This is a genomic window from Pelagibacterium halotolerans, from assembly GCF_044811015.1.
Lineage (GTDB): Bacteria > Pseudomonadota > Alphaproteobacteria > Rhizobiales > Devosiaceae > Pelagibacterium > Pelagibacterium halotolerans_A.
Genome location: NZ_CP085243.1, coordinates 2,220,911 through 2,278,581 on the forward strand (window position 1 = coordinate 2,220,911; position 57,671 = coordinate 2,278,581).

General features: G+C 63.2%; 51 protein-coding genes, 1 tRNA gene and 1 pseudogene (2 of these 53 running past the window's edge). 42 read left to right on the forward strand and 11 right to left on the reverse strand.

Going from position 1 to position 57,671, the window contains the following annotated elements:
- From LG281_RS10930 to LG281_RS11005, 16 genes are all read left to right on the forward strand, one after another.
- Positions 1–16, forward strand: partial view of a TrbC/VirB2 family protein gene (locus tag LG281_RS10930; RefSeq protein WP_404400577.1) — the end only. Its footprint begins 317 nt before the window's first position; the window shows 16 of its 333 coding nt (coding positions 318–333); its start codon lies beyond the left edge, outside the window; its stop codon occupies positions 14–16.
- Positions 16–294: a VirB3 family type IV secretion system protein gene (locus tag LG281_RS10935; protein WP_404400578.1), complete on the forward strand. Its 279-nt coding sequence runs from the start codon at positions 16–18 to the stop codon at positions 292–294. The genes LG281_RS10930 and LG281_RS10935 overlap by 1 nt, the downstream gene beginning before the upstream one ends.
- A 10-nt stretch (positions 295–304) precedes the next feature.
- The gene (trbE, locus tag LG281_RS10940; protein ID WP_404400580.1) at positions 305–2,791 is read left to right on the forward strand and encodes a conjugal transfer protein TrbE; all 2,487 of its coding nucleotides are present in this window, start codon (positions 305–307) and stop codon (positions 2,789–2,791) included.
- A gap of 2 nt (positions 2,792–2,793) precedes the next feature.
- On the forward strand, positions 2,794–3,576 hold the full coding sequence (gene trbJ, locus LG281_RS10945) for a P-type conjugative transfer protein TrbJ (protein WP_404400582.1): 783 nt from the start codon (positions 2,794–2,796) through the stop codon (positions 3,574–3,576).
- Between the two features lie 20 nt (positions 3,577–3,596).
- Positions 3,597–3,884 (forward strand): putative entry exclusion protein TrbK-alt, encoded by a 288-nt coding sequence (gene trbK-alt / locus LG281_RS10950; protein WP_404400584.1) that lies wholly within the window; start codon positions 3,597–3,599, stop codon positions 3,882–3,884.
- A gap of 3 nt (positions 3,885–3,887) precedes the next feature.
- The gene (gene trbL / locus LG281_RS10955) at positions 3,888–5,270 is read left to right on the forward strand and encodes a P-type conjugative transfer protein TrbL (RefSeq protein ID WP_404400586.1); all 1,383 of its coding nucleotides are present in this window, start codon (positions 3,888–3,890) and stop codon (positions 5,268–5,270) included.
- The gene (gene trbF / locus LG281_RS10960; RefSeq protein ID WP_404400588.1) at positions 5,267–5,956 is read left to right on the forward strand and encodes a conjugal transfer protein TrbF; all 690 of its coding nucleotides are present in this window, start codon (positions 5,267–5,269) and stop codon (positions 5,954–5,956) included. Before trbL ends, trbF begins: the two co-directional genes overlap by 4 nt.
- Entirely contained in the window at positions 5,953–6,951 is a 999-nt protein-coding gene (gene trbG / locus LG281_RS10965; protein ID WP_404400591.1) for a P-type conjugative transfer protein TrbG, read from the forward strand. Before trbF ends, trbG begins: the two co-directional genes overlap by 4 nt.
- Positions 6,948–8,072, forward strand: a complete 1,125-nt coding sequence (locus LG281_RS10970) for a TrbI/VirB10 family protein (RefSeq protein ID WP_404400593.1) — start codon at positions 6,948–6,950, stop codon at positions 8,070–8,072. The genes trbG and LG281_RS10970 overlap by 4 nt, the downstream gene beginning before the upstream one ends.
- A 2-nt stretch (positions 8,073–8,074) precedes the next feature.
- Positions 8,075–8,323, forward strand: a complete 249-nt coding sequence (locus tag LG281_RS10975) for a DUF2274 domain-containing protein (RefSeq protein ID WP_404400595.1) — start codon at positions 8,075–8,077, stop codon at positions 8,321–8,323.
- Positions 8,324–8,491: 168 nt separating this feature from the next.
- The gene (locus tag LG281_RS10980) at positions 8,492–9,103 is read left to right on the forward strand and encodes a hypothetical protein (protein ID WP_404400597.1); all 612 of its coding nucleotides are present in this window, start codon (positions 8,492–8,494) and stop codon (positions 9,101–9,103) included.
- Entirely contained in the window at positions 9,100–9,453 is a 354-nt protein-coding gene (locus tag LG281_RS10985) for a transcriptional regulator (RefSeq protein ID WP_404400599.1), read from the forward strand. Before LG281_RS10980 ends, LG281_RS10985 begins: the two co-directional genes overlap by 4 nt.
- A 173-nt stretch (positions 9,454–9,626) precedes the next feature.
- A complete protein-coding gene (locus LG281_RS10990; protein ID WP_404400601.1) occupies positions 9,627–9,998 on the forward strand; it encodes a hypothetical protein in 372 nt (123 codons plus the stop codon).
- Positions 9,999–10,182: 184 nt separating this feature from the next.
- Positions 10,183–11,097, forward strand: coding sequence for a serine hydrolase domain-containing protein (locus LG281_RS10995; RefSeq protein WP_404406703.1), 915 nt, complete (start codon positions 10,183–10,185; stop codon positions 11,095–11,097).
- Positions 11,085–11,666: a hypothetical protein gene (locus LG281_RS11000; protein ID WP_404400603.1), complete on the forward strand. Its 582-nt coding sequence runs from the start codon at positions 11,085–11,087 to the stop codon at positions 11,664–11,666. Before LG281_RS10995 ends, LG281_RS11000 begins: the two co-directional genes overlap by 13 nt.
- 10 nt (positions 11,667–11,676) lie before the next feature.
- A complete protein-coding gene (locus LG281_RS11005; protein ID WP_404400605.1) occupies positions 11,677–11,973 on the forward strand; it encodes a DUF6958 family protein in 297 nt (98 codons plus the stop codon).
- 103 nt (positions 11,974–12,076) lie between these two features.
- Here LG281_RS11005 and LG281_RS11010 read toward each other — a convergent pair whose 3' ends face one another.
- Complete coding sequence (locus LG281_RS11010) at positions 12,077–12,502, reverse strand: VOC family protein (protein WP_404400607.1); 426 nt, start codon at positions 12,500–12,502, stop codon at positions 12,077–12,079.
- Positions 12,503–12,753: 251 nt separating this feature from the next.
- Between LG281_RS11010 and LG281_RS11015 the strand changes: the two are divergent.
- The 4 genes and pseudogenes from LG281_RS11015 to LG281_RS11030 all read left to right on the forward strand — a co-directional run.
- Positions 12,754–13,149 (forward strand): annotated as a pseudogene (locus tag LG281_RS11015) (hypothetical protein); the annotation flags it as partial.
- Positions 13,150–13,179: 30 nt separating this feature from the next.
- Complete coding sequence (locus LG281_RS11020; RefSeq protein WP_404406705.1) at positions 13,180–16,767, forward strand: autotransporter domain-containing protein; 3,588 nt, start codon at positions 13,180–13,182, stop codon at positions 16,765–16,767.
- 115 nt (positions 16,768–16,882) lie between these two features.
- Positions 16,883–17,431 (forward strand): invasion associated locus B family protein, encoded by a 549-nt coding sequence (locus LG281_RS11025; protein ID WP_404400609.1) that lies wholly within the window; start codon positions 16,883–16,885, stop codon positions 17,429–17,431.
- A gap of 10 nt (positions 17,432–17,441) precedes the next feature.
- The gene (locus LG281_RS11030) at positions 17,442–18,353 is read left to right on the forward strand and encodes a LysR substrate-binding domain-containing protein (protein ID WP_404400611.1); all 912 of its coding nucleotides are present in this window, start codon (positions 17,442–17,444) and stop codon (positions 18,351–18,353) included.
- Between the two features lie 13 nt (positions 18,354–18,366).
- On the opposite strand, the gene LG281_RS11035 is transcribed toward LG281_RS11030, so the two are convergent.
- From LG281_RS11035 to LG281_RS11055, 5 genes are all read right to left on the reverse strand, one after another.
- Positions 18,367–18,443, reverse strand: a tRNA-Arg gene (locus tag LG281_RS11035).
- Between the two features lie 324 nt (positions 18,444–18,767).
- Positions 18,768–19,556 (reverse strand): GGDEF domain-containing protein, encoded by a 789-nt coding sequence (locus LG281_RS11040; RefSeq protein WP_404400613.1) that lies wholly within the window; start codon positions 19,554–19,556, stop codon positions 18,768–18,770.
- 274 nt (positions 19,557–19,830) lie between these two features.
- On the reverse strand, positions 19,831–20,748 hold the full coding sequence (locus tag LG281_RS11045) for a PilZ domain-containing protein (protein ID WP_404400615.1): 918 nt from the start codon (positions 20,746–20,748) through the stop codon (positions 19,831–19,833).
- A 111-nt stretch (positions 20,749–20,859) separates the two neighbouring features.
- Positions 20,860–22,068 (reverse strand): mannonate dehydratase, encoded by a 1,209-nt coding sequence (uxuA, locus tag LG281_RS11050; protein ID WP_404400617.1) that lies wholly within the window; start codon positions 22,066–22,068, stop codon positions 20,860–20,862.
- Between the two features lie 90 nt (positions 22,069–22,158).
- Positions 22,159–22,830, reverse strand: a complete 672-nt coding sequence (locus tag LG281_RS11055; RefSeq protein ID WP_404400619.1) for an RluA family pseudouridine synthase — start codon at positions 22,828–22,830, stop codon at positions 22,159–22,161.
- Between the two features lie 432 nt (positions 22,831–23,262).
- On the opposite strand from LG281_RS11055, the gene LG281_RS11060 reads away from it, so the two are divergent.
- From LG281_RS11060 to LG281_RS11075, 4 genes are all read left to right on the forward strand, one after another.
- Positions 23,263–23,820, forward strand: coding sequence for a transglycosylase SLT domain-containing protein (locus LG281_RS11060; RefSeq protein ID WP_404400621.1), 558 nt, complete (start codon positions 23,263–23,265; stop codon positions 23,818–23,820).
- A gap of 202 nt (positions 23,821–24,022) precedes the next feature.
- Positions 24,023–25,924: an autotransporter assembly complex family protein gene (locus LG281_RS11065; protein WP_404400623.1), complete on the forward strand. Its 1,902-nt coding sequence runs from the start codon at positions 24,023–24,025 to the stop codon at positions 25,922–25,924.
- Positions 25,921–30,285 carry a translocation/assembly module TamB domain-containing protein gene (locus tag LG281_RS11070; protein WP_404400625.1) on the forward strand — a complete coding sequence of 1,455 codons (4,365 nt, stop codon included), beginning with the start codon at positions 25,921–25,923 and terminating at the stop codon, positions 30,283–30,285. Before LG281_RS11065 ends, LG281_RS11070 begins: the two co-directional genes overlap by 4 nt.
- A gap of 8 nt (positions 30,286–30,293) precedes the next feature.
- Entirely contained in the window at positions 30,294–30,830 is a 537-nt protein-coding gene (locus LG281_RS11075) for a CAP domain-containing protein (RefSeq protein ID WP_404400627.1), read from the forward strand.
- A gap of 3 nt (positions 30,831–30,833) precedes the next feature.
- Here the strand turns inward: LG281_RS11075 and LG281_RS11080 are convergent, their stop codons facing one another.
- Positions 30,834–31,403: a hypothetical protein gene (locus LG281_RS11080; protein ID WP_404400629.1), complete on the reverse strand. Its 570-nt coding sequence runs from the start codon at positions 31,401–31,403 to the stop codon at positions 30,834–30,836.
- A gap of 220 nt (positions 31,404–31,623) precedes the next feature.
- Here LG281_RS11080 and polA point away from each other — a divergent pair, with 220 nt between their 5' ends.
- Positions 31,624–34,515 carry a DNA polymerase I gene (gene polA / locus LG281_RS11085; protein ID WP_404400631.1) on the forward strand — a complete coding sequence of 964 codons (2,892 nt, stop codon included), beginning with the start codon at positions 31,624–31,626 and terminating at the stop codon, positions 34,513–34,515.
- Positions 34,516–34,615: 100 nt separating this feature from the next.
- On the opposite strand, the gene LG281_RS11090 is transcribed toward polA, so the two are convergent.
- A protein-coding gene (locus tag LG281_RS11090) for an IS5 family transposase (protein WP_404400331.1) occupies positions 34,616–35,370 on the reverse strand; the annotation gives its coding sequence in 2 pieces (ribosomal slippage) (positions 34,616–35,037 and positions 35,037–35,370; 756 coding nt in all).
- A 79-nt stretch (positions 35,371–35,449) separates the two neighbouring features.
- On the opposite strand from LG281_RS11090, the gene LG281_RS11095 reads away from it, so the two are divergent.
- Positions 35,450–36,106, forward strand: coding sequence for a hypothetical protein (locus LG281_RS11095; protein ID WP_404400633.1), 657 nt, complete (start codon positions 35,450–35,452; stop codon positions 36,104–36,106).
- A gap of 592 nt (positions 36,107–36,698) precedes the next feature.
- Here LG281_RS11095 and LG281_RS11100 read toward each other — a convergent pair.
- Entirely contained in the window at positions 36,699–37,001 is a 303-nt protein-coding gene (locus tag LG281_RS11100; protein ID WP_404400635.1) for a GIY-YIG nuclease family protein, read from the reverse strand.
- Positions 37,002–37,143: 142 nt separating this feature from the next.
- Between LG281_RS11100 and LG281_RS11105 the strand changes: the two genes are divergently transcribed.
- From LG281_RS11105 to LG281_RS11120, 4 genes are all read left to right on the forward strand, one after another.
- Positions 37,144–37,545 (forward strand): DUF1810 domain-containing protein, encoded by a 402-nt coding sequence (locus tag LG281_RS11105; protein ID WP_404400637.1) that lies wholly within the window; start codon positions 37,144–37,146, stop codon positions 37,543–37,545.
- 167 nt (positions 37,546–37,712) lie between these two features.
- Complete coding sequence (locus LG281_RS11110; protein WP_404400639.1) at positions 37,713–40,061, forward strand: mechanosensitive ion channel domain-containing protein; 2,349 nt, start codon at positions 37,713–37,715, stop codon at positions 40,059–40,061.
- A 69-nt stretch (positions 40,062–40,130) separates the two neighbouring features.
- Positions 40,131–40,817 carry an HAD family hydrolase gene (locus tag LG281_RS11115; protein WP_404400641.1) on the forward strand — a complete coding sequence of 229 codons (687 nt, stop codon included), beginning with the start codon at positions 40,131–40,133 and terminating at the stop codon, positions 40,815–40,817.
- Between the two features lie 91 nt (positions 40,818–40,908).
- Positions 40,909–41,799, forward strand: coding sequence for a cation diffusion facilitator family transporter (locus LG281_RS11120; protein ID WP_404400643.1), 891 nt, complete (start codon positions 40,909–40,911; stop codon positions 41,797–41,799).
- Here the strand turns inward: LG281_RS11120 and LG281_RS11125 are convergent.
- Complete coding sequence (locus LG281_RS11125) at positions 41,794–43,071, reverse strand: MFS transporter (RefSeq protein ID WP_404400645.1); 1,278 nt, start codon at positions 43,069–43,071, stop codon at positions 41,794–41,796. The genes LG281_RS11120 and LG281_RS11125 overlap by 6 nt on opposite strands.
- Before the next feature lie 262 nt (positions 43,072–43,333).
- Here LG281_RS11125 and LG281_RS11130 point away from each other — a divergent pair, with 262 nt between their 5' ends.
- A complete protein-coding gene (locus tag LG281_RS11130) occupies positions 43,334–43,930 on the forward strand; it encodes a cell wall hydrolase (protein WP_404400648.1) in 597 nt (198 codons plus the stop codon).
- Positions 43,931–44,109: 179 nt separating this feature from the next.
- On the opposite strand, the gene LG281_RS11135 is transcribed toward LG281_RS11130, so the two are convergent.
- Positions 44,110–45,708, reverse strand: coding sequence for a phosphoenolpyruvate carboxykinase (locus tag LG281_RS11135; RefSeq protein ID WP_404400651.1), 1,599 nt, complete (start codon positions 45,706–45,708; stop codon positions 44,110–44,112).
- 286 nt (positions 45,709–45,994) lie between these two features.
- On the opposite strand from LG281_RS11135, the gene LG281_RS11140 reads away from it, so the two are divergent.
- The 11 genes from LG281_RS11140 to addB form a co-directional block, all read left to right on the forward strand.
- Positions 45,995–46,711, forward strand: coding sequence for a response regulator transcription factor (locus LG281_RS11140; RefSeq protein ID WP_404400654.1), 717 nt, complete (start codon positions 45,995–45,997; stop codon positions 46,709–46,711).
- Between the two features lie 66 nt (positions 46,712–46,777).
- A complete protein-coding gene (locus LG281_RS11145) occupies positions 46,778–48,565 on the forward strand; it encodes a stimulus-sensing domain-containing protein (protein WP_404400656.1) in 1,788 nt (595 codons plus the stop codon).
- The gene (locus tag LG281_RS11150) at positions 48,562–49,023 is read left to right on the forward strand and encodes an HPr kinase/phosphorylase (protein WP_404400658.1); all 462 of its coding nucleotides are present in this window, start codon (positions 48,562–48,564) and stop codon (positions 49,021–49,023) included. Before LG281_RS11145 ends, LG281_RS11150 begins: the two co-directional genes overlap by 4 nt.
- Before the next feature lie 99 nt (positions 49,024–49,122).
- Positions 49,123–49,521 (forward strand): PTS sugar transporter subunit IIA, encoded by a 399-nt coding sequence (locus LG281_RS11155; RefSeq protein WP_404400660.1) that lies wholly within the window; start codon positions 49,123–49,125, stop codon positions 49,519–49,521.
- A gap of 5 nt (positions 49,522–49,526) precedes the next feature.
- A complete protein-coding gene (locus LG281_RS11160) occupies positions 49,527–49,838 on the forward strand; it encodes an HPr family phosphocarrier protein (RefSeq protein ID WP_404406707.1) in 312 nt (103 codons plus the stop codon).
- Positions 49,839–49,918: 80 nt separating this feature from the next.
- Positions 49,919–50,437 carry a DUF2937 family protein gene (locus LG281_RS11165; protein WP_404400662.1) on the forward strand — a complete coding sequence of 173 codons (519 nt, stop codon included), beginning with the start codon at positions 49,919–49,921 and terminating at the stop codon, positions 50,435–50,437.
- A 96-nt stretch (positions 50,438–50,533) separates the two neighbouring features.
- Positions 50,534–51,937: an adenosylhomocysteinase gene (gene ahcY, locus LG281_RS11170; RefSeq protein WP_404400664.1), complete on the forward strand. Its 1,404-nt coding sequence runs from the start codon at positions 50,534–50,536 to the stop codon at positions 51,935–51,937.
- A gap of 206 nt (positions 51,938–52,143) precedes the next feature.
- Positions 52,144–54,612, forward strand: coding sequence for an ATP-binding protein (locus LG281_RS11175; protein ID WP_404400666.1), 2,469 nt, complete (start codon positions 52,144–52,146; stop codon positions 54,610–54,612).
- Between the two features lie 3 nt (positions 54,613–54,615).
- Positions 54,616–55,089, forward strand: coding sequence for a tRNA (adenosine(37)-N6)-threonylcarbamoyltransferase complex ATPase subunit type 1 TsaE (tsaE, locus tag LG281_RS11180; RefSeq protein ID WP_404400669.1), 474 nt, complete (start codon positions 54,616–54,618; stop codon positions 55,087–55,089).
- 15 nt (positions 55,090–55,104) lie between these two features.
- On the forward strand, positions 55,105–55,869 hold the full coding sequence (locus LG281_RS11185; RefSeq protein WP_404400671.1) for a nucleotidyltransferase family protein: 765 nt from the start codon (positions 55,105–55,107) through the stop codon (positions 55,867–55,869).
- Positions 55,866–57,671 carry the 5' portion of a double-strand break repair protein AddB gene (addB, locus tag LG281_RS11190; RefSeq protein WP_404400674.1) on the forward strand. Its footprint extends 1,266 nt past the window's final position, so 1,806 of the gene's 3,072 nt are visible here — the first part of the coding sequence; it begins with the start codon at positions 55,866–55,868; its stop codon lies beyond the right edge, outside the window. Before LG281_RS11185 ends, addB begins: the two co-directional genes overlap by 4 nt.

Here is a 57,671-nt window from a genome sequence, read left to right on the forward strand (position 1 = left end):
CGGGGCGCTGGTTTGATGACGACGCTCGAACAACTTGCCGACGTGCCGGGGTTCAGCGTTCCGGTCCATCGGGCGCTGACCGAGCACATCCTGCTCGGCGGTGCACCGCGTTCCGTCGCGATCCTGAACGGGACGCTGGCCGGCGCCGTCGGGCTCGGTCTCCAGCTTTGGCTGGTCGGTCTCGCCATCTGGGCCGTCGGCCATTTCGCGGCCGTGTGGGCAGCGAAGCGCGATCCGCTCTTTGTCGAGGTTGGCCGCCGGCACCTGCGCATTCCGGCCCTTCTATCGGTGTGAGGGCGCGGCCATGATGAACCTTGCCGAATATCGCAACCGCAACGCCCGATTGGCCGACTATCTGCCCTGGGCGGCGCTGGTCGGCCAGGGCGTCGTCCTGAACAAGGACGGCTCGTTCCAGCGTACCGCGACGTTTCGCGGTCCCGATCTCGATTCCGCCGTCGCCGCCGAACTGGTCGCGGTCGCCAGCCGCATCAACAACGCCTTCCGCCGTCTCGGCTCCGGCTGGAGCATTTTCGTCGAAGCCGTTCGGCTTGCGGCGCAGCACTATGCCGACAGCATGTTTCCCGACGCTGCCTCGGCCCTGGTCGATGCCGAGCGGAAAGCGCAGTTCGAAGAGGACGGGAGCCACTTCGAGTCCCGATACTACCTGACATTCCTCTATCTGCCGCCCGCCGAGGAAGCAGCCCGCACCGAGGCCTTGCTCTACGAGGGCCGGGACAAAACGGGCGTGGATCCGTGGGAAACCCTGCGCGGCTTCATCGACCGCACCGACCGCGTGCTGGCGCTCATGGACGGCTTCATGCCCGAATGCCGCTGGCTGGATGACGGCGAGACGCTGACCTACCTTCACGCGGCGGTTTCCACGAACCGGCACCGCGTGCGCGTGCCCGAGGTGCCGATGCATCTCGACGCGCTGCTCGCCGACCAACCCCTGACCGGAGGGCTGGAGCCGCGCCTGGGCGACGCACATCTGCGCGTCCTGACCATTGTCGGCTTTCCGACTGCCACCACGCCCGGCCTGCTCGACGAGATGAACCGGCTTGCCTTCCCGTATCGGTGGAGTACGCGCGCGATCCTCATGGACAAGACCGATGCGACGCGGCTCATCACCCGAATCCGCCGCCAATGGTTTGCCAAGCGCAAGTCCATCGCGGCGATCCTGAAAGAGGTGATGACCAACGAACAATCCGCATTGGTCGACACCGATGCCGCCAACAAGGCCGCCGACGCCGACACGGCCCTGCAGGAACTCGGATCGGATGTCGCCGGCATGGCCTATGTCACGGCGACCGTCACCGTCTGGGACGCCGATCCGCGCCTTGCCGACGAGAAATTGCGCCTGGTCGAAAAGATCGTTCAGGGCCGCGACTTCACGGCCATGCCGGAAACCGTCAATGCCGTCGATGCCTGGCTCGGCAGCTTGCCCGGACATGCTTACGCCAATGTTCGCCAACCGCCCGTCAGCACTTTGAATCTCGCCCACATGATCCCGCTTTCGGCGGTGTGGGCGGGGCCGGAACGGGATGAGCATTTCGGTGCGCCCCACTTGCTCTACGGCAAGACCGAAGGCTCGACCCCGTTCCGGCTTTCCCTCCATGTCGGCGATGTGGGCCACACCCTCGTCGTCGGCCCCACCGGCGCGGGAAAGTCGGTGCTGCTCGCGCTCATGGCCTTGCAGTTCCGCCGATATGAGCGGTCCCAGGTGTTCGCATTCGATTTCGGCGGCTCGATCCGCGCCGCGGCGCTCGCCATGGGCGGCGACTGGCACGACCTCGGCGGCGGCCTGACCGAGGGGGACGTGTTCTCTGTCTCGCTCCAACCGCTTGCCCGCATCCACGACACCCATGAACGCGCCTGGGCGGCGGACTGGATCGCCGCCATCCTCATGCGCGAGGGCGTCGCCATCACGCCGGAGGTGAAAGAGTGTCTCTGGACCGCGCTGACCTCGCTCGCGTCCGCACCGGTCGAGGAACGCACCATCACCGGCCTGGTCGTGTTGTTGCAGTCCAACGATCTCAAACAGGCGCTCCGGCCCTACTGTGTCGGCGGCACCTATGGAAGGCTGCTCGATGCCGAGACCGAGCATCTTGGACAGGCCGATGTTCAGGCGTTCGAGATCGAAGGCCTTGTCGGAACCGGGGCCGCGCCTGCCGTCCTCGCTTATTTGTTCCATCGCATCGGCGACCGGCTCGACGGACGCCCGACGCTGCTCATCATCGACGAGGGCTGGCTGGCACTGGACGATGAAGGCTTTGCCGGCCAACTGCGCGAGTGGCTGAAGACGCTGCGCAAGAAAAACGCCTCCGTCATCTTCGCCACGCAATCGCTCAGCGACATCGACAATTCCGCTATCGCCCCCGCCGTCATCGAGAGCTGCCCGACGCGACTGCTCTTGCCGAACGAGCGGGCCATCGAGCCACAGATCACGGCGATCTATCGCCGCTTCGGCCTCAACGACCGCCAGATCGAAATCCTCGCGCGGGCGACACCCAAGCGCGACTACTACTGCCAATCCCGGCGTGGCAATCGCCTGTTCGAGCTCGGCCTCTCTGAAGTCGGGCTTGCGCTCTGTGCCGCATCGTCCAAATCCGACCAGGCGTCCATCGCGCGTATCCATGCCGAATATGGACGATACGGCTTCCTCGTCGCCTGGCTGCACCATCGCGGCGTCGAATGGGCCGCTGGCCTGATCCCGAACCTCACCAATCTCGCCGTCCGGCCGGACGCCGCCGCGCCGGTCGCGCCAGATGCCCAACCGACAGAGGAGATCTGACCATGATCCGTATGCCTGTTTCCCGTCTCGCCGGTGCCTCGCTGTTGGCGCTCACGCTCGCCATGCCCGTTGCGCTTTCGCCCATGTCGGTAACGCCGGCCCATGCTTTCTTCGGCTTTGGTGGGGTGGTGTTCGATCCTTCAAACTATGCCCAGAACGTGCTTACCGCCGCGCGCACGCTCGAGCAGATCAACAACCAGATCCAGCAGCTCCAGAACGAGGCGCAGATGCTCATCAACCAGGCCCGCAATCTCGCGAGCCTGCCGTATTCCGCGCTCCAGCAGATTCAGCAGAACGTGAGCCGCACCCAGCAGCTTCTGGGTCAGGCACAGAGCATCGCCTTCGACGTCCAGCAGATCGACCAGGCGTTTCAGCAGCAATATGGCAATGTCTCGCTGTCGGCCACAGATCAGCAGCTTGTCTCCGATGCCCGCAGCCGCTGGGAAAACACAGTGGGTGGCTTGCAGGACGCTATGCGTGTGCAGGCCGGTGTCGTCGGCAATATCGACGCCAACCGCGCCGAAATGGCCGCGCTGGTTGGTCGGAGCCAGGGCGCGACGGGCGCTCTGCAAGCCACGCAGGCCGGCAATCAGTTGCTCGCGCTGCAGTCGCAACAGCTTTCCGACCTGATCGCGCTGATGTCCGCCAATGGCCGGTCGGAAGCGCTGATCGAGGCCGAGCGCGCTACAGCCGCCGAACAGGGCCGTGTCCAGCGCGAGCGCTTTCTGACGCCCGGTACGGGCTACCAGCCAGGTAACGCGCAGATGTTCAACGGCAACAACTGATAGCCTGCAGGACGGTTCCCATGGACAGCAAGATGCTGGCCCGGCTCGGGGCGATCGTATTCGTCGCCATCGCGATTACGGCCACGGTGATCGAGATGAGCCGCAAGGACGATCCCGCGCCGGTCAGGACCGCGCCGGCGCTTCAACCTGCGGCTGATCCTCTACGCGCCGCCTTGCGCAGGTGCCAGCAAATGGGCGAGGCGGCAGTCAGCGATCCGGACTGCCTCGCCGCATGGGCCGAAAGCCGCGACCGTTTTCTTGGCCGCGCGCCTGTGTCCGCCGTCCAGCAACAGAATGCGGGACAGTGACATATGGGCGGCACGGGTGTCATCGATAATTTCCTTGGGGTCTTCACCTCCTACATCGACTCCGGCTTCGGCCTGCTCGGCGGCGAGGTGACCTTCATTGCCACCACGTTGATCGTCATCGACGTGACGCTCGCCGCACTGTTCTGGAGCTGGGGCGCCGATGACGACATCATCGCCCGTCTGGTGAAGAAGACCCTGTTCGTCGGGGTCTTCGCCTATCTGATCGGCAACTGGAACAATCTGGCGAAGATCGTCTTCGACAGCTTCGCCGGCCTCGGTCTCATGGCTTCGGGCACTGGCTTTTCAGCCGCCGATTTGATGCGGCCCGGCCGCGTCGCGCAGACCGGCCTCGATGCCGGACGGCCGTTGCTCGAATCCATCTCGGATCTCATGGGCTACTGGTCCTTCTTCGAGAACTTCATCCAGATCGCCTGTCTGCTCTTCGCCTGGGCGCTGGTGCTGCTCGCCTTCTTCATCCTCGCCGTGCAGCTTTTCGTCACCCTGATCGAGTTCAAGCTGACGACGCTCGCCGGTTTCGTCCTTATCCCGTTCGGCCTCTTCGGCAAGACCGCCTTCATGGCCGAACGCGTGCTCGGCAATGTCATATCCTCCGGCATCAAGGTACTGGTGCTGGCCGTTATCATTGGCATTGGCTCAACGCTGTTCAGTCAGTTCACGGCGGGCTTCGGCGGGGTGACGCCGACCATTGACGACGCAATGGCCATTGTCCTCGCCGCGCTGTCGCTGCTCGGTCTCGGCATTTTCGGCCCCGGCATCGCTTCCGGCCTTGTGAGCGGCGGGCCGCAGCTCGGCGCGGGATCGGCCGTCGGCACCGGTCTTGCCGCCGGCGGTATGGTGCTCGCCGGCGGTGCTGCCGCAGGCATGGCCGCGAAGGGAGGGACTGCCGCGATTTCCGGCGGAACCGCTGCTGTCCGGGGTGGAGCCGTCGCCGCTGGCGCGGCCTCAGCTGCCTACACCCTCGGCTCCATGGGACAGACCGGTGCCTCCGGCGTTGCATCCGGTCTCGGCGGTATTGCCCGCGCGGCCGGATCGGCAGCCAGTTCGCCGCTTCGTCGGGCCGCCACGAGAGCCGCGGAGAGCGTCAAATCCAGCTTCTCGGACGGCGTGAGGGGTGGCTTCGAAGCAGCCGGCGGTTCCTCGACCATGGGAGCGGTCGGGCGTCATGCTGCCGGCGGCACCTCCGACAGCGTTGCCTCAAGCACCGGTCCATCACCCTCTCGTGAAGGTCCCCCTGATTGGGCGAAGCGCATGAAACGCAGCCAGGCGATGAGCCACGGCGTCGGCACGGCCGCGCACGCGATCCGCTCCGGTGACAGTCACAGTTCCGGCTCTTCCATCAATCTCTCCGAAAGTGACCGCTCATGAACCTCTTCAAACGACCCGCCACGCACTACGGCAAATCGCCCGAACCCGAAACGCCATACCAGAAGGCCGCGCAGGTCTGGGACGAGCGTATCGGTTCGGCCCGTGTACAGGCGAAGAACTGGCGGCTGATGGCCTTCGGCAGCCTGGTTCTTTCAGCGGGCTTTGCTGGCGCGCTTGTATGGCAATCGGCGCGCGGTACGGTCGTGCCCTGGGTGGTCGAGGTCGATAATCTCGGCCAGGCGCAGACCGTCGCTCCAGCCACGGCCGACTATCAGCCAACCGATCCGCAGATCGCATGGCATCTCGGCCGCTTCATCGAGCAGGTGCGCGCAATCCCTGCCGACGCCATCATTGTGCGCCAGAACTGGCTTCGCGCCTATGAATGGACAACCGACCGGGGTGCGGCCGCCCTCAACGACTATGCCCGTGCCAACGATCCCTTCACCCGTGTCGGACGCCAGCAGGTTGCCGTCGAGGTGTCGAGTGTCATCCGCGCATCGCCGAACAGTTTCCGGGTCGCCTGGACCGAACGCCACTACGAGAACGGCCAGCTCTCCACGACCGAGCGCTGGACCGCGATCCTGACCATCGTGGTCCAGACGCCGCGCGACGCCGAGCGTCTGCGCGCCAATCCGCTCGGTATCTATGTCAACGCGATTTCCTGGTCGCGGGAGATGAGCCAATGACTGGCACGACTTTCCGTAAACGCGGCTTTCCGGCTTTGCTGCTTTCAGCCACCTTGCTGGCCGGCTGCGCGACGACCCGCACGCCGCAGTTCGGCTATGATGCCGAGGTGCCGCCTCTGCCCACGGTGCGGACGACGGCGACGGACGACACGCCCCGGCCATTGCACACGCCGCCGGGCTGGACCATCGCCCGCGGCGGGCAAGCCGCGAGCACGCCAACCGGCCGCGTCGAGAACGCCAACGCCGCCGCCCGCGTCGAGCCGCGCCGCGAGGGCTACTACAACGCCATCCAGATCTATCCCTGGTCGGAAGGCGCGCTCTATCAGGTCTATGCCGCGCCCGGACAGATCACCAATATCGCGCTGGAGCCGGGCGAGAGCCTGACCGGCGCGGGACCGATTGCAGCGGGCGACACCGCCCGCTGGATCATCGGCGACACGACAAGCGGCAGCGGCGCGACGCGGCGGGTTCATGTTCTGGTGAAGCCGACGCGGCCGGACATTTCGACCAACCTCGTCATCACCACCGACCGGCGCGCCTACATAATCGAGCTGCGCGCGCGGGAATCGCTCTACATGCCGGCCGTGGCCTGGGCCTATCCCGCTCCGCCGGCAGGCCAGCGCCAGACCGTTCCGGCAGCGCCGGTCATTCCGGGCGAGATGGCGCGGAACCATCGCTATGGCCTCACCGGCGACAGCCCGCCCTGGCGCCCCATCTCGGTCTTCGACGACGGCCGCCGCGTCTATGTCGTTTTCCCGCGCGGCATCGTTCAGGGCGAGATGCCGCCGATCTTCGTGATTGGGGCGGACGGCGAGCCACAGATCGTCAATTCCCGCATTCACCAGAACATCCTGATCGTCGACCGCCTGTTCGGTGCGGCCGAGTTGCGCCTTGGCAGCGGCAACCGCCAGCAGGTGGTCAGGATCGTGCGGGTCGAGGAGCGGCAAGCCGCTGCTGCGCAACCCGCCAGCGCGAACGATGGAGGAGCGTCATGAGCGAGACCGAAACCGCCGCGCCCATGCGGCTGCGCGCCGATCCGCCGCACGTCACCCGCCTGTCCCGCAAGGTGCTGGCCAGCGTCGGCGCCGTCGCGCTTCTCGGCATCGGCGGCGCGCTCATCTACGCCCTCCAGACCCGCGACGCGGAACCGGGTGGCGAAGAACTCTATTCGACCGAGAACCGCCCCACCGCGGACGGCCTTTCCGGCCTGCCGCGTGACTATACCGGCCCGGTCCTTGGGCCGGCGCTGCCCGGCGATCTCGGCCGCCCGATCCTCGACGCGCAAACGCGCGGACAGCCGGTTGCGCCCCCAGTCATCGCCACGCCTGCCGTCGATCCGGAGGAGGAGCGCCGCCGCGCCGAGGAGGAAGCTGCGCGTCTAAGCAACGTCTTCTTCCAATCCGGGCCGCGTGCCAATCCTCCCGGCGCAGTCTCCCCGGGTCTTGCAGATCTCGACCTCGGGAACCAGGCCGCAGCGCAAGATCGACACACCGCTTTCCTGGGCGGCCCGGTGGACCGTCAGACGGTCGCGGCGGACCGCATGATGCCGCCGGCCTCGCCCTACATCCTTCAGGCTGGCTCCGTGATTCCGGCGGCGCTCATCACCGGCATCCGTTCTGATCTGCCCGGCCAGATCACCGCGCAGGTGACGGAGAACGTCTATGACAGCCCGACAGGCTCGCTGCTCCTGATCCCGCAGGGAACCCGGATCATCGGCCAGTATGATGACGGCGTGACCTTCGGGCAGCGCAGGGTATTGCTGGTGTGGAACCGCCTGATCCTGCCGGACGGCCGCTCCATCGTTCTGGAACGCCTGCCGGGCGCGGACGCGGCGGGCTATGCCGGGCTTGAAGATGGCGTCGATTATCACTGGTGGGATCTGATGAAGGCCGCCGGGCTCTCGACCCTCCTTTCGGTCGGCACCGAACTCGCCGCCAGCGATGAGGACCGCCTGATCCGCGCCATCCGCGACGGTGCGCAGGACACCATCAACCAGGCCGGCCAGCAGATCATCCAGCGCCAGTTGCAGGTCGCGCCCACACTCACCATCCGGCCGGGGTTCCCGGTCAGGATCATCGTCACCCGCGACCTTGTGCTCGAATCCTATGGAGGTTGATGATGACGAAACTGAAATTGGGACCGCTGTCCGACGACAAGCCGGTGAAAGTGACGGTGGAACTGCCCGGGCCGCTCCACCGCGATCTTGTCGCCTACGGCGAAATTCTTGGTGAAGAAAGTGGACAGGGACCTGTCGAGCCGGTGAAATTGATCGTGCCGATGCTGGAGCGATTCATTGCGACGGATCGCGGCTTCGCCAGGGCTCGGCGTGGCGGATCAGTGCAATCCTCGGACAAGCCTCGCTCTTAGAGGCCGGTTTCATTTTCTCAACGCACTTTCTGGCGACGATCACGAGTGTTCAATCACCGCAAGTCATCTTCGCTGTTTGCGTTGGACAGCGACTTCATAGCTGTGCGGCTTGAACCTTTGCATCGCAAAGTCTATACCTTTTCTGGTCAAGGCTAAGGAATTCGGAACGTGACCAAGCCGCTCAGAAACAAGCTGGACGACATCGAAGCCATGCTGGTGCGTGGCCATCGCAACGTTGAGCTTCCCGAAGAGAGTTTCGTACTTTGGGGCCTTGTCTGCGGCTTTCTCATTCTCGTCACGGATCACCTCATCAGTCCACAATACTTTCCCGACTATCAGGTGCGCTTGGCTGCTCAAATTGCTTGGCTCGGTGGCGTTCTCGGCGGTACTCTTGTTCTGGATTGTACGCGCATTCGCAGACGCAGGCTCCTGGCGGGAGAAACGGTTTCCTTCGCCCAGGGGCAGCTCAGGAAATTGTGGGCGTTGATTCTGGTGCTGGGCCTTGTCGCCACAATCGGAGTGAACAAACTGGGTGTGGGGCACCATATCTACGCAATATGGCTTCTGGTCACCGGCGCAATTGTCTTCTCGCAAGGCCTGTTCTCGGTGAAGCTTCTGGAGGCAGCGGGGCTCTGCTTTCTGGCAGCAGGCGTCTTGTTGCTTGTCATGGATTTCACTGCCCCCCAATCCCGCTTCCTAGTAGCGGCGGCCTTGGGGCTTGGCCTTCCGGGCCTGGGCGCCCTCGTTCACCTCCAAAGCCGGCAAGGACAGCACGAATGAGTGAGGTTTCCCCCCCTGAATTCGACTATGTGCTCCATCAGCCGGTGCGAACCCGCATCGTTGCGTATCTTGCAGGACGCCAGGAGGCGAGTTTTTCGGAATTGAAGCGGGTTCTCCAACTGTCTGACGGCAATCTGAAATCCCATCTGGAAAAACTGCTGGCCGCGGAATACGTCATTGCGCGGCATGAAGATGGGCCGGGACGGCCTCAAAGCCTGTACGGTTTGAGCAGTGCCGGGCGCAACGCGCTTAAGACGTACGTGAACAGCCTGAAGGCAATTCTGCCTTCGGAAGAAGAAGAGGCCCGTTTCAGCTCGTTTGGAGCGGTTGTTCCAAAACCTTCAAGCTGAACGATCCTGGCGGGTGTTTTGCCGCACATGGGAGAAAATGAAGCCGCGGGCGCGTTCGCATCGGCGGCTTTCTCCGCGTGACCCAATCCAGTGACGTTACTTTGCGTTGCGAAGTAACTAGCTTTGCATTACAAAGCTCCACATCCTTTTGACGCTGGCGGTGTGGAGGCAACATGAAACGCGCTTTTCTCATCTGGGTGGTGGGATTGTTCACCCTGGTTCCCTATGCGCTCTGGTACCTGCTGTTCGAGGCCGAACGCTCACACTATCCGTTCCTTATTACGTTCATTTTTGCATGGGTTACGGGGTACTATTCCGTTGTTCTTCCCATGATCGCCGCGTGGCGCGTTCGAAAATTTTTCCGCTTTATCCAGTCTGCATCGTCGGCCGATGAAATTCGGAAAAAGTTCGCGACGCCGGAAAACCGTGAGGCCTTCATCGTCTCGATCGCGCGGGAAAACGGTGTTCCTCTCTTTCTGGCGCGAAGGATTTTTGCACGCATCGAGCGCGGGCTTTTGAAAGAGAAGGCCGAGTATGGTTCCTAGGCGATTTTTTGCGGCCGCTCTGCTTGTGCTGTCGCTGGGCGGCTGTGCGGCAGTCGGAAATGCCCTTCTCTATAGTGGCCAATCCGAGAGCTTTCCGGTCCCGGCGAAACTCCATGAATGGCCCTCAGAGCGCCGAATTGCTGCTTTCGACGAGTTGGCGAGGCAGGAGGACTTCTTGCTGGCCGTGCTTGTCACGCAGCGCGGACAACTCATCGGCGAAAGCTACAGGAACGGCATGGGGCCGAATACGCCGCTCAACGTCAAGTCCGTTTCGAAATCGGTACTCTCGGCGCTGGTCGGCATCGCTTTGGCAGAAGGGAAACTGCAAAGCGTGGATCAGCCGATTGCCGACTTCTATTCGCACATCCCCGCCAACAAGCGGACCATCACGATCCGGCATCTACTAACGATGTCAGCGGGTTTCGACTTTGTCGAGAACAGCACCCAAGGCAATCGTGTCTATCAGGGGCAGAGCTGGACAGCCAACGCGCTCCAACTCCCCATGCGATTTCGGCCCGGCGAGAGGTTCAGTTATGCGACCCCTGCCACCCACCTTCTCGCCGATGTCCTGACCCGTGCAACCGGCGAGGATCTGGCGGTTTATGCGCGATCGCGGCTGTTCGGTCCTATTGGCATCGCCCTTCATGGGGTCACCCGTGCGCCAGAGGGTACGGTGATGGGCGGGTCTGACTTTCAGATGACCCCGCGAGGCATGGCCGCCTTCGGGCAGCTCTACCTGCAAGGGGGAAACTGGCAGGGACGGCAGATCGTGCCGGAAGACTGGATAGCCCAAAGCTGGACCATGCGTTTCGGCCCATGGCGCGATCGCTCGGCCGGCGCGAAGAACGGTTATGGATATCTTTGGTGGCTCAAGCGCTTTTCCAGCCACGATGCCTTCATTGCTGAAGGATGGGGCGGCCACTTCGTTGTTGTCTTGCCGGATCTCGACGCGGTGGTCGTGACGGCATCAAGCCAGATAGACTGGATGACCCCCTGGTGGGTCACCCATGACGACCGCAGAGCGGCCATCTTCGCGATGATCGAAGAACGGATTTTACCTGTCCTTGAAAGGGCGGAGGAGATTTCATGGCGCATCTAGAGGACTACTTTCTCAATCGCGTGCGCGGCTGGCGCATGGCCGCATTTCTGGTTGCGCCCGTCGCCTGGTTTCAGATCGTGCTCCTGTTCTCCGGGCTCTATCAGACATACACCCTTGCCCAGTCCGGGCCGCCTCTTGAGGAAACGCCGTTCTTCAGCGCCGGAATTGCCGTCGAGCGGCTTGGCGCGATCGCCGATGCGGGCCGAACGGACACCGCCTACCTGTTCTACGTCGCCGATTTCGTGAGCGCCATTTTACTCGCAGCAGCACTCGCGGCACTGATCGCCTTTGGTCTTAGAGCCGCCCACGCGGCCGGCGGTAAGCTTCGCCATGTGGTCCTGTTGCCTTTGGGAGTGATCGTTGCCGAACTGGCCGAGAACGCCCTGCTGGCGGTGGCATTGGCGACTTATCCTGACTTCCCACCATTGCTGGGAACTGCAGCTGGAATCGCGACAGGCCTCAAATTCGTTCTCATCGTGCCATCAGCGCTGCTTGCACTCGGCGGGCTAGTGGTTGGAGGGCTTCTCTCGGCAAAACGTGTCCTGGCAATCGGGCAGCGCGATGAATAAAGGAGACAAGATGACCAACGACAAGATCGAATGCCAGACGCCCACACCAGGGAAAAAGCCGGTGCGCATCCCGCGCTGGAAATACGAAACCGTTCGTGCCGCCATTCTGCAGGTGTTGCGAGAGACACCCGGTCTTGAGTTCCGGGAACTGAGCGCGGCCGTCCGCGAGAAGATCGGTGACGAGACACTTACCCGGCTGGGGTCGCTGTCCTGGCACGTCACCACGGTCAAGCTTGATCTGGAAACGAGAGGCGAGGTCCAGCGGTTGTCCGGCAAGGGGCCGCAACGGTTGAGCCTAACGAAATGATCCCTTATGGGCACTCGCTGCGGTATGCACGCGCATAATCCGCCAGGCGCTCCATATATTTGCGCCACCAGCTCTCGTGTTCCAGCCGGACATTCCGATGGTATTACGCGCCGTGTCGGGATGACGGTTGAAGGATCGAGTTGTTGTTACCTTCGGTGTCCAGGAAACGGCAATAAAGGCCGACGCCGGGAATGTCGTCTGGTTCCCCGGACGTGTTGTGATCACCACCCAAAATTTTGCCGCCTGCCGCTGCAATTTTCTCCATCGCCGTGCGCACATCCGCAACTCGGATGACGACCGACGGCGCTTCGTTGCCCGGTGATCTTGGGAAAAAGCCGCCGCCGACGGCGCCTTTTACCGCATCTGGCGTGACATCCTCCTTTGGTTGCCGGACCAACGCATAATTGTCCATCTCAGGGCCGAGCAACTCTATCTCCCAATCAAAAACCTCGCGATAGAAGTTCACAATTCGTTCTCGGTCGTCATAGGGCAATTCGAAATGCACGACCGGGCAACAGGTGTTCGACATGGGCGCGTCCCCTTTTGCGATTTCCAAGCTTGAAACTTTGTAACGCAAAGTTTATCACTTTGCAACGCAAAGCTAAGTGGCTGTGGCCGCGTCAACTTGGAGACAATCGCATGACAGGAAGAGACTGCACCACGCGGTGCGCAGAACAGGGACGAACCGCGCTTCGATCTTGGAGGAACCGACACAAGCGCAAAGGTAACGGCCGCTTTCGATTCGGTGCCGCACTGCTTGCTGGCACCGCGTTGACGACCATGCTCGCCGGTCCGGCCGTGGCGCAGACCGTTTGGGAGGGTGACACGTCAAGCGATTGGGGCACGGCCGGGAACTGGGATACCAACACGGTGCCGACAGCTACCGATCTAGTTGTGATTGGTAGCGTCGGCCCAGGGCAAGCTAATCCCAAAATCGATGGGTTCAATGCGGTATCTCGCTCGCTCGAGATTGGAAGTTCAGTCGCTGGAGAAGATCCCCGACTGACCATCGAGAATGGCGGAACTCTCACGACGGATGTGGATGGGCGTATTGCCAAGAGTACCAATCAGATAGGAGAAGTCAGGGTACTGGGAGCCGGTGCCGCTTGGAATGTGACACGCGACATCTTGGTTGGAGAATTGGGCACCGGCACCCTGACCATTCTCAATGGAGGCGCAGTCAGCAGCCGCAGGGGATCATTGGGTGTGGGAAACCCTGCTGCCAGTGGCATCGTAAGTGTATCGGGTGCGAACTCGACCTGGACGATGAGTGAATTCCTTGTCGTCGGCGAGGTCGGCAATGGCAATTTGACGATCTCCGCCGACGGAACGGTTTCCAACACTTTTGCCACGATTGCCGCAAACGCGGGATCGACGGGCACGGCTACGGTTGGCGGTGGCGGAAGCTGGTCCAATTCCAGTACTTTAACCGTTGGTGCGAGCGGTGACGGGACGCTTGACGTTAACAGCTTTGGCTCGGTGACCAGTAATGGCGGCAATATCGGCGCCAACACCAACGCTGCTGGTACGGTGAATATCTCGGGGTCAAATGCAAAGTGGAGCAGTGCGGGCGACGTAAACGTCGGAGTCGGCGGTGTGGGAACATTGACTGTTTCGGGTGTTGGCGAAATCGAACTGACATCCGGCACCCTGAATGTTGCCCTCCAGTCAGGCTCCACCGGCACACTCAATATTGGCGCGGCGGCAGGTGAAGCCGCCGCCGTCGCGGGCATCGTCGATGCGGCGACGATTGAGTTTGGTGCCGGCACCGGCAAGATCGTCTTCAACCACACCGGAGGCGCCTACGATTTCGATTCGCTGATTTCAGGGAATGGCGCGGTGGAGCTTCACGCGGGCACCACGAGGTTTGATGCGAACAACACCTATACTGGCGGCACCTCGATTCAGAATGGCGCAACCTTACAGTTGGGAGTCAACGAAGCACTGGCCGACAGCGCATCAGTCACGGTGGCGAGTGGTGGTCAGTTTGACCTGAACGACTTTACCGAAACCATCGGCACGCTGGATGGTGCGGGCGATGTGGCCTTGGGAGTCGGGCAGCTTACCGTAGGCTCGGGAACGTTTTCCGGCGCGATTTCCGGAACAGGAACCTTTGCCAAGAATGGCAACGGCACGTTGACGCTGGCAGGTGACAGTTCCGGCTTTGGCGGAACAAGCGAAGTCTCCAATGGCAATCTGATCGTCAACGGAACACTCGGCGGCGCGTTGAATGTCACCGGTGGCACCCTCAGCGGCACGGGCACCATTGGCGGTTCCGTTTCGGTCGGAAACGGTACGGTTGCTGCTGGAAACAGCCCCGGCACGCTGACCATCGGCGGCGACTTCACGCTTGCGAATGGCTCTTCGCTCGATTTCGAGTTGGGTGACCCGTCGGGCACGGCAGGTGTCGATAGCGATCTCATCAATGTCGGCGGCGACCTCACCCTGGATGGCACGCTGAACGTCACCGATGCGGGCGGCTTCGGCTCGGGGCTCTATCGGCTCATCAACTATGGCGGCACGCTGACTGATAATGGCCTCGACATGGGGACCGCGCCTGGCGGATATTCCTATGATGTACAGACCGCCACAGCCGGTCAGGTCAATCTGCTGGTTGATCCGACTGCACTGACCTTCTGGAACGGAACGACCACGAGCGCCGATGGAACCATTCATGGCGGCGATGGCATCTGGACTGCGACCGACACCAACTGGACCGACGCCAATGGTGCTCAGAGCGCCGCCTACGATCCCGACGGTTTTCTGGTCTTCGCCGGAACCGCTGGCGAGGTAACCGTGGATGGAGCCGGTGTTTCAACCTCCGCCGGCATGCAATTCGCCGTCGATGGCTACAGCATTTCCGGCGGTGACATCGCCCTGACGGGTGCGACCAGCTTCCGCGTGGGCGACGGCACCAGCGCCGGAGCGGACTATGTCGCCACCATCGGCTCTGCCCTCACCGGCACCGGGTCCCTGACCAAGACGGATCTCGGCACGTTGCGCTTGACGGGAACCAACAGCTACACCGGCGGCACCACCGTATCGGCAGGCACGCTGGTCGGAAACATCACGAGCCTGCAAGGCAATATCGCCAATAACGCGGCCCTGGTTTTCGATCAGGAAGCCGATGGCACATATACCGGCATTCTCTCAGGCACCGGTACGACAACCAAGTCCGGCATCGGAACCTTGACGCTGATGGGCGACAATTCGGGTTTCACCGGCACGACAGAGGTTGTCGATGGCAGCCTGATCGTCGACGGGATACTCGGCGGCACGATCAATGCGGCGGGTGGCTCCATCGGCGGCTCCGGAACGCTGGGGAATATCGTGCTGGCCTCCGGTGGCAACCTCACTCCCGGCAATTCCATCGGCACGATGAATGTGGCTAATGCCACCTTTGCGTCTGGATCGGTCTTCGAGGTCGAACTCAATGACGATGGCAACGTCGCCGGCACCAATAATGACTTGCTGAACGCCACCGGAACGCTGACCATTAACGGCGGCACGGTACGTGTGACACCTGAAAACGGCAGCGATGACGGCACGACCTACACGGCGGGTACGGTCTACACGGTTGCGACTGCAGCCGGCGGCGTGACGGGGACATTCGATACCCTCACCGACAATTATGCCTTTCTGAGTTTTGCGCTGTCCTACGACGCCAACAATGTCTTCATAACCTCGGCATTGGGCGGCCTGTGCCTGGACGAATTCACCGCCAACCAATGTGCGACTGCGGACAGCATCGAAGCTTTGGGATCCGGCGCGTTGTTCACTGCCGTTACGAACCTGTCGAATACCGAAGCTGCCGGAGCGATGGATCAATTGTCCGGAGAAGTCCATGCTTCCGCTAAAACTGTCCTTCTGGAAGACAGCAGGTTTGCGCGCGAGGCGGCGCTGGATCGGTTGCGTCATGCCCTGGGAGGCACTGGCACGAATGTCGGACAGGCGACCCACGAATCTACCGAAGGCACGACCCTTTGGGCACGGGGCTTCGGCTCCTGGAGCCGCTGGAACGGCGACGGAAACGCCGCCGCAGTGAGCCGCAATACCGGCGGTCTGTTCCTCGGCGGCGACGCCCAGGTGTTCGGCGACGTCTATCTCGGCCTTATGGCGGGCTACGGCCGCAGCGGGATGAACGTCGATGACCGCGCCTCTTCGGTCACGGTCGACAGTTACACGCTCGGCGCCTATGCGGGCGGCGATTGGGACGGGTTTTCGCTCAAGGGCGGAGTGGCCCATAGCTGGCACAGCCTCGACACCTCGCGTGCGGTTGACTTCACCGGCTTTTCGGACAGCCTGACAGCGTCCTACAACGCGCGTACGTTCCAGGCCTATACTGAAGCAGCCTACGGCTTCGCGGTCGGTAGCGCCACCCTTGAGCCCTTCGCCAATCTGGCCTTCGTCAATCTCAACTCAGACGGCTATACCGAGAATGGCGGTGCGGCTGCGCTGACTGCGGCGGGACAGACGGTCAATGCCACCTTCACCACGCTCGGCATTCGCGGTGAGACGCAAGTCGAGCTGGGTGGCATGGATGCCACGCTCTCCGGTGGCCTCGGTTGGCGCCACGCTTTCGGCGATGCGCCGACGGCGACGCAGAGTTTCGCCTCTGGTGGTGATGCCTTCACCATTGCCGGCGTACCGCTCGGCCGGAATGCGCTGGTGCTCGATGCGGGGCTAGCTGTGGACCTGACCGACAGCGCCAGCTTCGGCTTGTCCTACGGCGGACAACTCGGCGCGGGCATCTCCGACCACGGCGCCAAGGCCAGCCTAAGCGTGAGCTTCTGAGCCGGTCTGCCACGGGCAGCCAGCGCCCGGTCTTTCAACATAATGGTCGGCAAGAAACCTTCAGCCGTCGCCTTTCCAGGCGACGGTCTTCTTTCCTCAAACTATGGTTCACTCAATGCGTCTTTTCAATTCCTGGATCGCTTCGCCGCTTGTTGCGGCGGTCGCGCTCGCTCACCCTATCCCCGCGTCAGCTCAAGACACAGGCCTGCCTGGCGGTGCGACAACGCTGAGCGAAGCCCACGGCGCCTGGAGCGTTACTTGCGCTGTCCGCAACCAGACAGACGAGACAATAACCAAGGTCTGCGCACTGTCTCAACAACAGCTCTCCCAGCAAACGCGCCAGCGGGCGCTTGCAATCGAACTGAGACCCGAGGATGGCGGTGCGCAAGGGGTGCTCGTCCTGCCGTTCGGCCTGGCGCTCGAAAAGGGCGTGGCATACCGCCTCGACGATGGTCAAACCGGTTCGCCACAGACCTTCCGCACATGCCTACCTGCGGGTTGCCTGATCGATATCAATTTCGATGCAAGCATCGTAGCCGGCCTCAAGGCAGGCAACACACTGAACCTGATTGCCACCGCCGATGGTGGGCAGGAGATGGTTTTCTCGATCTCGCTCGACGGGTTCTCGAGTGCTTTCGATCGCGTGACCGCGCTTATGGATTGAGGGTAAGGGTGTGGACCTCGATGCCCTCCGCCTCTTGAGATATGCGCTTGCAGCGGCCGAACTGGGCAGTATGCGTCGTGTTGCGCGGACCTTCGGCGTGCGCGAATCCACCGTCAGCCGCAACATTTGTGCACTTGAGCAGCAACTCGACATCCAGATTTTCCAGCGCAGCCACGCTGGCGTTCGGCTTACCGACGAAGGATGCGACTGGATCGACAGCGTTCGCGGCCACTATAACGGCCTCGACGAAGCTCTGAGCCGTACCGGACGGCGCAACAGGGAGGCCAATAAGCTCCGCATTGGTCTGAGTGCGCCCCTGGGCCGCGAACATCTTGTGCGCCTAATTGATAATTTCGAGAAGACATCTCCGGACGTCGAGGTCACCATACAGGATTGTTCCTGTCGCAATCAGGCCAGTGCCATTCGCCGCCGACATCTCGATATCGCATTCATGTGCGGCGGCTGCGAAGCTGGCGCGTGTCAACATGAAACGGTCTGGCGGGAAGGCATTGCTGCACTGCTGCCTGCCGATCATCCCCTTGCAGAAGAGCCGGCGCTCACTTGGAGCGATCTTGCTGGCGAACGCCTACTCGTACCTCAGGGCATCGATGGTCCACTACTCGACCCGTGCCTGATACGCCGGATAGCGGCGGGCGAACACGCACCCATCATCGAGCAGTGCCAAGCGTGTCAAGCAACCGTCATTATGAAAGTGCAGATCGGCAAGGGGTTCACAATCACCGGCGAGAGCTTTGCCAAGGGTGTCGATATCAGAGGAACCGTCTGGCGACCAATTACTGGGCCGGACACCAGCGGCATCATCAAGGCCGTCTGGCTCGACTCCAATCCCAAGCGCGCTGTCCTGCGTCTGCTCGGCATGGCGCGCAACATGTCGATGGAGCTGAAACCGACTGCGAAGTGAATTTTTGTGGGGGTGGCGCACCCATCAGGATTCGAACCTGAGGCCTTCGCCTTCGGAGGGCGACGCTCTATCCAGCTGAGCTATGGGTGCTTACCGTGTCACAACTGCTTACGCAGTGCTTACGTGAACTTTTCGCGAGTGGAAAGGCAAAAACGAAGGCCTCGCAAATCCTTGTTCTTGTTGCCTCTTTTCATCTCCTCTTTGTAGCCTAGCCCCTTGACATCAGCCTTCGGAGGGCAGCGCTCTATCCAGCTGAGCTACGGGTGCCCGGCGCTGTCCATGACCATGAAGCCCGGAGCGCGAACGGGGTGGAACGTAATCGAAGCGCGGCTTGGGCGCAACAGCGGATTTGATCGCAGGAACGACCAAACGCTACTCTGGACTTGCCAACGCGAACGGCTGGGGGACCGTGTCCTAAGCAACGGTCTCGCCCGCCCGCGCGCCAGCCGCGTCGAGCACCGCGATCTCGCAGCGGTCGCGACCGTTGTCCTTAGCCGTGTAGAGTTGCGCGTCGGCCAGCCGGTAGAGCTCGGGAAAGGTGGTGGGACGCGCGAAGACGACGCCGCCGGCGCTGACGGATAGCCGGCGTTCGGGGTCGTCCGGCACGGACGGGACGTCATGGACGGCGACGCGGACCCGTTCGGAAACCGCGCGGGTGACATCTATCGTCGCTCCGGGAAGAAAGACGCTGAATTCCTCGCCGCCCATCCGGCCCACGATATCGACCTCGCGCACCTGGGCACGGATCGTCTCGGCGATGCTGCGAAGCGCCTTGTCGCCGGCGTCGTGCCCGTGACTGTCATTAACCGATTTGAAATGATCGACATCGATGACGACCAGCGCCCCATTGGGTGGCGCCTGGCGGGCTTCCACGCGCTCCAGATAACCTTCGACGATAGCCGTGAAAGCGCGCCGGTTGAGCAATTGGGTGAGGCTGTCGGTCGCTGCGACCGACATCAGCTCATGGTGCGCGATGGCCAGCTCGCGCAACTTGCTCAGAAGAAAAAAGAGCAGGGGCGGCGCCAGGATGAGCGGGATGACGAGATTGTTGATGGCGCTCTCACGCAGCACCCATGTGCCGGTGGAGAACGAATAGCTGTCCACGGCAAAGGCCACACCGATGCACAAGAGCGTGCCCAGCACGGTCAACACCCAGACCCGCGCCCAGCCGCGTTTGGAAAAATCCCACCGGTTCTGCATCATTGCGGTTCGCGGCCTCCTTTGCCGGACCGGCAAACTAGCAGAGCGTCATTAATGCAAGGTTGTGCGGTTGCTGTTTGTTCAAAACGGCACCGTTTCCCCGATCGCACCGTGGAACCACGATACCGAGCCTTTATACGACGGTCATGCATTGGGGTGCGATCGTCGTTCCGACGGGCTATACCGACGAAACGCTCCATGCCGCCGGAGACCATCGCTCATCAGGCACTCTGGCTTGCCACCTATGCGGAAAGAATCGCCGCCTATCCAGCCCGCGTCATTTTTGCCGGAGCAGTTGCTCCCTGACCTCGCCGAGCGGATGTGGTGTGTCGAAGCGGACCGCCAGCCCGCCTTCGAAGAGCCGCACGACCTCTCCGGGCATGCCGCCCAGCGTGAGATGCGCGCCGATGGCCGGGAGCGCGTCGGTCAGAACGGCAAGGCCCGATCTGGACAGATCCTGCGTCGTCGCCTCTGCCGCCAGGCCGCCCTCGCCGGCAAGACGGACCGCATAGCGCGGCGTGGGAAAACGCCGATGGTCGCGCCGGTCGTCGGCGGTGCCGGCGAGATGGCGCTTGAGCCAGTCCAGCCGGGGCACCAGCTTGGCGATCACCTCGGCATCAAGCGATATGGCCGCCACAAAGCCGTTGGACAGGATTTTGCTCACGCGCGCCCGGCAGACGCCGAGCCCGGAAATGTTGAGGTAGATTATCGCGTCTTGCGGCGGCGCGGCTTCCGCTTCAATAACGATGCGATCGAGGGCGATTGCACGGGTGCGGCATGGATAAACCGTCGCCCGCCCATCGTCGAGCCCGGTCCCGGCGATCGTGTAGCAGGCCGGCAATGTTGCGAATACGCGGAGGTCTTCTCCAGTCCTGCCCGTACGCCTGAGCGCACTCACCCGCGGCATCAGTTTGGCGATGGCATCCGCATCGGGCGCGATGGACAGAATAAAGCCGTGGGGCACAGTCTCGCGCACGACCCCGGCACAAACGCCGAGCCCGGAAATGTTGAGATAGACCTTGGCATCTTCGGGCGGTAGCGTTTCCGCCTCGACCTCGATATGGTCGAGCGCGATCGCGCGGGTCCGGCAACGGTATACCGTGACCGGCCTGTTTTCGGGCCCGGCGAGTGTGTAGGATGCCGGCAGCGTCACGCGAACCCCGCCTTGAGGCTGGTGGGACGGCTTCGTCTGCATGGGTCCTTTCCCTTTCGCAAACATCGCATCTGGCGCGTCCTTGCCAGGGTGTCATTGTGCCCGGTTTCCCGTTCTTTCGTCGCCAAGATTACCGGTTGCAATTGAATCGAATTAGGACGCGGCGGCGTACCGCAAACCGGCGATCACCCCGCGCAGTTCGGCGAGCCCCCTGAGCCGGCCGATGGCGGGATAGCCAGGCGTGCTGTCCTTGGAAAGATCGTCGAGGATCGCCTGACCATGGTCCGGGCGGAAGGGGATCGACGCATCGCTCCGGCCCTCGGCGCGGCGGCGGTCCTCTTCGGCGAGAACGGCGCTGACCAGTGCGGCCATGTCGGTGTCTCCGCCAAGGTGCTCGGCCTCATGGAACGACCCCTTGAGCGCATCGGATTCGCGCTTGACGTTGCGCAGGTGCAGAAAATGCACGCGGGCCCCGAATTCCTTCATCATGGCGACAAGGTCGTTATCCGGACGCGCGCCGAGCGAACCCGAACATAGCGTCATGCCATTGGCCGGAGAGTCGACGGCGGTGAGCAGTGCGCGGTAATCCTCGGCGGTCGAAACGACTCGTGGCAGGCCCAGAAGCGGGAACGGCGGATCGTCGGGATGGCAGCATAACCGCACGCCGGCGCGCTTCGCGACCGGCACGACTTCCGCGAGAAAATCGGCAAGATGGGCCCGCAGCTGGTCCGGGCCGATGCCATCATAGGTTGCGAGCAACGCGCGCACGTCCTCAAGCGTGCGATGCTCTGCGGCGCCGGGCAGGCCGGCGACAATCTTCGCGGTGAGCGCCTTTTGCGTGGCTGCATCCATTTGGGCGAACCGCTTGGCCGCCTCCTCGACAATTTCGGGCGCAAAATCCTCTTTGGCGCCGGCGCGCGCAAGAATGTGGATGTCGAAAGCGGCGAAATCGGCAATGTCGAACCGCATCGCAGTGCCGCCATGGGGCAGGCGGTAAGCGAGATCGGTGCGCGTCCAGTCGAGGACCGGCATGAAATTGTAGCAAACCACCTCGATCCCGGATGCCCCGAGGTTTTCGAGGCTTTCCTTATAGGCCGCGATGTGCTCGCGCCAGGGTCCCGATCGGGTTTTGATCGCCTCGGAGACCGGCAGGCTCTCGACGACCTCCCATGTCAGTCCGGTTGTGGTGCCATCGGCAAAATAGGCGATCTCGGCCTTGCGCCGCAGGATGTCGTTCGCCGTCCAGACCATGCCGGGCGCGAGATCGTGAAGCGCGGTCACCACGCCTTCCACCCCGGCCTGAAGCATATCCGAAAGGCTGACCGGATCCTCCGGCCCGAACCATCGCCACGTCTGCCGCATCGCGTCTTCTCCCTCGCACGCGTCCTCGCTCCCGCTCCCCCGCGCGCATTTGGTGTAAGACCGATGCGTTTTGCAAGTTACGATTCAGGGCTAGAACGGCACCGGCGCCGTGAATGCGATCTCGTCCCCGCTCAAGGGATGCCGCAACGCCAGGTATGCCGCGTGCAGTTGCAGCCTGTCCGCGGCGTCGAGCGCCGCGCCGGTTGCGTAGAACGGATCGCCCAGAATCGGGTGGCCGAGCTCCATCATGTGCACGCGCAGTTGATGCGTACGGCCCGTGACCGGCGTCAGTTCGACCCGCGTCGTCCCGCCCTCACGCGCGATCACGCGCCAGCGGCTTTGCGCGGCGCGGCCGCGCTCGTAGTCGACGCGCTGGCGCGGCTTGTGCTCCCAGTCGGTGGCAAGCGGCAGGTCGACAAGCCCATCGTCCTCCGCCATCTCGCCCCAGACGCGGGCGAAATAGGTCTTTTTCGTCTGTCGCTTCTCGAACTGCATGCCCAGCTTGCCATGCGCCGCCTTGGTCTTGGCGAAGAGCATGATGCCCGAGGTATCCTTATCGAGCCGGTGCACCGTCCCCGCGCCCGGATAGGCGTCGAGCACGCGCGACTGCAGACTGTCGAACAGGGCCGGATCCTTGCCCGGCACGCTTAAAAGGCCCGACGGCTTGTCGCACGCCAGCATCGCCTCGTCCTCGTAGAGGATCGAAAGCCATGGGTCGGTCGGGGGATCGTAATTAAAGGTTTTGGGCATCGGGTTGAGCATGGCCGGTTGCCTTAGGGCCTGTCATCAATTGTAGATAGGGGTTTGACGGGTCATATCCGGAGGGAGTTTCGTGGACGGTCCGGGCCGAAGGCTTGCCGCCTTCAAGCCGGACCGTCCGCGAAAATCACCCGGATATGGCCCGCCCGAAGGGTTTTGCATAAATCGTCCACTCCCGGCGGCTTTTCGCGCGCGAAGGGGATAACCCTGCACGACGCGAAAAGCCTTGGTATTGAACGATTTATGCAAAATCAAACCCCTATCTACAATTGATGACAGGCCCTAACACTCCCCGGCGCTTATGGGAACGCTGCTGTGTGGGGACCAATCGGGCAGATTGATGCGATTTGGCCGCGATTTCGCCCTTTTGTGCCCGCACTGTGCTCACGATCTGTTGAGAGCCCCGGCGTTTTCGTTCCCTTGGAGCCTTTCTTGATGCCCGCAAGACGGCTGATCGCCCTTTTTGCCGCGCTCGTGGTCGCGGTTTGCGCAACCGGCGCCAAGGCCCAGACCCGCGAGCAGGTCGACGTCCTCATCCAGTATTACGCGCAATATTACGGCGTGCCGCACGAACTCGTCCGCCGTGTCGTCAACCGCGAGAGTACGTTCAACCCCGCCGCGCGCAACGGTCCCTATTACGGGCTGATGCAAATCCTGCCCGCCACCGCCCGGACCATGGGCTATACCGGCCCGCCCGAAGGGCTGCTCGATGCGGAAACCAACCTCATCTATGCGGTCAAATACCTGCGCGGGGCCTATCTCGTCGCCCAGGGCGATCAGGACCGCGCCGTGCAGCTTTATGCGGCGGGGTATTACTACCACGCGCGCGATATGGGTCTCCTCGAAGAGACCGGGCTGCGTCCGGGCCCCAAGTCCCCAGTTGCGCCGACCCCACCCACACAGGTCGCCGCGGCGCCGGCTTCGGTTGAACCGCCTGCGCCGGTCTCGGTACCGCTCGCCTACGCCCCACCTCCGCGTCCTTCCGGGTTTTGACGCGGCTCCCTTGCACAAACGGGGATGTCCCGTTAACCAGGCTGTGCTAGCATTTTCCCTTAATTTGGCTTTTCGCGGCGAAGGGGACCGGCGCGGGCTTGGGAGAGAGCGTGCCGTTCCGAAGGAGTTGCGTTTGCCGGGTCCGGGGCTTAGTTGCTGGGGCCTGAATCGGAATGTGTCGAGTTGGGGCCGCGTATCCGCCGTGATCAAGCGATTGCTCAAAAGCCTTGCCCTTTCCGGCGTGCTGATGGTCACGGTCAGTGCGTCCGCGACGGCGTTCGAGCTGTTCGGCATCCAGTTCTTCGGCGGCAATGAAGAGGATATCGACGCGGTCATCGCCGATCCGCGCACCTACGAGATCACCTTCGAAACGAGCGCCGACGCGGCGCTCGATGCCGCGCTGCGCAACGCTTCGAACCTCTGGACCGACCGCGACGAGCCCGCCTCGGGTGTGCCGGGCCTCCTCGCAAAGGCCCGGGGCGATTACACGCGCCTGCTCGCCGCGCTCTATAATGACGGCTATTATGGCGGCGCCATTTCGATCATCGTCGCGGGCCGCGAGGCCAGTTCCATCCCGCCGGACGCCGATCTGCCCGACCCCGTGGCCATTACCGTCACCGTCAATCCCGGACGGCAATTCGTCTTCGGCACGCTGCGCACCGGCAATACCGCGCCCGCCGATGTTCCCCCCGACGACACCGTGCCGCCGCTCCCCTCGACGGGCTTTGCGACCGGGCAGATCGCGCGGGCGGGCGTTATCGCGCAGGCGGAAACGCTGCTCGTCCAGGCCTGGCGGCATCTGGGCTATCCCAAGGCCAAAATCGCCACCCGCGAGGTGACCGCGGAACACCCGAGCGGCACGCTCGATGTGACCCTGATCGTCGATCCGGGCGCGCATGCCGTCATCGGCCCGATCTCGACCTCGGGGACTGAAAACATGGACCCCGATTTCATCGTCCGGCAGACCGGGCTCGTCCCGGGGCAGGAATACGACCCCGACGACATCGCGCTCGCCCGCGCGCGCCTCGCGCGGCTGGATGTCTTCCGCTCGCTGCGGATCCAGGCGGCCGAAGCGGTCGGCGCGGACGGTGTCCTGCCCTATACGATCTTCGTGCAGGAACAAAAGCTCCGCCGCCTCGGCATCGGCGCGACGCTGTCGAGCGTCGACGGGCTGGGCATCGAGGGGTATTGGCTCCACCGCAATCTCTTCGGACAGGCCGAGCGGCTGCGGCTCGACGCGAAAGTCGCGGGCATCGGCTTCCCGGTCGAGACGGCGGAATTCGACTACGCTTTCGGCGGCACCTTCACCAAGCCCGGCATATGGACCCCCGATACGGACCTCGTCGCCGCGATTTCCGCCGAGCGCACCGTGCTGCCGCTTTACGAGGAGACCTCCGTGGGCGGCCGGATCGGGCTCGAACATCTCTTTACCGGCGAGATCACCGGAGCGGGCGGGTTCTCGGCGGAGTACGCCTATTTCGAGGACGACGTCCACGGCGCCCGCGAATTCACCACGGTCGGGCTCTATGGCGCGGCAACCTACGATAGCCGCGATTCCACGCTCGACCCCACCGAGGGGTTCTACGTCTCGGCCACCGTCGATCCGTTGTACGAATTCACCTACGACAACGCGATTATCGGTGCCACGATCGAAGGACGGACCTATTTCTCCTTCGATCCAGACGACAACTATATCCTCGCCGCCCGGGTCAAGGCCGGCGCGATCGTTGGGCCGGACGTTTCGGAAATCCCGCCCTCAATGCTGTTCTTCGCCGGTGGTGGCGGGTCGGTGCGCGGCTATGGCTACCGCTCGATCGGGGTGGAGACCAATGCCGGGATCACCGGCGGGCGGTATCTCCTCGAAGGCTCGCTCGAAGCCCGTGCACGGTTCGGCGAAAGTTTCGGCGGCGTCGCCTTCCTCGATGGCGGGCTCGTCACCGACGACACATTCCCAACCTTCGAGGATCTGCGCTTGGGCGCGGGCGTCGGCATTCGCTATTATACAGCACTCGGTCCCTTGCGGCTCGACCTCGCCGTGCCGCTCAACAAGACCGAAGACGACCCCGATTATGCGCTTTACGTCGGCATAGGACAGGCATTTTGAGACGGCTCGCGGCAATCATAGCGGCGCTTGTTCTGATGGCCGTCCCGGCCTTCGTCCTTTATGCGCAGGACGAGGGCGAGAGCCTGATGGATACGCTCGCGCGCGCCGCCGATCTCAACGCCGCCGAGCAGCGCAACTGGCTCGTCCAGTTCGTCGAGGACACGATCTCCACGCCAGACCGGCAAATCCGCCTTGCGGGGATCGACGGCGTGCTCTCGGCACAGGCCTCGATCCGGCAGATTACTGTCGCCGACAGCGAGGGCATCTATCTCATCATCGAAAACGCCGCGATCGACTGGGACCAGGGCGCGCTTCTCTTTGGGCGGCTCGACATCCGGTCGCTTTCGGCGGATTCGATCAGCTATATCCGCAACCCCGTGGCCGCCGAACAACCCGGCGAACGTGGCCTTCAGGCACCCGCTCCGGAAGCGGGCGGCTTCGAAGTGCCCGAATTGCCCGTTGCGGTTCAGATCGAAACCCTTTCGGTTCCACGCGTTTCCTTCGGCGAGCAGGTCTTCGGGCTGGGCTCGGAGATCTCGGTCGATGGCGCGATCCGCCTTGAAGGCGGCGCCCTCGACGCCAACCTCGATATCGAACGCCTCGACGGTCCCGGCGGTACGCTCGACCTCAGCGTCGCCTATGCCAACGAGACCCGCGAAATCGACCTGTCGCTGACCCTCACCGAGCCCGAAAACGGCATCGTCGCCAACCTTCTCAACATCGAGGGCCGCCCCGATATCGCGCTCGGCGTCACCGGCGCGGGGCTTATCGACGATCTCAATGTGGCGCTCACCTTCGATGCGGACGGCAACCGGGTCCTCGAAGGCACCGGCGTTGTCGACCAGACCGGTGAAGGCATTGCGATTGCCGCCGACCTCGGCGGCCCCATCGCGACCGTCCTGCCCGGCCCCTACCGGCCGTTCTTTGGCGAGAACACATCGTTTTCCGCCGACCTGCTCCTGCGCGCCGAAGGCGGCGTCTCGCTCGACGACATCTCGCTTACGGGCGGGCAGTTGGCGCTCACCGGTAACGCATCGACCACCGCCGACGGCTTTTTGAGCCGGCTCGACATCGCCGCCGAAATCGCCTCGCGTGAAGGCGGTCCGGTCATCCTGCCGGTGCCCGGCGCCGAAACCCGCATCGAGCGGGCGCGGTTCACCGTCGACTATGGCGTGGACCAGTCCGAAGACTGGACCGGCACGCTCGAAATGATCGGGTTTTCGAGCCGCACTTTCGCCGCCGAAACGCTCTCGGTCGACGCATCGGGGGTTGCCGCCAATATCGAGGACCCGGCCACCCGGCGCGTTACCTTCAATGCCGATGGCGCGCTTTCGGGGATTTCAGCATCCTCGCCGGAAATCGAGGAAGCCTTCGGCAACGAAATCGGCCTCGGCATCGCCGCGCTCTGGCAATCGGGCGAGCCGATCACGCTCGCGCAGTTCCGCCTGATGGGCGAGGCGCTCACGCTGAACCTCGCCGGCGAGATCGACGAGGCGGTCTTTGACGGCGAAATCGGTATCGCAACGAACTCGATTGCCCCCTTCTCAGGGCTGGCCGACCGCGACCTTTCGGGCGCCTTGTCGCTCGTCGCGACCGGCACGGTCTCGCCGCTCATCGGCGGGTTCGACCTCACCCTCGACGGCGCGGCGCAGGGGCTTTCGGTCGACGACCCGGTTGCCGACAACCTGCTTACCGGCGAGATCGCGCTGTCGGGCCGTGTCGCGCGCACCGAGCGCGGCCTTGAAACCGAGGGCTTTGCGCTCACCAACAATCAGGTGCAGATCACCGCCGACGGCACCTATGCGACCGGCGCGGCGGATTTCACTCTCGATATCGCGCTGTCGGACCTTGCTCTGATCAATGAGGAGCTTTCGGGCGCACTCACCGCGCAGGGTACGGCGCAGGGCAGCGAGGGCCGTATCGCGCTCGATTTCGACGCCGCCATCCCCCAGGGCCGCCTTGCCGACCGCACGCTGACCAATGCCAGTCTCGGCTTTGCCGGGGTCACCGAAGATGGCGCGCTCACGGGCACCGTATCGGGCGCGGCCTTCCTCGACGGCTTCCGCGTTACGCTCGGCACCGATATCGACACCAATGCCGACCGGACGCGGCTCGCCAACATTGCGTTCTCCGCGCCGGGCACCGACCTTTCAGGCAACCTGACCCGCTTTAGCGACGGGCTGATGGATGGCCGTCTGTCGCTCGACGCCCCCAATATCGAAACCGCAGCCGCTTTGGCACTTGTCCAAGCCACCGGCACGGTCAATGCCGACATCGTCCTCGCGCGTTCGGGCCCGCGCCAGAGCCTTTCCGCCGAAGCCGCGCTGTCGGACGTTACCGCCAGCGCCGTCGCAATCGGCTCCGCGACCGCCGATGTCGATATCGACGACCTCTTCGGCGTTCCCGTCATCCGCGGCACCATCGATGGGCGGACCATCGTCGCGGGCGGCACCGATATTGAAACGGTCATGCTGCGCGCGGTGAGCGCCGAGGACACGACGCGGTTCGACGGCACCGCCGCGCTCGTGGGCGGCACCGATCTCGCGCTTGCCGGTTCGCTCTCCCCCATCGCGGAAGGCTATAGCGTCAGGCTCGACACGCTTTCGCTCACACAAGGCCAGCTCGCGGCCAGCCTCGCGGAACCGGCAACGCTCACGGTTGCGGGCGACACTGTCCAGTTCACGGGACTGGAGATCAACGCCGGATCGGGCCGGATCACCGCGACCGGTTCGGCGGGCGAAACGCTCAATATCGATCTGGGGGTCAATGCCCTGCCGCTTTCCCTCGCCAACGCGATCGCCCCCGGGCTCGGGCTCACCGGCACGCTCGATGGCACCGCGCATATTTCGGGCACCGCATCCGCCCCGCAGGCATCGTTCTCGATCTCGGGGACCGGCATCGACGCAGCGTCGCTCGAAGGGCTGGGCATCACGCCCTTCTCGGTGACGGCGGAAGGCCGGTACGGCAACGAAACGGTCACCCTCACCTCCGCCACTGCCACCGGCGCGCAAGGCTTGCGCGCGACCGCCAGCGGCACGATCCCGCTTGCCGGGCGCGGGCTCAACCTGTCGGTGCAGGGCACGGCGCCCCTGAGCCTCGCCAACCGCATTCTCGCGGAGCGTGGCGCACAACTTTCGGGCACCGCGACGGTCAACGCGCAGGTCACTGGGCGCATTGCCAATCCGCAACTGTCCGGCACGATCTCGGTGGCGAACGGCGATTATATCGACCCGGGCCTCGCGCTGAGGCTCGTCGACATCACCGGCAGCGCCCAGCTTTCGGGCGAGCGGATCGCGATCTCGTCGCTCTCGGCGCAGCTCGCCACGGGCGGCTCGGTCTCGGCTTCCGGCACCATCGGGCTCGACGCGCCCGCCTTCACCTCCGATATCACCATCACGCTCGACGAGGCGCGCTATGCGGACGGATATCTGCTCGTCGCGACGCTCAACGGCGCGCTGAACCTCTCGGGACCCATCGGTACAGGCGGCCGGCTTTCGGGCCAGGTCGACATCGCGAAGGCCGACATCACCTTGCCCGAGGGGCTGGGCGCATCGAGCGAGGCCATCGATGTCCGGCACGTCTCGCCGCCCCCCGCGGTCCTCGCCACGCTCGCCCGCGCGCAGCGCGACCGGGATGGGCAGGGCGCAAGCGGAGCGGCAAGCACCTCCCCGATGGCGCTCGACGTCACGATTTCAGCGCCTAATCAGGTTTTCATCCGGGGTCTGGGACTCGACGCGGAAGTCGGGGGGCAGCTGCGCATCACCGGCAATGTGGCCAACGTCCAACCCGTGGGCGGGCTCGAACTCATCCGGGGGCGGTTCTCGATCCTCGGGCAGAGGATCGATTTCGAAACCGGCCGCGTGACGCTGATCGGCGATCTCGATCCCTATCTCGATTTCGTCGCCTCATCCGGGGCCAACGACCTCACGGTCTTCATCACGGTCACGGGACGGGCCTCCGCACCCACCATCGAATTTTCCTCCCAGCCGGCCCTGCCACAGGACGAGGTGCTCGCGCAGCTCATCTTCAAGCGCAGCGTCGGGGACCTCTCGCCCCTCCAACTCGCCCAGCTCGCGGCAACCGCCGCCGAACTCGCGGGCGGGGGCAGCGGCACGTCGCTTCTGGACAGCCTGCGCACCGCCGCCGGGCTCGACGACCTCGATATCGTCACCGACAGCGAGGGCAACGCCTCGGTGCGCGCGGGCACCTATCTCGACGACAACATCTATCTGGGCGTCGAAGCGGGCGCCCAGAACCGCGTCTCGATCAACATCGACATCACCGATTCCCTGAGGGCCAGCGGCGCGACGAGCGCGAGCGGGGAATCGGAGATTGGCGTTTTCTACGAGACGGACTATTAAACCCAGCCATGACCAACCCCACCCGCCGCCGCTTCCTCCTCCTGTCCTCGGGCTTTGCCGCCACCGCCCTTTCGGGCTGCGCGTCGGCGCCCTATGTCATGACCGTCGGGCGGGCAGAGCCTGTCTCCCACGTCTCACCCACCGATGCGCAGGCCGCGCTCAATCGCATGCGCCACGACGAAGGCCTGCCCGAGGTGCGCCACAACGCAACGCTCCAGAAGGTCGCCGACGAGCAGGCGGCGATCATGGCGCGTACGGCCAAGCTCGCGCACACCGCCGCTGACGGCGAGGCGTTCATCACCCGGTTGCGGCGGCAGAATTTCTGGGGTGGTGCGGGTGAGAACCTCGCGGGCGGACCGCCGACGCTGCAATCGGTCATCGACGGCTGGATGACCTCGCCCGCGCACCACAAGGTGATGGTCAACCCCGACTACCGGCAGTTTGGCCTTGCCATCCGCCGCGGTCAGGCGACCGCCAGCAACACCTATGGGACGTATTGGGCCCTCGTGATGGGTGTCACCCCACCCGCGTGGGCGCAGGTTTAGCGCCTACGCGCTCGCGCGCAGGGTCTCCTGCTTCTGGTGCAATATCCGCACGCCGTTCTCGATATCGCGCTGGATGATGAAGTGCGTATAGGTGCCCCCTGCACGGCGTTCCTTGCGGGCTTCTTCGTCTTCCTCCATCAGCCGGCGGCGGTCGGGACCGAAATAGTCGGCGGCCTGGAAATAGTCGATCTTGCGCCCGATCTGCAATTCGAGCCGTCCCACGATATGGCTCATGGCGCAGGGGAAGGCGATGATGTCGTCGAACCCCATCTTCAAAAAATGCTTGAGCGAGGGCACGCTCTGGTCCTTGGTGAAAACGACCATGGGCATGAACTTGACGTCGCGCTCGTGGTGGTGGCGGATCGCGATCATGGTCTCGCGCAGCACGTCCTCGCCGATTTCGTAATGCGCGAACAGGAACTGGACCGGCGTCTTGCGCACCCGGCGCGCGATATCGTCGACGCCCAGAAACCCGTAGGCTTCCTCGAAGCCCGCGTCGTGGGCGAGCGTTTTGCAGCGTTCGATCCAGGCCTTGTCCGAGGCCATCAGAATGGCCGTGCAGTTCTCGAGCATTCCGACCTCCTCTCGTTGGAATGCCTATGAATGCCGAGCCCCCACCGGCTCGCGCCATTGTGCGCGCTTATGGTTAATCAATTCCTCCAGGGGTTTTGGGGGCACCTCAGACGTCGCGCCCCTTGCCCCGAATCCCCATTCGCGCCAATCTGCCCGGCAAAGAACGACTTTATCACGTTCGGGCGCGAATGCCCCTTGTATTTCCGGGACGGACTTTCTCATGCACCTCGTACTCGTTGACGGATCGAGCTTCATTTTCCGGGCCTATCACGCCCTGCCGCCCCTGACCCGCAAGTCCGACGGTCTGCCCGTCGGCGCGGTTTCGGGGTTCTGCAACATGCTCTTCAAGCTCTATGACGATCTCAAATCGCGCGAGGAACCGACCCATATCGCGGTGATCTTCGATTATTCGGGCAAGAGCTTCCGCAACGATCTCTATCCCCAATACAAGGCCCACCGCCCCGAAGCGCCCGAAGACCTCGTCCCGCAATTCCCTCTAACCCGCACCGCCACCCGCGCCTTCTCGATCGCCTCGGTCGAGCAGGAAGGCTTCGAGGCGGACGACCTCATCGCCACCTACACGGTAAAGGCGCGCGAAAAAGGCGCGATGGTCACCATCGTCTCCTCGGACAAGGATTTGATGCAGCTCATCGGCCCCGACGTCTCGATGCTCGATACCATCGCCCGCCCCGGCCAGCCGGCCTTGCGCTGGATGGGCCCCGAGGAGGTAGAAAAGAAATTCGGCGTCGGCCCGGACAAGGTCGTCGACGTCCAGTCGCTCTGCGGCGACGCCGTCGACAACGTCCCCGGCATCCCCGGCATCGGTGTGAAGACCGCCGCCTTGCTCATCAACGAATATGGTGACCTCGACACGCTTCTGGCGCGCGCCTCGGAAATCAAGCAGACCAAGCGCCGCGAGACGATCATCGAAAACGCGGATATGGCGCGCATCTCGCGCGAACTCGTGCGCTTGAGGACCGACGTTCCCCTCGACGTCCCGCTCGACGACCTCGTCCGCCAGCCGCTCGACGCCAAGACGCTGATCCCGTTTCTAAAGGCCATGGAATTCGCCGCCTTCACCCGCCGGGTTGCGACCGCGCTCGAGGTGGACCCGGACGATTTCTCCGCCGACGCGGAACTTGCCGCCGCCGCGGACGGGCATTCGGGCGAATCCGGCATTTCCGCCGATACCGGCGATGCGCACCTCACCGCCCACGGCCCCGAGGAACACGCCGAAGCCGTACTCGCGAAGATCGCCGCGATCCCCGTCAAATACGAGGATTACGAGATCGTCCGCGACGCCGGCGCCCTCGCCGGCTGGGTCGAAAAGATCATCGAGATGGGCCACGTCGCCGTCGATACCGAAACCACCGGGCTCGACAACCAGCAGGCCGACCTCGTCGGCATCTGCCTGTCCACCGAACCGGGCAATGGCTGTTATATCCCCGTCGGCCACACGGTTGGCGAAGGCGATATGTTCGGCTCCGGCCGCGCCGAAGGCCAGATGGATCTCAAAACCGCCATCGACATGCTCAAGCCCGTCCTCGAGGACCCCGCGATCCTCAAGATCGGCCAGAACCTCAAATACGATATCGGCATCCTCGCGCGCTATGGCGTCGATCTCCACCCCATCGACGACACCATGCTCATGAGCTACGCGCTCGACGGCGCGCGCAACAACGGCATGGATGCGCTCGCCGAGCGCTATCTCAACCACACCTGTATCAAATTCTCGGAGATCGCGGGCACCGGCAAGGCGCAGAAAACCTTCAACCAGCTCGAAATCGACACGGCGGCCAAATACGCCGCCGAGGACGCCGACATCACCCTGCGGCTCTGGCACGTCTTGAAGCCCCGCCTTCCCGCCTTCGGCGCGACCACGGTCTATGAAACCATCGACCGCCCGCTCGCGCCCGTCCTCGCGCGCATGGAAGCGCGGGGGATTTCGGTGGACCGGCAGATTCTCTCCGAGCTTTCGGGCGATTTCGCCCAGCGCGCCGCCGCGCTCGAAGCGGAAGCCCACGAGATCGCGGGTGAAAAGTTCAACCTCGGCTCCCCCAAGCAATTGGGCGATATCCTTTTCGGCAAGATGGGGCTGGAGGGCGGCACCAAGACCAAGACCGGCGCATGGTCGACCGGCGCCTCGGTGCTCGACGACCTCGCGGCGAAAGGTGTCCCGCTCGCAAAGGTGCTCCTCGACTGGCGCGGGGTGACCAAACTCAAATCCACCTATACCGATGCGCTGCCCGAATATATCAACCCGCGCACGGGCCGCGTGCACACCTCCTACCACCAGGCCGCCGTCGCCACGGGGCGCTTGTCCTCGACCGACCCGAACCTCCAGAACATCCCCATCCGCACCGAGGATGGCCGCAAAATCCGCACCGCCTTCGTCGCCGAAGAGGGCAATCTGCTGATTTCCGCGGACTATTCGCAGATCGAACTGCGCGTCCTCGCGCATATCGCGGACATTCAGGCATTGAAGGACGCCTTCGAAGAGGGCCTCGACATTCACGCGATGACCGCGAGCGAGATGTTCGGCGTGCCGATCGAAGGCATGGACCCGATGATCCGCCGCCGCGCCAAGGCGATCAATTTCGGCATCATCTACGGGATTTCCGCTTTCGGGCTGGCCAACCAGCTCGGCATCTCGCGCTCGGAGGCGGGGGATTACATCAAGACCTATTTCGAGCGCTTCCCGGGCATCCAGGATTATATGGACCACCAGCGCAAGACGGTGAAGGCGCAGGGCTACGTCTCGACGATTTTCGGCCGCAAGATTCCGTTTGAAAACGCCAACACCAAAAACCCCTCCGAACGCGCCTTCATCGAACGCGCCTCCATCAACGCCCCCATCCAGGGCTCGGCCGCCGACATCATCCGCCGCGCCATGATCCGCATGGAGCGGGTGCTTACAGAGAACAAGATGGAAGCCGACATGCTCTTGCAGGTGCATGACGAGTTGATCTTCGAAGCGCCGGAGGGGCGTGCGGACGCGGCGATCCCGTTCATCTGCAAGACGATGGAGGGGGCGGCGGAGCCGGCGTTGAAGCTATCCGTGCCGCTGAAGGTGGATGCGAAAGCGGCTAAGCATTGGGGGGAGGCGCATTGAATTCGCCCGTGGAGAAGTGGATCAAAACGCTCCTTCCTGAAGAACGATTGGCACGAGCGGAGAAAAAAACCCAGGCAGCATTAGGCTCAGGACTCGTTAATCAGAGCCAGAAGATGACGGTTGCGGCGATGCAGATGGCTGAAAAGAAGGTGTGAGCGCATCGATCGTAGCGGGTAGCGATGCGCCGCCAGTCCTTGAGCTTGCCGAACATGTTCTCAATTCTATGGCGCTGGCGATAGAGCGCTTTGTCGTAGTCGATCGGCTGCTTGCGGCTTTTGGTCGGCGGAATGCATGGCTCGATGCCCCTGTCAGCGAGAGCTTGGCGGAACCAATTGCTGTCGTAACCCTTGTCGCCAAGCAGGCTGTCGGCGGACGGCAGCACGTCGAGCAAGAGCCTGGCGCCCTTGTGGTCGCTCATCTGGCCTTCGCTCAAAAGCAGTATCAGCGGCCGGCCCTCGGCGTCGCAAACGGCGTGCAGCTTGGAGTTCAGCCCGCCTTTCGTCCGCCCGATACGACGGGGAACATCCCCTTTTTAAGAAGGCTCGCCGCGGTGCGGTGGGCCTTCAGATGCGTGGCGTCGATCATGATGCGCTCGGGTTGCGGCCCTTCGCCGGCCAGCGCTGCAAAGATCCTGTCGAACACGCCCAGCCGGCTCCAGCGAATGAAGCGATTGTAGAGCGTCTTGTGCGGGCCATACCCGCTTGGTGCGTCCTTCCACTGCAGGCCGTTCCTGATCACGTAGATGATGCCGCTAACCACCCGCCGGTCGTCAACCCGCGGAATGCCGTGGGAAAGCGGGAAATACGGTGATATCCGCGCCATCTGGCGCTCGCTCAACAGAAACAAATCACTCATCAGGACCTCCTTCATCGGAGACCCTGAATCACATCTCACATCAAATTAATAGGTCCTGAGCCTAGATAACCTGATATCGGTGGTTCATCTGCATGCAAACAATCAGCTCTTGCAGTACACAAAAACGATAAACAGTCAGATTCCACAGTCGTATGCTGGAAACGCGTATCGCGTGTTCACCATCGAGCTAATGCGCGGCGAGGTGTTGCGCTTGTGCTCACTGTGGGACAAACCCGGCGAACACCGAAACAGCCTTCCCACAATTGCTCGGCTTGTTGACTGCCAACACGTAAGGGACATGATCCAAAAGCGAGCGGTCGATAACAGGCTTAGAGGTCGGTCCATTAGCGCCGATCACGATGACCCTGAGCTGATCGAGTGGCAACGGCAAATGAGCGATGCATCGGCTAGGGAAGATGCCAGCGAGCGCTTGGCTGCATTGGGCGACGGAATTAGGCAGGTTGAGGTGGGCTTAAAGTCAGACCTGCTCGCGGCTCTGGTGGATTTTCGTGATACCACGCTCGCGCATTCTTTGGAGCCCAACGCTCGGAAAGCTCCTGACCTCAAGGCGCGCTATGGGGACGAAACCAAGCTGCTTTCTCTGACGCAAGCAGCTTTGGACGCCCTCAACCTTGGCATAAGAGGAAGCTCATTTATGTGGGAAGATACCTACGCGTATGCGACGCGGAATGCTCGGGCATTGTGGCGAGGCGTCACTTTCAAGGTACTTGAATAGCGCAAGAACGCCGAATCCGGTGATTAGTAAATCAATCGACGAGATTGGCTTTACCGGAACAACTTGGGACTCACAAAGTTCGCACCAGATGTGGTTTTAACCTCTGCGCCACCCCAGATCGCCCAATCCCCTACCCCTCGTCGTCCGCGGGCTTGACTCGGGGATCTCTGTGCCGCGCCAATCCACCCCTCCGGAGATACGCCCACGTCAGCGCAAGCTGTCCCGCCCAGAGGTGGCCGGGTCAAGCCCGGCCATGACGATGGAGAGGGCGGGGGTACGCGGAGAGGGAGGGGAGTCAGACGGGAGGGTACCCCTCAAAACGGCGACCTCACCACCTCGAACCACAAATCCCGTCACTCGGGATTCGTCTCATCGACAAGCGCAGCCTTCGCCGCTCGAATCACCCACCCCTCCCTCGTCGTCCCCGGGCTTGACCCGGGGATCTCTGTGCCGCGCGAAGCCACCCATCCGGAGATTCACGCACGTCGGCGCAAGCTGCCACGCCCGGAGGTGGCCGGGTCAAGCCCGGCCATGACGATGGAGGGGGAGGGGTACGCGGAGAGGGAGGGGCAGTCAGACGGGAGGGCACCCCTCAAAACGGCGACTGCGCCACCTCGAACCACAAATCCCGCCACTCGGGATTCATCTCATCGACAAGCGCTGCCTTCCACTCCCGGCTCCAGTGCTTGATGTTCTTCTCGCGCTGAATGGCAATCGGCATTGTCGCGTGCACCTCGTAGTACACCAGCCGGAATAGCCGGTATTTCCCCGTATAGGCGTTGGGGATCAGCCTTTCGCGATGCGCGTATACCCGGCGCACGAGATCGTTCGTCACCCCGCAATAGATGGGGCGCCGTGAGAGATTGGTCATAAGATAGATATATCCCCCAGCCATGTGCGGATGAGAGGCTCAAGAAGTCGCCGGGTCAACCCCCGGATCGCGTCCGGGGGTGGCGATGACGAGAGGGGGGTATGGGTTGCCAGCAGCGCCGCAGAGGCGGAGAATCGCGACATCGCTATGACACATCACAGCCACCATGCACCACTTCCTCACCGCCCAATCCCCCATCTACCCCACCGCCCTCGCCGAACTCCGCGCTGGCGCAAAACGCACGCACTGGATGTGGTTCATCTTCCCCCAGATCGCGGGGCTGGGGCACTCCCCGATGAGCCAGCGCTACGCCCTCTCCGGCCTCGAAGACGCCCGCGCCTATTATGCGCACCCCGTCCTCGGCCCACGGCTTCTCGAATGCACACGCGCCGTGCTCGGGCACACCGATAAATCCGCGCACGCCATTTTCGGCGCACCCGACGACCTCAAATTCCGCTCATCGATGACCCTTTTTGCCCGCGCCGTGCCCGAAGAGCCAGTGTTCCGCGCGGCGCTCGAAGCGTTTTACGGCGGAGCGGAGGACCCCGAAACGGTACGCCGGGTGTAAGGCGGCGGGCGTTTTGGGTGAAACCCGAGGCGCACGCGCCGTCGGGCGTATCGGCATGCGCAAATCCGTGCGGGCGCACACCATCCTTTCCGCCAAGGGGTTCAACCGGCACGAAAAATCTGTAGGCTGGCAAAAAAATCGCGGCCAGCCATACGATGAGAACCGACATGCCCGTGCCTACCCTCCTTGCGCGCCTCGTGATGGCGCTGATGCTCGCCCTGCCGCTTGCGCTCGCGGGCGCTCCGGCCATGGCGCAGACGGGCACCGCGCCGGAAAGCAGCCCGGCCGAGAGCGCAGAATCGGTCGTCGATAACGCGCTCGAAACCCTCCTCAACGTGCTCCGCAACGAGGAGGCGCGGGCGGCGCTCATTTCCGAGCTCGAAAGCGCCGTTTCCTCGGCGCAGGAACACGCCGACACGGCGCCCGAAACCGTGGCGCTCGACGTGCGCTCGGTGGGCGGGGAGATCGCCGCCTTCACCGAAGGGCTGATCGACCGCGTCGCCGATGGCGCCGCCGAGTTCTGGGATCAGCTCCTCGCCGCGCCGCAGACCTTTGCCGCGCTCAACGCGGGCGAGGTGAGCCGGATCGGGCTCATCCTCGTCGATCTCGCCGCGCTCGTCGTCGTCACCTATGGCGTGCTCGTCTTCATGCGCACCGTGTTCGGCGGCCTGCGCGGGCGGTTGCGCGATGCGGTCAAGGCCGAGGGCTTCGTTGCCAAACTGATCGGCATTTCGCTGGGGTTCCTCGTCGATATCGGCTTCGCCATCGTCCCCTGGGCCATCGGCTATGGCCTGGCGTTGAGCGTTCTGGGCAATCAGGGCCAGATCAATTTCTCCCACTCGCTCTATCTTAATGCGTTCCTCGTCATAGAGATTTCCCTCGTGGTCCTGCGCGTCATCTTCGCGCCGCGCCGGCCCGATCTGCGGCTGGTGTCGGTCGCCGACGCGACCGCGCGCGGGGCGATGGGGTGGGGGCGGCTTTTGATTTCGCTTTTCGTTTACGGCCAGCTTTTGATGCTGCCGCTGGTCAACCAGCTGGTGGACCCGCAGGCGGGGCGGGCGCTCTCGGTGATCATGCTCATCGTCATCCTCGCGCTCATCGCCGCGCTGGTCACCGGGCTCCGCCGGCCCATCGCGCTCAAGCTCGCGCGGCGCTGGCGCACGCACCGGTCCGGCACAGGCAAGCATATGGCGGCCCGGTATTGGTCGGTGCCGATCCTTATCTATCTCGCCATTCTCGCGCTCATCGTCATCGTCCGGCCCACCGAGGGGTTCTATGGCGTGCTCGCGGCCAATGCCGAAATCGGCGCGGCGATCTTTGCGGGCATGATCGCCTACAACCTCATCACGCGGATGATCGGGGGCGGGGTCAAACTCCCCCCCACCATCGCCGAGCGCGTGCCGCTGCTCGAAGCGCGGCTCAACGCCTTCGTGCCGCGCGTGCTCTATATCGTCCGGCTCGCCGTCGTCGTCGCGGTCGTCCTGTTCTGCCTCAATGCGCTGGGAGCCTTCGACGTTTTCGCCTTCCTCGAAAGCCAGCTCGGCGCCCGGCTGGCGGGCACGACGATCACGGTGGCGGTCATCCTCCTCGTCTCCTTCGGGCTGTGGCTGGTGCTCAATTCCTGGGTCGACTACCGCATCAACCCCGATTACGCGGTGGGCGTATCCGCGCGCGCGCGGACGCTTCTGGTCCTTTTCCGCAACGCCGTCACCATTGCGTTGATCGTCATCGTTTTGATGTTCGTCCTCGCCGAACTGGGCCTCAACATCGCCCCGCTGCTGGCGTCCGCGGGGATCATCGGCCTCGCCGTGGGGTTCGGCGCGCAAAAGATGGTGCAGGACATCATCACCGGCATCTTCATCCAGCTCGAAGGCGCGATCGATGTGGGCGACGTCGTCCAGATCGGCGGGATTTCCGGCGTCGTCGAACGTCTGACCGTCCGCTCGGCGGCGCTGCGCGATCTCGAGGGCGCCTATCACATCATCCCGTTCTCCTCGGTCGATGTCGTCACCAATTATATGCGCGGCTTCTCCTACGCGCTGCTCGACATCGGCGTTGCCTATCGCGAGGATACCGAGGAGGCCAAAAAAGCGATCTACGACGCGTTCGACGAATTGCGCGCGGACCCCGAAAACGCCAAGGTCATCATCGGCGATCTCGAATGGATGGGGCTCAACGAGTTCGGCGCGAGCGAGGTCATCCTGCGCTCCCGCATCAAGACGCTGCCGGGCAATCAATGGGCCCTGAAGCGCGCGTACAACGCCATTTTGAAGCGCATCTTCGACGCGCGCGGCATCGAGATCCCCTTCCCGCACCAGACCGTCTATTTCGGCGTCGACAAGGCCGGCAACGCTCCGCCGCTCCACATGGTGCGCGACGATGCCACCACGGACGTCGAGCAGGAAGCGCCCCCCGCCGCCAAGCCGCCGCGCCGCCGCCGGCGCCGGTCGAACAGGGACGAAGTGGGCCTCCCCGCCGCCGACGAGGGCAGCGATTCCGGCGATCCGCCGCAATAAGGGCTAGCGACACGGGCGCGGCTCTGTTAGTCAGAGGTGCTTCTTTCCCTCCAAAGGAGCTCCGCCCCGATGTCCCCACTCGCCCAGCCCTTCGACGCCGTCATTTTCGATATGGACGGCACGCTGCTCGATACCGAATCGGTCTTCCGGTCGATCGTTTTCGAGGTCTGCACCGAGTTGGGCTATGAGATGCGGGACGAGGTGCATGCGAGCATCGTCGGCTCCTCGCACGAGGCGACCGAGCGGATGCTGGTCGAAGCCTACGGCGCCACCTTCCCCTATACGCTCTTTGACGAAAAGTGCCGCGCCGCGATGCACGAGCGCACGACGCATCAGGGCGTGCCGGTCAAGGCCGGCGCGCGCGAACTGCTCACCGCGCTCAGGGGCCGCGACGTCCCCCTCGCGGTCGCCACGAGTTCGCGCAGACCGCACGCCACCCGGCACCTGTCGCATGCGGGGCTCATCGAGCTTTTCGATACCGTCGTCACACGTGACGACGTCGCCAACCCCAAGCCGCACCCCGAGCCCTATCTCACCGCCGCCGCCCGGCTGGGTGTGAGCCCGGGCAATTGCATCGCCTTCGAGGATTCCCATTCGGGCGTCCGCGCCGCGCACGCGGCGGGGATGCGCACGGTGATGGTGCCCGATCTCGTCGGCCCCACCGAGGAGATCGCCGCCCTCTGCGCCGCCATACTCGAGAGCCTCTCCCATGCGCATGACGCACTCTTCGCCGTGCCGCAGACAACGGGCGATTGAGACTGCCTCTGCGAAGCATTTGCATTTAAAATCAAGGGGATAGACAAGCGCTGAGGACGGGTTTATGCGGAATGCAATCGAGAGACACCGCATGATGCAAAAACCCGTCAGCCTTGCCATCGGCAGCGTCATCGTGGGCATCGTCGTGCTCGCGCTCAAATACTGGGCGGCGGCGATGACCGGATCGGTCGCGCTATACTCCGACGCGCTCGAATCGATCGTCAACGTGGTAACGGCCCTGGCTGCCCTTGTGGCGGTCCGGCTCGCGCAAAAGCCCGCCGACGCGGCGTTGCCCTACGGCTATCACAAGGCCGAATATTTCTCGGCCGTGATCGAGGGCGTCTTCATCGTCGTCGCGGCGCTGCTGATCTTCTCGGAAGCGTGGCGCGCGTTCCAGCATCCGGCGATGCTCATGGCACCGGTGGAAGGGCTCGCGGTCAATGGGCTGGCGAGCGTTCTCAATGCGGTCTGGTGCTTTATCCTTCTCCGCGCGGGGCGGACGCTCTCCTCCCCGGCGCTCGAAGCGGACGGGCAGCATCTTTTCACCGACGTCATCTCATCGGCCGGTGTCATCGTCGGGCTCATCGTCGTCATCGTTACGGGCATGGTGGTCCTCGATGCTGTCATTGCGGTCATCGTCGGGCTCAACATCCTGTGGTCGGGCGCCAGGCTCGTTGCGCGCAGCGTAGGCGGGCTGATGGACGTCGCCGTACCCAAGGAAACCCTTGAAATCCTTCGCGAAACCATCAGCGCCAATGCCGATGGCGCGCTCGAGGCGCACGACCTGCGCACCCGCCGGGCGGGCCGGATGGCCTTCATCGACTTCCACCTCGTCGTCCCCGGCACGATGAGCGTCGAAGCCGCGCACGCGATCTGCGACCGCATCGAAGCCGCGCTCAAGGCCGAGACGCCCGAAAGCCTGATCACCATCCATGTGGAGCCCGAGAACAAGGCCAAACATACCGGTGTCGTGGTGTTATAGCTGAGGCGCGTAGAGTGCTTGCTTGCGCGTTGCAAGAATGCCTTGCAGCGAGAAAAAGACGATGCTGGCAGCGATGCAATAGGCCGCAAAGTATGGCCCTTGCGCCGCCACGGACACGCCCTGGTCGATAAAAACCCCGACAATTCCCGGCCCGACCGCCGATGCGAGCACCATCGCCGACGTCGCCACCGCACGCACCGAACCCAAATGCCGTGTGCCGTAGAGTTCTGCCCACATCGCATTCATGATCGTGCCGCTGGCACCGTTGGTGAACCCGTTGAGAAAGAAGAAGACCGGGATCACCCAGAAGGCCGAGAACTGCCAGATCAGAAGGTGCGAAAGCGCGGCGGGCAGCAGCAGGACGGGCAACAGCCGATAGGCGCCGAACCGGTCGATGAGCCAGCCGCTCGTCATCGAGGACATCACCGAAGTCACTGACATCACGGGGAAAAAGGCGGCGAAGGTCAGTAGGCCCCAGCCCTTGTCGGCGACGAGATTGGTCTGATGAAAGAAGATCGCCGTTGAAATTGCCGGCATCGCCAGCAGCCCGGCAAGGACGGGCCAAAAGACCGGGTCGGCGAGCACCCTGCGGCGCGTCCATTGGTCGCCGGTATGCGCGGTGCTCGCGGCGTCGGGATTGGTGAACCCGGCGGCTTTGGCGCGTTTGCCATCGGGGGGATTGGAAAACAGAAAGACGATGGCTGGCCCCAACACCAGCACCACGACACCCGCCGCGACGAGCCAGACATTGCGCCAACCGATCGCCGCGATGCCGAAAGCCACGAGCACCGGAAGGATCGCCTCACCGGTGTTGAGCCCCAATTGCGAGAAGGCCAGCGCACGTCCACGGAAGCGGTTGAACCAGCGCGACAGCGCAGTCGCCGCGTTGTGAGTCGACATGCCCTGGCCGAAAAAGCGTAAGCCGAACAGCGCGATAGCCAGCACCAGCACGCTTGGGGCAAAACTCATGGCCAAGCACATGACTGCAAGGCCCGCAGCGATCCCCCCCGCGAGAACGGCGGCGGGCACTCTGTCGGGCAGCGTGCCTGCCCATATCAGGCAGATGGCCGAGCACAACGTCGCGGCGGTGTAGATGAGACCGTATTGCCCGTCCGAAAGTCCGAACTCGCCCCGGATCGCCGCGCCGAAGAGCGCGATGAACAGGGTTTGTCCGGCAAGCGAGGAGAACATCGAAAGATAGCCACCGCCGATCCACTGGATCTGGCGCGGCGTCAATTCTCGCAACGGGGGTGATGGCGCGGTGAGTGACATGTTAGTGGCGTTCTAGGCAATCGGCGCGCTCATGTCACGCTCAAACACGTGTGTATCGGGCGCATTTTCGTTCAAATTGCACCATTTCACCTAACCGCATGCCAAGCCGAGGTCTTTACCCCCGAACCCATAACGGGTTAAAGAGAAGGCCGTTAACCATCGATTAAGCTTAACATCGCGTTAATCGAATGGTCTTTGTAGGGTCTTCCGCAAATGAGGGCACCGGGCAAGATTTGTCCGGCAAACGGGGACAGAAGGAACGATGGCGCGAAGCGGCAACGCCACCGAGGGTCTAAAACGGCGCATATTCGGCGCCTGTGTTTCCATCCTTTTTCTGGTCACTGCGGTTCCAGCTCAGGCCGAAGAGGCCCGGACGCTCACGTCGGAGCTGCTCGCCGATTATGTGGCGACGTCGTTCGTTCCGACCGAGGAACGCAAGGCACAGGTATCGGCGGAACGTCATTGCCTCGCGCAGGCGGTCTATCATGAAAGCCGCGGCGAGCCCGAGGAAGGCCAATGGGCTGTTGCCTCGGTCATCCTCAACCGCGTCGAATCGCCCCGCTACCCCGATACTGTCTGCGGCGTCGTTTTCCAGAACGCGGAGCTGCGCAATCGCTGCCAGTTCTCGTTCGCCTGCGACGGGCGGCCCGACGACGGCGGACACGGGAACATCATCGATCGCGAATCCTGGGTGAAGTCGCACGTCATCGCGCTTGCGGCCTACGATCAGTTCCTTGAGGGCAAAACGCCTGCCGAGGGACTCGCGACGGCGCTGTATTTCCACACGACATCGGTCTCGCCCTCCTGGGCCTCGGCCTATGCGCAAGTCGCCGCCATCGGCAATCACATCTTTTATTGATCCGATAGAGCGTGTCCGGGAGAAAGTGGTTACCCCTTTTTCGCTCACGCGGCCCTTGGGGTCGGTTCGGACACGCGACAAAACAATGATGTGAGGGCGTCATAGCAAAACGGCCCCACCACGGCTATGGCAGGGCCGCTCAAGCGTTTGGCAGGACGCCAGAGTCCGGGCGGGAGACGCTATTCCGCCGCGATCGCCAACCGGGGTCCGGCGTCGGCGATCTGGGCATCGGCGGCGCCGAACTTGGCGAAATTGGCTTCGAACAGTTCCACCAGCTTTGCCGATTGCCGATCGTAAGCGGCCTTGTCCGCCCAGGTCTCGCGCGGGTTGAGCAGAGCCGCATCGATGCCCTCGACCGCAACCGGAACGGCAAAGCCGAAGACAGGGTCGATGCGGGTTTCGGTGTTGACGAGTTCGCCCGAAAGCGCTGCGTTGAGAAGCCGCCGCGTATCCTTTATCGAGATGCGCTTGCCGACCCCATAGGCGCCGCCGGTCCAGCCGGTATTGATGAGCCAGCACTCGGCAAGGCTGTCTTTCAGACGCTTTTTGAGCATGCGGCCATAGACGGTGGGGTGTAGGCTCATGAACGGTGCACCGAAGCAGGCCGAGAACGTTGCCTGCGGCTCGGTTACCCCGCGTTCGGTGCCGGCGACCTTGGCGGTATAGCCTGAAAGGAAGTGATAGATCGCCTGGTCGGGATTGAGCCGAGCGATCGGGGGCAATACGCCAAATGCATCGGCGGTGAGAAGCACGACATTGGTGGGTGTCGGGCCGGTGCCGGTGCGCGAGACGTTGTCGAGCACGTAAAGCGGATAGGCCGCGCGCGTATTTTCCGTTTTCGAGCCGTCTGCGAAATCGGGCTCGCGGGTTTCAGGGTGCAGCACGACGTTTTCGAGCACCGTGCCGAATTTCCTCGTAGCGCCATGGATTTCAGGTTCGGCCTTGGCCGAAAGGTTGATGGTTTTGGCGTAACACCCGCCTTCGAGATTGAAGACGCCGTCGTCGGACCAGCCATGCTCGTCATCCCCGATCAGAACACGCGCCGGATCGGTCGAAAGCGTGGTCTTACCGGTGCCCGACAGCCCGAAAAAAAGCGCCGTATCGCCGTCTTTGCCGACATTGGCCGAGCAGTGCATCGGAAGGACACCCCGGCCCGGCGCATGGAAATTGAAGATCGAGAAGACGCTCTTCTTGATCTCGCCGGCATAGGCCGTTCCGCCGATCAAGACGATATTGCGGGCGAAATCGAGCGCGATGACAGTATCGCTGTTGGTGCCGTGTTTTGCCGGATTGGCGCGAAACGCGGGGTTATGCACGATGGTGATATCGGGCGCGAATCCCTCGAGCGCGGCCGCGGCGGGGCGAATAAGGAGATTGCGGATGAACAATGCATGCCAGGCCGAAGGCGTGAGCACGGCGATATTGCTCTGATGCCTCAGTTCCGCACCGGCATAAAGCTGCTGATGGAAGACCTCACGGCCCTCGAGTGCCGCGGCGAAATCCTCGAGCAGAAGGTCGAATGTCTCCGGCGTCATCGCGTTGGCGTTGTCCCACCACACGAGGTTTTCGGTTTTTTCGTCGCGAACGATGAACTTGTCCCTGACCGAGCGACCGGTAAAGATTCCGGTGTCGGCGACAAAAGCGCCGTCGGCACTCAGTGTGCCCTCGCCACGGCGCACCGCGTGCTCGACAAGCACCGGCGCGGCGTCGTTGAGATACACCTTCTGGGCCTTGGCGGCGATGGTCGCGGCGAGGCTTTGGCAGGTCGTCTTGGTCATGGCTCAACTCTCAAACAGCGGGAAAATAGGCGTGGCCGGGCATTTAGACGCCCCGCCGACCTTGGCGACGACAATAGGCGCACCATATGAGGGGAACCATCTGGCAATGGGTCTTAAGACGTTCGTCTAGGCGGCGGGAAAGCCCGGCGAGCGGAACCATTGGCTGTTGCCATAATTTACGCGTAATGTACGGGCCAAAACGCGACATCTAAAAACAACAATTGGCCCCATTGACCGCGCCGTGCCCACTCCTTCCGGGCCGGGCGCCTGTATAAAGGGAACCTTTATGCCGAAAATTGCCCTTGTCGACGATGACCGCAATATTCTCACCTCCGTTTCGATGACACTCGAAGCCGAGGGGTATCAGGTTGCGACCTATACCGATGGCGCCTCCGGGCTCGAGGGATTGAGTTCCGACCGGCCCGATCTTGCGATCCTGGATATCAAGATGCCGCGTATGGACGGGATGGAGCTGCTGCGCCGTTTGCGGCAGAAATCGGACGTTCCAGTCATCTTCCTGACCTCCAAGGACGAAGAGATCGATGAATTGTTCGGGCTCAAGATGGGTGCCGACGATTTCATTACCAAGCCGTTTTCGCAGCGGCTTCTCGTCGAGCGGGTCAAGGCCGTGCTGCGCCGTGTCGCCGCCCCCAAGGAGGCCGGGACGGTCACCGTTAACGGCGAAGACAATGGCGCAAGAGCAACGCTCGAACGCGGTGCGCTGGTCATGGACCAGGAACGCCATACCTGCACGTGGAACGGACAGCGGGTGACCCTGACGGTCACCGAGTTCCTGATCCTGCTTTCGCTCGCCCAACGCCCGGGTGTGGTCAAAAGCCGCAACGCGCTGATGGATGCGGCCTATGACGATCAGGTCTATGTTGACGACCGGACCATTGACAGCCATATCAAGCGGCTTCGCAAGAAGTTCAAAGCCGTCGACAACGGCTTCGACATGATCGAAACCCTTTACGGGGTGGGGTATCGCTTTAAAGAGCAATAGCGCGCTATCGGAACAGGTTGGACCCGTTTTGCGGTCTGATAGCGTGGCAAGATAAAGAGTCCGTCATTGGACGACCGGATTTCGCGAGAACAGAGCCGCGCCGCTGGCGCGGCGGGCAAATCTGACGCCGACAAGGCGCCCAAAACCGTGCGCAAGCCATTCCTGCGCCCGGTTTTTGCGTTTGCGCATGGGGTGGGGCGGGTGATCAATTTCACCTTCTTTGCCTCACTCACGCGCCGGATCGTCATTTTGAACCTTGTGGCCCTGGCGGCGCTGGTTGCGGGCATTCTCTACCTCAATTCCTTCCGCTCCGGACTCATCGACGTACGTGTGCAGTCGTTACGCGTGCAGGGTGAAATCATCGCTGCGGCCATTGCCGCCTCTGCGACGGCGGACTCGGATGTCATCAGCGTCAATCCCGACCGGCTGCTGGACTTCTATCAGGGCCAGGTTTCCGAGCCCTTTTCGTTCTTCGACCCGACGCTGCAATTCCCGATCAATCCCGAGCGCATCGCGCCGCTTTTGCGCAACCTCGTCACCCCGACCCGCACCCGGGCGCGGATCTATGACGATGCGGGGCTCATGATCCTCGATTCGAACAACATCTACGCAAGCGGCGAAATTCTCCGCTCGAACAGCACCACCACGCAAACGACCAACGAGTTCTTCCTGTTCGAATGGTGGAGCGCGATATCGCGCTTTTTCGGTGGTGGCAGTTATCCGCGATACCAGGACTATGGCGTGGACGAGGGGCTTAAATATCCCGAAGTCGCCTCGGCGCTCAGCGGTTCACTGTCCGATATCGTGCGCGAGGACGAGCGCGGACAGCTCGTGGTGTCGGTTGCCGTGCCGATCCAGCGCCAGCGCGCGGTGATCGGGGCGCTGCTTTTGTCGACATCGCCCGGCGATATCGACGCCATTGTTGCTCAGGAGCGTTGGAGTATCCTGCGTATTGCAGCGGTCGCCGCGACCGTCACGGGATTGATGTCGGTTCTGCTTGCCGGCACGATCGCAGGGCCGATGCGGCGCCTTTCAGAGGCCGCCGAGCGAGTGCAGACCTCGATGAAGGCGCGTGCGGAAATTCCCGACTACACGGACCGCTCCGATGAAATCGGTCACCTTTCGGGTTCGCTCAGGGCGATGACCAACGCGCTTTACAACCGCATCGAGGCGATCGAGCGATTCGCCGCGGACGTGGCGCATGAACTCAAGAATCCACTGACATCGCTGAGAAGCGCTGTTGAAACGCTACCGCTCGCCAAATCGGCGGCAGACCGCGAGCGGCTTGCCGAAATTATCCAGCACGACGTGCGCCGGCTCGACCGTCTGATCTCCGACATCTCGAACGCCAGCCGCATCGATGCCGAGCTGGCGCGCGAAAATACCGAGACGGTCAACATCGCTGGGCTGGCAGAAGCCATCGTTTCCATCCAGTCCGACCTCGCGGCCAAAAGCGATGTCAGCGTGGTTCTCAAGGCCCCCAAGGGTAAGGTCGAGCCTGTCGTCAAGGGTCACGACAACCGGCTGGCGCAAGTCTTCACCAACCTGATCGACAACGCGGTTTCGTTCTCGCCGTCCGGCGGTGTCGTGACGGTAAGCGTTTCAGTTGCGGGGGACACTGTGGTCACGCGCGTCATGGACGAAGGGCGCGGCATTTCGGGGGACGCCGAAAAGGTCTTCCAGCGGTTCTATACCGACCGGCCGGAGGGTGAATCGTTCGGCGACCATTCGGGTTTGGGGTTGTCGATATCGCGCCAGATTGCGCAGGCGCATAAAGGCACGCTAGAAGCAGGGAATCGGGATGACCGTTCGGGGGCGGTCTTCACACTCACTCTTCCACGGGCCAAAACGTGACAAAAAAGCATAATACCCATGGCACCGGCATTCTTGTCGCGCATCATGGCATTCTCCTGACCGGCGTCTCGGGCGCCGGCAAGTCTCTGCTCGCGCTCGACCTGCTTGAACAGGCGCAATTGCGTGGCGAGGACGCATTTCTGATTTCCGACGACCGGGTCGATCTCAGCGTCGACGAGGACGGGCTGGTGATGGAGCCGCCCGCGACGATCGAAGGCATGATCGAATTGCGCGGGCGCGGTATCATTAAGTTGCCGTATGCCAAATCCGCCCATGTGCATCTGGTCGTCGAATTTGTCGACACCATGGAACGGCTGCTCGAGGAGAGTGAACTTACGACACAGATCCACGGCATCTGGGTGCCCCGTTGCCCGGTGCCCAGGCGCGGGTTAGTGGACGGGCTGCATCAGCGCTTTTTGGTTCACGCAGCGCTCAGATCCCTCGGCGCGATAACATGATAAGCAGGGCAAACCGGTCAGAATTAACTTGAAACGCAATGCCGGCCGGACAACACTTCAGCCCGGTTGCGGTGCCTATAAGACGGAAAGCTGAAACGTATGATTGGCATGGTCCTTGTGACCCACGGCAGGCTTGCAGACGAATTCCGCGCCGCCCTTGAACATGTCGTCGGGCCCCAGGAGGCGATCGAGGCGGTTTCGATCGGGCCGGAGGACGATATGGAAGCCCGCCGCACCGACATCATTTCAGCTGTCGAGCGGGTGGATACCGGCGATGGCGTGGTGATTCTCACCGACATGTTTGGCGGCACGCCGTCCAACCTCGCCATCTCGGTGATGGAAGGCCGCAATATCGAGGTGATCGCAGGGGTAAATCTGCCAATGCTCGTCAAGCTTGCACGCATCCGTGCCGATGCCGATATGAAGGAGGCAGTGCGGTTTGCGCAGGATGCCGGCCGCAAGTATATTAACGTCGCAAACGATGTTTTGGGCAAATGAGTTCTATGGCTGAACCGGACCGGGCCGTATGCCAACGGCTCACGATCTGCAACAAGCGCGGGCTACATGCACGCGCTTCGGCGCGTTTCGTGCGCACGGCGGATCATTTCGATGCCGAGGTGACGGTCAGCCGCGACGGCATGACGGTCGGCGGCACCTCGATCATGGGGCTGATGATGCTCGCCGCCGGACCGGGCTCGACCATTCTCGTGCGCGCGACCGGCAACGAGGCCCGCGAAGCCATCGAAGCGCTGTCGGATCTCGTTTCGTGCGGGTTCGACGAAGACAATGAAGCCGCCGAGGACCTGACGCTCTAAGTCTTTGTTTTATCGCATTTTCGAACCGGAAAAGTCTTTCAACTTTTCCTGAAAACGCTCTAAGCGACAACGGGAGCACCATGATCAAGCGCACGCTCTGCCTTGCCGGCGCTCTCTTGGGTGGTCTCACCTTTTCCCAAGTGCCTGAATATACGCAACACTACACGCAGCGGCTGGGCGGTGCGATCGACGAGCTTCAGGCAATCATCGTGCGGTTCGACGCGGATGCGGCAGCGAGCGGGCTGACGCGCGCGGAAGGCCTTGCGCGCTATGATGCGAGCACCGATCCGTTTCTCAACGACCGTGGCGTTTCCATGCGGATGGTCTTTGCGCGCTATGAGGAACTCACCACGCAGCGGCGCGAACTCGAGACTGCCGATCCGATCGAAAAGACCATGTCGCTCGCGCGCTATTTCGACAGCGATGTCGGCACCGCCGCGCTCGAGGATTTCGCGCCCGCCGTTCCCGCGAATATCGAGGGGGTGGGCTTTGCCGTCGCGGGCCTTCTGGCGGGCTACGCTCTCACCTGGGGCGGCGCTACGGCCGCGTCGGCGCCGTTCCGCCGCAAAACGCGGCGGCAAGCGGCAAATGCGGACTAGGATATAAATAAATCTTTATATCTCGTATTGTACGAAGCCGCTGGCCCGCGTATAAACCGGGCCCAGATCGAAACTCCAAAACATGACGAGGCGGCGATGAAACCGGCAGCGACCGAGTATCAAGTCAAGGACATCTCCCTGGCCGAATGGGGCCGGCGGGAAATCGAAATGGCCGAAATCGAGATGCCCGGCCTGATGGCGATCCGGCGCGAATTCGCCGATGCGCAACCTTTGAAAGGCGCGCGGATCGCCGGCTCGCTGCACATGACGATCCAGACCGCGGTACTCATTGAAACGCTCGTCGCGCTGGGCGCCGAGGTCCGCTGGGCCTCGTGCAACATTTTTTCGACCCAGGACCACGCCGCCGCGGCAATCGCAGCCGCCGGCATCCCCGTTTTCGCGCACAAGGGCGAAACGCTCGAAGAATACTGGGACTTCGCGGATCGTATTCTCGACTGGGGCAATGGCGAAACCGCCAACATGATCCTCGACGATGGCGGGGATGCCACCATGCTGGTCCTCACCGGCGCCAAGGCCGAGACCGACCCGTCGGTCATCGCGCACCCCAAGAGCGAGGAAGAGGAATACTTTGCCGCACAGGTCAAAAAGCGCCTCGCCGCCGAGCCTGGCTTCTACTCCAGGGTCAAGGCCAACATCCGCGGCGTTTCGGAAGAAACCACCACCGGGGTGATGCGCCTCTATCAGCTCCATGAGCGCGGCGAGCTGCCGTTCCCCGCGATCAACGTCAACGACAGCGTCACCAAATCGAAATTCGACAACAAATATGGCTGCCGCGAGAGCCTCGTGGATGCCATCCGCCGGGGCACCGACGTGATGATGGCCGGCAAGGTCGCCATCGTCTGCGGCTATGGCGATGTGGGCAAGGGCTCGGCGCAGTCGCTGCGCGGCGCGGGTGCACGGGTCAAAGTGACCGAAATCGACCCGATCTGCGCGCTGCAGGCGGCAATGGACGGGTTCGAGGTCGTCACCCTCGAAGACGCCGCCCCCACCGCCGACATCATCGTCACGGCGACCGGTAACAAGGACGTCGTCACGATCGACCACATGCGCCAGCTCAAGGACATGGCGATCGTGTGCAATATCGGGCACTTCGACAATGAAATTCAGGTGTCCGAACTCCGGAACTTCCCCTGGACCAACGTCAAGCCGCAGGTCGACCTCGTCACCTTCCCGACGGGCAACCGCATGATCCTTCTCTCGCAGGGCCGGCTGGTCAATCTCGGTAACGCGACCGGACACCCGTCCTTCGTGATGAGCGCGAGCTTCGCCAACCAGACGCTGGCGCAGATCGAATTGTGGACCAAGGCGGATGCGTATGAAAACGCCGTGCACGTCCTGCCCAAACATCTCGATGAAAAGGTCGCCACGCTGCACCTGGACAAACTCGGCGCGAAGCTGACCAAGCTTTCGGACACGCAGGCCGCCTATATCGGGGTGACGCCGGAAGGCCCATTCAAGCCCGATCACTACCGGTACTAACGCGCTAAAGGGCCCTGCGGGGCCCTTTTTTCTTGCCCGCCTGAAACGCAAATCACCCCTTTGGCGCCGCGCAAGCGCAAAGTTATCCACGCATACGCGAGTTTGACTCTTGGAGGCGATTCGGGCGCCGGGTATGGTTAAGTGATTCGGTCACCCGGTCGCGGTGACATTGGCGGGCAAGTTTCAACAGTACAGGGACAACAGGTATGCGTCCGGCTGGATTCCGGAAACGAACGGGATTCCTGGCAGTTTCGACAGCACACCTTGCCCTTTTTTCGGCAAGCCCGGCCCTCGCCACCCCGCTTTCAGCCGCAACGGTCGCAAGTGCCGCGCCCTATGCGATCGCGCTGGGCGCCGCCGGGTTTGGTGTCGCGGCAACGCTTATGGCGGCCAAGTGGCGGCGGATCGCCGAGGCTGCGCACCGGCGTTCGACCGAGCGGTTGGGCACCATGCGCGCCGCGCTCGACGAGTTCGAAACGCTGCTATCGGGCATGCCCGAAGTCACCATCATCTGGAAGGATAGCGGGCTCGAACCCTCGATCCTCGGCCCCGTCACGGAAATCCTGCCCGGTGAAACACGTCCCGAAGCGGTGCTCGATTTCCGCTCCTGGCTCGAAGCCGGGCCCGCCAGGGACCTTGCCAACCGCCTCACCGATCTCCGGATCGACGGTCGGACCTTCGAGATATCGGTGCCCGCGCGCGACGGACGCATCATCCGCGCCGCAGGGCGCCTGATCGGCGATACCGCCTGTGTCCGCCTGCGTCCTTCGGGCGCGACCGTTGAGCCGCCACTCCAGGGCGACGCGCTCACCCGCATCCCCTCGCTTGCGGACGCACAGGCGATCCTCGCCAGTCTTACCATCCCCGCATGGCTGCGCGACAAGGACGGGCTGCTGGTTTACGCCAACGCGGCCTATCTGCACTTCACGCGCTCGCTGGGGCTTAAAGGCGAGCGTGGCACCGCACCGGATATCTTCGACGTGGAAACCCGCGAGCGGCATATCCGCTCGCTAGAGGACGCCAGCGACACCATCGCGATCACCGAAGAGCACGAGACCGCCGGCAAGCTCGATCTCGTGCTTTTTCCCCTTTCGGGTGGCAGCGCGGGATATTGCTACCTCCCGCAAGCCCGCCCGCAAAAGGCCGAACCGGAGCGCACCGAGCCCGATCTGGGGCACCTGACCACCGTTATCGACGCGCTGGCGACGCCTGTGGCGGTGTTCGACAAGAACCGTCGGCTGACCCACTACAACAGCGCCTATGCCGAATTCTGGGGGCTCGATATCGACTGGCTCAATACCGAGCCGGACGAGCGCGCCATTCTCGACAAGCTACGCACGCAAGGCCTGCTGCCCTCTGAGCCCGACTATCGCGACTGGCGCGCGAAACACCTGATGAGCTACGCGCTCACCGCGCCGCGCGAAACGCCATGGTATCTGCCTGACGGGCGCTGCGCCAATGTGATCGCCGCACCTGCGACAGGGACGGGTGGCGTAATATACGTCTTCGAGGACATGACCGAGCGCCTTGCGCTCGAAACACGCCACAACGCCCTCATCCACGTGCAGCGCGAAACCTTGAATGCGTTGACCGAGGGCGTTGCCGTGTTCGGCACCAACGGACGGTTGAAGCTCCACAATCCACGGCTGTCTCTCTTGTGGAAACTGCCGATGAATGCGCTGGGGAGCCACCCGCATATCGACGAGTTGACCGAGGCGGCGGGCGATACCTTCCCCGAGGATGGCACGCGCATCTGGCGCGAGCTCAAGCAAGGCATTATCGACCTCAACCCCACCCGCTCGGACACGAAGGGCCGGATTGCGCGCTCGGACGGGCGGCTTTTAGATTACGCCATCGTCCGGCTGCCCGACGGGCAAACGATGATGACCTTCGTCGATGTCTCTGAAAGCGCCAACTACGAACGCGTCCTCAAGGAGCGCAACGAGGCGCTGATCGCAGCGGACAAGCTCAAGGACACCTTCGTCCAGAACGTCTCGTACGAGTTGCGCTCGCCCTTGACCAACATCATCGGCTTTGCCGATCTCTTGGCGAGCCAGGAAGTGGGCCCGCTCAACGAGCGCCAGCGCACATATACCGAATATATACGCTCTTCGAGCGCCAATCTGGGGCTTTTGATCGACAACATTCTCGATCTCGCCACGGTGGATGCAGGTATCGCGCAGCTCAATACGTCTGTGCTCGATATCGACACTATTGTCGAAAAGGCCAAGGCAGGGCTTTCCGCCGCGTCTTCGGGTTCGGAGCGGCCGGTCGACCTCGAAGTCCACATTGCCCGCGACCTGCCGACCTTCATCGCGGATGGCACCCGGATCGTGCAGGTGCTCTACAATCTCCTGTCCAACGCAGCGAGATTCTCCGATCCGGGCGCGCGAATCTGGCTCGATGTCTCGGCGCGCGGCGACCGCATTGTCTTCACCGTCGAAGACGAGGGCGTTGGCATTCCCGAGGATATGCGCTCGGCAATGTTCCAGCGCTTCGAGGGACAATCCGTCGAGGGCCGCCAGCGCGGCGCGGGGCTGGGCCTCGCCATCGTCAAGACCTTCGTCAACCTGCATGGCGGCACCGTTTCGGTTGAGGCGCGCGAGCCGCGCGGCACGAAGGTTACCGTGATTGTGCCGGCCAATACGCAGGCCGCGCTCAACGCGGGCGAATAGCCCATGCTTACGCTCTTCGCTCACGACGCAGCGGCCACCGATGCAATCGGCGCCGCTCTGGCGCGGGTTGTGAAGCCAGGCGATATCTTGTCGCTTTATGGCGACCTCGGTGCGGGCAAGACAGCCCTCGCTCGTGCAGTGATCCGCGCCCGGCTCAACGATTCCCACCTCGATGTACCCTCGCCGACTTTCGCGCTCATACAACCCTATCCGGGCGTGATTCACGCCGATCTCTACCGGTTGTCCGACGAAAGCGAACTCGAGGAGTTGGGTCTTCTCGACAATCCGGACGCCATTATTCTCGTCGAATGGCCAGACCGCGCGCCGCATCTCGAAACGCTCCCCGGCTACGCGATCACGCTGACGCTGCATGGGACCGGTGAAGAGCGTATCCTCACCATCACCGAGCGCGGCGGACGCACTCTCGATCCCCTCGCCCTGGCCCTTGCACCCTGGGCGATCAACCCGCAAAAGTAGGGTCTGCGAACACCCATGGATGCTTTTGAGATCGATCCCTTGACCGCGCAACCCGCGCCCACCGCACCCATCCCCGACGTCGTACTGCTCGCCGCCGGGCTCGGCACGCGCATGCGTCCGCTGACATTCGACAAGCCCAAAGCGCTGATCGAAGTTGCCGGCAAGCCGCTGATCGATCACGCGATCGATGCGGCTATAGCCGAAGGATGTACGCGGTTTGCAGTCAACACACATCACAAGGCCGATCAGATCGCCGCCCATGTTACGCGGCTGCAGAGTGCCCTGCCAGACCTGTCCTTTGCGGTGAGCCACGAAAAAGACCGCCTGCTCGATACCGGTGGCGGGCTCAAGAAAGCGCTGCCGCTGCTCACGAGCGATCCGGTGCTCGCGCTCAACACCGATACGTTCTGGTTGCCCTATGCCGACACGCCAATCGGGCGCATGGCAAAGGTCTATGCACAGGGTGAGGCCGATATCGTCCTCTTGTGCGTCACCCCGGAAAAAGCCACCGGCTTCTGGAAAGGCCCCGACTTCCTCTATTCGGAAGACGGCACGCTCTCGGCCAAGCTCGGCCGCCCCGTCGTCTACGCCGGCGCGGCGCTGATAAGCCGCGAGATCGCCGCAAGCGGACCGGATATCCCCTTCTCGCTCTACACGCATTTCGCCGCCGCGCGAGAGAAGGGCCGCCTCAAGGGCGTGATGATCGAGGCGCCGTGGTTCCATGTCGGCGATCCCAATGCCATCGCGCGCACCGAGCAGGTCATTGGCGCGGTGCTATGAGTGCCGCGGGGAAAATCTATTCCATCGGTCCCCACGCCGCTTTCCTGCCGACACTCGCAAAGGCGCTGATCGGCGGCACGCTGATCCCCGATTGGCCGCGCGAGGGCCCATTCTGGCTTTCGGACATCACCATCCTCCTCCCCACCCGCCGCGCGCGCAACGCGCTTGCCGAGGCGCTAACCGCACAGATGGGCGACAACCCGCTTCTCCTGCCCAACCTCAAGGCTCTCGGCGGCGAGGACCCGTCGGCGGAGCCATTCCTGCCGCCCTACGAAGCCGAGGCCCTGCCCCCGCCCGTAGGCCGGATGAAACGGCGGCTCATGCTCGCCCAGCTCGTCGAAAAATGGCTGGCGACGCAAACCCGCCCGGTCTTTTCGGGCCCCGGCCTCGGCGGCTATACCGGCGCGCCCAACCCCGCCGAAGTGTTGGCACTCGCGGATTCCCTTGGGACGCTCATCGACGACTTCACCATCGCGCAAAAATCGACAACTGCGCTTGGCGAGATTGAGGATACCCAACTTGCCGCGCAATGGCAGGCCAATCTCGATTTCGTCCACGTCATCCTGTCCGCCTGGCCCGACATCCTCTCAGAGGACGGAGAGATCGATGCGGCGGCGCGTACCAACGCGCTCCTCGCCCGCCAGGCGCAGGGTGTCGCGGCGCTCTATGGCGACAAGCCGGTGATCGTCGCGGGGTCGACGGGCTCGATTCCCGCGACTGCCGATCTCATGACGGCTATCGCCGGGCTGCCACGCGGGGCGATTGTTCTGCCGGGCGTCGATACGGGCATGGATATGCGGCAATACGAAACGCTGCTCGAAGACAAGGCCAACCCCCACGGCCATCCGCATTACGGCCTCGCGCGGCTCCTGCGCCGGCTGGGCGTGCCGCCCTCGGGGGTCACCGAACTCGCCGAACCCGACCCGCCCCGCACGCGCTTCTTGCGCACGGCGCTGGCACTCGCCGACGACACGGCAAGCTGGGCCACGGCTCTGAGCGAGGACGAAATCGCCACGGCAACGGGAGGCATCGCAACCATCGTCGCGCGCACTCCGGAGGAAGAAGCGCGCGCCATCGCGCTGGCGGTCCGCGATGGGCTCGATACCGGGCGTTCGGTTGCCGTCATTTCCCCCGACCAGACGCTGGCCCGCCGAATCGGCGCCGAACTCGCACGGTTCGACGTGACACTCGACGACGCGGCGGGCACGCCGCTCATCCAGTCGCGGGCGGGGCAGCTGGTGCGGCAGATCGTGACGCTTGTGTGCGGGCAGATCAGCCCTGTCGATCTGATCGCACTTTTGCGTAACCGGCACGTCACGCTCGGCATAGGCCGAGGTGCTGTTGCGGCGGCGACCGAATGGCTCGATTTCGGTATTCTCCGTGGGCAGCGCCCGGCACCCGGTATCGCCGGATTGCGCAAAGGCATCGCCGCCAATCTCGCAGGCGAAATGTCGCATCCGGCTCTCAAGCTCGATGCGGAGAAGGCCGAGACGACCTCGGCGCTGCTCGATGTGCTGGAGGCGGCGCTGGATCCTCTGACAACGCTGTGCGCGGGGTCCGCTTTCAGTGCAGCAGATTTCGCGAAGGCGCTCGCGGAAACCCTCAAACGCCTGCGCGCTATTCCCGAGGGTGAACCCGTCCCTCCCCTCGAAGGCGAGGACGCGCTCGCCCGCTGGATCGAAACGACGGCGGCGCTCGGCCCCTTCGGCCCGCGCTATTCCGCACGCGGGCTCGATCTGGCGCTTGGCCAACTTATGGCCGGCGAAAGCGTTCGCCCGAAACAGGCCCCCGCCACCGACGCC

What these genes read in the sequence shown, in the direction of transcription:
- LG281_RS11075 (WP_404400627.1), top strand. Translation starts at nt 30,294, where the DNA reads ATGACCAACCCCACCCGCCGCCGCTTCCTCCTCCTGTCCTCGGGCTTT.
- uxuA (WP_404400617.1), bottom strand. Translation starts at nt 22,068, where the DNA reads ATGCGGCAGACGTGGCGATGGTTCGGGCCGGAGGATCCGGTCAGCCTT.
- LG281_RS11110 (WP_404400639.1), top strand. Translation starts at nt 37,713, where the DNA reads ATGCCCGTGCCTACCCTCCTTGCGCGCCTCGTGATGGCGCTGATGCTC.
- trbE (WP_404400580.1), top strand. Translation starts at nt 305, where the DNA reads ATGATGAACCTTGCCGAATATCGCAACCGCAACGCCCGATTGGCCGAC.
- LG281_RS11105 (WP_404400637.1), top strand. Translation starts at nt 37,144, where the DNA reads ATGCACCACTTCCTCACCGCCCAATCCCCCATCTACCCCACCGCCCTC.
- LG281_RS11040 (WP_404400613.1), bottom strand. Translation starts at nt 19,556, where the DNA reads ATGATGCAGAACCGGTGGGATTTTTCCAAACGCGGCTGGGCGCGGGTC.
- LG281_RS10970 (WP_404400593.1), top strand. Translation starts at nt 6,948, where the DNA reads ATGAGCGAGACCGAAACCGCCGCGCCCATGCGGCTGCGCGCCGATCCG.
- LG281_RS11120 (WP_404400643.1), top strand. Translation starts at nt 40,909, where the DNA reads ATGATGCAAAAACCCGTCAGCCTTGCCATCGGCAGCGTCATCGTGGGC.
- LG281_RS11175 (WP_404400666.1), top strand. Translation starts at nt 52,144, where the DNA reads ATGCGTCCGGCTGGATTCCGGAAACGAACGGGATTCCTGGCAGTTTCG.
- LG281_RS11055 (WP_404400619.1), bottom strand. Translation starts at nt 22,830, where the DNA reads ATGCTCAACCCGATGCCCAAAACCTTTAATTACGATCCCCCGACCGAC.
- LG281_RS11160 (WP_404406707.1), top strand. Translation starts at nt 49,527, where the DNA reads ATGGCTGAACCGGACCGGGCCGTATGCCAACGGCTCACGATCTGCAAC.
- polA (WP_404400631.1), top strand. Translation starts at nt 31,624, where the DNA reads ATGCACCTCGTACTCGTTGACGGATCGAGCTTCATTTTCCGGGCCTAT.
- LG281_RS10985 (WP_404400599.1), top strand. Translation starts at nt 9,100, where the DNA reads ATGAGTGAGGTTTCCCCCCCTGAATTCGACTATGTGCTCCATCAGCCG.
- LG281_RS11010 (WP_404400607.1), bottom strand. Translation starts at nt 12,502, where the DNA reads ATGTCGAACACCTGTTGCCCGGTCGTGCATTTCGAATTGCCCTATGAC.
- LG281_RS11100 (WP_404400635.1), bottom strand. Translation starts at nt 37,001, where the DNA reads ATGGCTGGGGGATATATCTATCTTATGACCAATCTCTCACGGCGCCCC.
- trbF (WP_404400588.1), top strand. Translation starts at nt 5,267, where the DNA reads ATGAACCTCTTCAAACGACCCGCCACGCACTACGGCAAATCGCCCGAA.
- LG281_RS11135 (WP_404400651.1), bottom strand. Translation starts at nt 45,708, where the DNA reads ATGACCAAGACGACCTGCCAAAGCCTCGCCGCGACCATCGCCGCCAAG.
- ahcY (WP_404400664.1), top strand. Translation starts at nt 50,534, where the DNA reads ATGAAACCGGCAGCGACCGAGTATCAAGTCAAGGACATCTCCCTGGCC.
- LG281_RS11080 (WP_404400629.1), bottom strand. Translation starts at nt 31,403, where the DNA reads ATGCTCGAGAACTGCACGGCCATTCTGATGGCCTCGGACAAGGCCTGG.
- LG281_RS11000 (WP_404400603.1), top strand. Translation starts at nt 11,085, where the DNA reads ATGGCGCATCTAGAGGACTACTTTCTCAATCGCGTGCGCGGCTGGCGC.
- LG281_RS10935 (WP_404400578.1), top strand. Translation starts at nt 16, where the DNA reads ATGACGACGCTCGAACAACTTGCCGACGTGCCGGGGTTCAGCGTTCCG.
- LG281_RS11025 (WP_404400609.1), top strand. Translation starts at nt 16,883, where the DNA reads ATGCGTCTTTTCAATTCCTGGATCGCTTCGCCGCTTGTTGCGGCGGTC.
- LG281_RS11045 (WP_404400615.1), bottom strand. Translation starts at nt 20,748, where the DNA reads ATGCAGACGAAGCCGTCCCACCAGCCTCAAGGCGGGGTTCGCGTGACG.
- trbJ (WP_404400582.1), top strand. Translation starts at nt 2,794, where the DNA reads ATGATCCGTATGCCTGTTTCCCGTCTCGCCGGTGCCTCGCTGTTGGCG.
- LG281_RS11155 (WP_404400660.1), top strand. Translation starts at nt 49,123, where the DNA reads ATGATTGGCATGGTCCTTGTGACCCACGGCAGGCTTGCAGACGAATTC.
- LG281_RS10975 (WP_404400595.1), top strand. Translation starts at nt 8,075, where the DNA reads ATGACGAAACTGAAATTGGGACCGCTGTCCGACGACAAGCCGGTGAAA.
- LG281_RS11060 (WP_404400621.1), top strand. Translation starts at nt 23,263, where the DNA reads ATGCCCGCAAGACGGCTGATCGCCCTTTTTGCCGCGCTCGTGGTCGCG.
- trbK-alt (WP_404400584.1), top strand. Translation starts at nt 3,597, where the DNA reads ATGGACAGCAAGATGCTGGCCCGGCTCGGGGCGATCGTATTCGTCGCC.
- trbL (WP_404400586.1), top strand. Translation starts at nt 3,888, where the DNA reads ATGGGCGGCACGGGTGTCATCGATAATTTCCTTGGGGTCTTCACCTCC.
- LG281_RS10990 (WP_404400601.1), top strand. Translation starts at nt 9,627, where the DNA reads ATGAAACGCGCTTTTCTCATCTGGGTGGTGGGATTGTTCACCCTGGTT.
- LG281_RS11115 (WP_404400641.1), top strand. Translation starts at nt 40,131, where the DNA reads ATGTCCCCACTCGCCCAGCCCTTCGACGCCGTCATTTTCGATATGGAC.
- LG281_RS11185 (WP_404400671.1), top strand. Translation starts at nt 55,105, where the DNA reads ATGGATGCTTTTGAGATCGATCCCTTGACCGCGCAACCCGCGCCCACC.
- LG281_RS11130 (WP_404400648.1), top strand. Translation starts at nt 43,334, where the DNA reads ATGGCGCGAAGCGGCAACGCCACCGAGGGTCTAAAACGGCGCATATTC.
- tsaE (WP_404400669.1), top strand. Translation starts at nt 54,616, where the DNA reads ATGCTTACGCTCTTCGCTCACGACGCAGCGGCCACCGATGCAATCGGC.
- LG281_RS11005 (WP_404400605.1), top strand. Translation starts at nt 11,677, where the DNA reads ATGACCAACGACAAGATCGAATGCCAGACGCCCACACCAGGGAAAAAG.
- LG281_RS11140 (WP_404400654.1), top strand. Translation starts at nt 45,995, where the DNA reads ATGCCGAAAATTGCCCTTGTCGACGATGACCGCAATATTCTCACCTCC.
- LG281_RS11165 (WP_404400662.1), top strand. Translation starts at nt 49,919, where the DNA reads ATGATCAAGCGCACGCTCTGCCTTGCCGGCGCTCTCTTGGGTGGTCTC.
- trbG (WP_404400591.1), top strand. Translation starts at nt 5,953, where the DNA reads ATGACTGGCACGACTTTCCGTAAACGCGGCTTTCCGGCTTTGCTGCTT.
- LG281_RS11125 (WP_404400645.1), bottom strand. Translation starts at nt 43,071, where the DNA reads ATGTCACTCACCGCGCCATCACCCCCGTTGCGAGAATTGACGCCGCGC.